Source organism: Paenibacillus sp. FSL H7-0331 (assembly GCF_001956045.1).
The window spans coordinates 1-48071 of record NZ_MRTH01000050.1 but is presented as its reverse complement, the minus strand read 5'-3'; the positions used below and the strand labels follow the sequence as shown (position 1 = coordinate 48071).

Here is a 48071-nt window from a genome sequence, read left to right as displayed (position 1 = left end):
GTTCCCATCTCGAACACGACCGTTAAGCCCTTCAGCGCCAATGGTACTTGAACCGCAGGGTTCTGGGAGAGTAGGACGTTGCCAAGCACGATGAAGCAGTTGATCTTAGTGATCAGCTGTTTTTTTGTATTTGGGTTTGTATTTGTCTTCGATCTAAGAAAGAACAAAGCAAAATAGTCTCGATCCGTAGTAATAACGGACCGAGACTATTTTGCGTATAGTATTTTCAGTTTTACTGAATGGAACGTCCACCGATCCAGACCCGTTCTAACTCGAGCTCTGAATTAACGAGCAGCACATCAGCCTGCAAGCCAGGCTGTAAGCTGCCGGTAATCTGATCTATGCCAAGCTGTCTAGCCTGATTACCGCTGGCCATAAGACTCGCATCTTCGACACTGACACCAACCTGTTGAGCAACAAAGCGGAATGCATCGATCATCGTTAAGGTACTGCCAGCGAGGCTGTTGCCTTCTTTCAATCGAGCCACACCGTCACGAACAATAACAGCAAGTCCACCGAGTTCATATTCTCCGTTACCCAGACCGGCGGCTGACATCGCATCAGTGATTAATAGTACGCCCTCTGGTCCTTTGGCTTGCACAAGTAAACGAATAGCTGTGGGATGGACATGATGTCCATCTGCAATGATTTCCCCAAGAATAGCCGGATTCGACATAATAGCGCCGACAGCGCCTGGTTCCCGATGGTGCAGCCCACGCATAGCGTTGTAGGTATGGACGGCTTGACTTAATCCGTGCTCAATAGCCGTGTTGACTTGCTCGTAGTTGGCATCGGTATGACCGAGTGCAGCAATAATGCCATGCTCAACCAAGGCTTCAATGTAGTCAAGAGCACCTGCTGTTTCAGGAGCCAAAGTCTGCATACGGATGAGCCCAGGAAAACGCTGAGTCCAATCCGAGAGCCAATCTGGGTGAGGCGGTACGATGAAGGCAGGATTTTGTGCACCACACCAGTTGGCATTAATAAAGGGACCTTCCAAGTGAACGCCAAGCAGTTGAGCATAAGGCATTATCTGATTACGGTATGAACCTATCCGCTGCAATACATGGTCAAGCTCCTCTTTGGCAGCAGTCACAGTCGTAGCCAGCATGGTGGTAGTACCATTCATGCCGTGGAAGCGTGTAATCGCATCGAGGCCTTCAGCATCGGCATCCATGAAGTCATGGCCATAGCCGCCGTGCACATGCATATCTATAAAACCGGGCAGCACCCAGCTCCCGTGTGCATCTATTTTTTCTGTATCTGCTCCAAGCTTACTTGAGTAGATATCATATTCCTGTTCAGTTCCGATTGCATGAATAAGGCCGTTAACGAGATGAATCCAACCTTTTTGCAAAGTGATTTGAGGGGTTATGATTGCAGCATTATAAATAAAAACATCGGGTTGGGATAGGGTCATTACAATAACCTCCCTGCTTCGGAATCCAGAAGTACGACGAGATGTGGATGTGTTTGCAGCAGGGATGCCGGACAATCGGTAGTGATGGGACCTTTCAGAGCGCGTTGAACGATCTCGGCTTTGTCGCCACCTTTGACGATGAGCAGGATCATTTTGGCTTTCAAAATCGTACCTACACCCATAGTTAATGCATGTGTCGGTACCTCGTCGATAGAATCAAAATAACGGGCATTTGCCTTGCGCGTTTCCTCGCGAAGCTCCACAATATGTGTGCCCCCAGTCAAGGCATGGTCAGGCTCGTTGAAGCCGATATGTCCGTTGTGTCCCAGACCCAGCAGCTGCAGATCAATTTGGCCCGCTTGCTCAAGCAGCTTATCATAGCTTTGGCATTCCGCTTCAAGATCGGCTGCATTGCCATCAGGAATGTGGGTTTGGCTGCGCTGCAACTGAATCAAATCGAACAAATGAGTATTCATATAGTTGTGGTAGCTCTCCTGGTGATTCTCAGGCAGCCCGACGTATTCATCGAGATTAAAGGTTGTCGTATCCTTAAAACTGACTATTCCTTGTTGATAGCTTTTAACGATTTCCTGATAAATGCCTATTGGCGTACCACCGGTAGCAAGCCCCAATACAGCTCGTGGATTGGTTTGTACCATGCCGATGATAATGCCTGCACCGGATTCATGTAATTTTTGATGAGAATCGAAGGTTAATATATGCATAGTAGTGGTGCTCCTTTGTTAACGGTATTTGCGGACCATTTGGTATGAAGTTTCGAGCCGTGGGACGAACTGGTCAAATTGTTGACTCAACAAGCCTACAAATAAAATATCAATGACGTGCAGCTGAGCAATTCGGGACGCCATGTCACCACGGCGCATGCCTTCCTCAAGTGTGGAAGTGAACAGGCAAATATCTGCAAGTGAGGTAAGCGTATGGGTGCCGAATTTGGTAAGTGAAATCGTGGTAGCTCCGTACTCAGAAGCACATTTTAACGCGGCGATGGTTTCTGTGGTTTCCCCGGAATAGGAGATGCCAATGGCGACGTCGCCTTTGGTCAGGTTGGATGCAGATGTCACCTGCATATGCGGATCGGAAAAGGCGACACTACGCTTGCCAATCCGTATCAGCTTTTGATAAAAATCTTGTGCTACCAATCCTGATGTAGCTACACCATAGAGGTCAATTTGTCTAGCAGAGGCAATTGCATCGATCGCTCTCTGAAGCTGCTTCATATCGAGCAGGCGAGTTGTATCCGTGATGGACCGCACATGATTTGCCTCCATCGCCGCGACGATATTGCTGAGCGAGTTGTCGGCGATGATGTCCTGATACGATTGGGCGGCTGCTGGTGGTTGGGCGAGCTCGGCTGCCAGCTTGATTTTAAATTCGGTGAAACCGGCAAAGTGAAAAATCTTGCAAAAACGCGATATGGTAGCTGTACTGCTGCCCGAGTCTTGGGCCAACTGCGTAATTCCGATCTGAGTCATACTGGCTGAATGGTCAATAATATATGCGGCGAGTTCTTTTTCTTTGCGGCTCATGGAGCCCATTTGTTCTTGAATAGCGCTTAAAATTCCCGGCATAGTGACCCTTTCTTTTTGAAAATAATTTACTTAATATTTATATATTAAAGAAAATAATTTACATATTTACTATACCGAATTAAGATCATATTTTCAAGTGAAAAGTTGGAAGGGACGCTGTCTGACTAGGTATCGTATGCAAATTGATGGTATGCTATATTAGTGTTCTCAGTTCCATAGAAAATCGTGCATAACCAGCTTATTATAGTAGGGAATCAAGTGTTAGAAAGGAATGAATGTTCGTGGCCACTATATTGATCGTCGATGACGATATTCATATTCGTGAGTTAATTAAGGTATATTTACGGCAGGAAGGTTTTGATGTTGTAGAGGCAGGCCATGGTAAGGAAGCTTTGCAGGAGATGGAGAGGACCCGAATTGATCTCGTTATTCTGGATATTATGATGCCGGAGATGGATGGATGGGATTTGTGTGTCGAGCTGCGCGCAGCATATCCGAATCTGCCGCTGCTCATGATAACGGCCAAGGGCGAGACCGGTCACAAGGTAAAAGGATTTCAACTGGGTACCGATGATTACTTGGTAAAACCGTTCGATCCGGAGGAGCTGGTTGTACGAGTTAAGGCCTTGATGAAAAGATACCGTATCGTAGCTTCGCAAAAGGTACAGTTCGGAGATATTGAATTAAATCGGCAAAGCTATGAAATCATTATCAATGGGGTAAGAACCACACTGCCGCTAAAGGAATTCGAGCTGCTGTTCAAGCTGTTTAGTCATCCTAATCAAATTTTTACGCGTAATCAGCTCATCGAACAAATCTGGGGGATGGATTACGAAGGGGATGACCGGACTGTCGATGTCCACATCAAGAGAATCAGGGAGCGTTTCCCAGAGGCTGGTGACAATTTCAGTATCGTGACGATTCGCGGGCTGGGCTACAAGCTTGAGGTAAGGTCATGATTAAAACGTTGTATGTACGTGTGGTGCTTACTTTTTTGGCGGCTGTTCTGTTCGGGTTGGTATCGGCGTTTTTTTTGTCATCTTTAATTTATACGAACCTGGTTAGGGAAGAGATCCAGGATACGATGATGAGAAATGGCAAGGACGTGGTACATACGTTGAACTTGCTGCAAAAAGATAAAACCGATGAATATTTGACTAGTGTCAGTCGAATAATTGATTTTTATATTACTTTATATGACGATGACAAACATAAAAGCGTGTATGGGGAAACCGAGCCCAAAGAAAAGGTGGATATTGCTGAGCAGGTGGTCGATCTGGTGCGGGGCGGAGAGCTGTACCGAAGCGAGACCGGTTTTCCCGATCAGATCTTAGTGGGCATTCCCTTCCAGATGGATTCGATGCGTTATGCGATATTTTTTCAATATTCAAGGCACAACAAGGAAGGTGCGCTTCAGAAGGTGGTTGGTACTTCGTTACTAATTACGCTGATGATGGGAAGCTTGTTCATTTTCGTGGCTGCACGTTATGTGGTTAAACCGTTGAGGGTGATGACTGAGGCGACCAAACGGATATCCAAGGGTGATTTTAATATGGATTGGAAGCTGAGAAAGCGTAAAGATGAGTTGGGTATGCTTGCACAAAGCTTTAGTGAAATGGCTCTGGAGCTCAAACAACTGGAACAGATGCGGCAGGATTTTGTATCCAACGTGTCGCATGAGATTCAGACGCCGTTAACGTCGATTTCCGGATTTTCAAAGGCACTTCGCAGCAATAAAATGCCGGATGAGGAGCGGTTGTACTATCTGGAGATCATCCAATCGGAGAGTGAGCGCTTGTCGCGTATGAGCGAAAATTTGTTAAAGCTGGCTTCGTTGGAATCCATGCATCATCCTTATCAGCCGCATACCTACGACTTAGATGAACAGATTCGTCATGTGATTGTTGCTTGCGAGCCACAATGGTCTGCGAAAGGAATCGAATTTGAGTTGAATATGCCCAGTATCAAAATATGTGCCGATGAGGATTTACTCAATCAGGTGTGGACGAATTTAATTACGAATAGCATTAAATTTTCGCATCAAGGAGGATGGATCCATATCCAGGTAAAGCAAACCACGAATGAGATCACAGTCAATATCTCTGATCAAGGGATCGGGGTTTCCGAGGAAGATCAGGTGCGAATTTTTGAGCGCTTCTACAAAGCCGACAAGTCACGGACAGGCGAGCATAGCGGCAGTGGTCTTGGTCTGGCGATTGTTAATAAAATAGTGCTGCTGCATGGAGGAAAAATCAGTATTCAGAGTGCGCCAGGTAATGGCTCATCATTTTCAGTTACTTTGCCAAGTATGCCAATCGCGAGTATCGGGCATTAAATCGATAGCGGTAAATGTAATTAATTAAAATATTTAGGATATGAATACTTTGCAATATCAAAGATTAATGCCATGGAGCAAGCTCTCCATGGTTTTTTTGTATTTGGTAGAGAAAGAAAGCGCTACCGTTCATATTGAGTTCATATTGGTTATGTATGCTTGGCTGCAGATAACAACGAAATTAGTCGTTTTGCTAGTTAACTTAGCTTGCGCTAATTGATGTCAGTCATACATTTCGTTAGAAAAATCACTGTTAACGCGAACGAAATCAGTTTTACTACAGAAAAAGCTCAGCTTACATTCATGCTGATGCAAGACTCACAGGAGGGAAACCCATGAACAAGCTTACAAGCTTCTCAATGAAAAATGTGGCGGCGATTTTGATTATAGTCGCTATTCTGTTAGGTGGAGGGCTGTATTCGGCTTATACGATTAAAGTTGAAAATATGCCGAACATCTCTTTTCCGGTAGTATTGGTTTCCACGACCTATCCGGCATCCCCTACAGACGTGATGAAGGAGGTCACGAAGCCGATTGAGGATAAGATTTCCAATGTTGAAGGCCTGGACACATTAACATCCACCTCCAGCGATAATATTTCAACGGTTATCGTTCAATTCGAGCAAGGTGTAGATATCGATAAGAAAAAGCAGGAGATTGAGAGTCTCGTTCAGGAAGTGAGACTGCCTGCAACGGCGGAAAGACCTAAGGCTTCTACCTTCGGTTTTGCTTCGATTCCGGCCTACTACTTGGCCATTTATGCCGACAACGGGATGAGCCAGACCGAGCTTGATAAAATTTATGAGGATCAAATCAAGCCGGGCTTGGAGTCCATACCTGGTATGGATCATATCGATTCGATTGGTGCGCGAGAAACGTCGCTTGATATTGAGCTCGACGCCGATGCGCTTACCAGTTTTGGATTAACTCCCGTTCAGGTGAGCACGACTTTGAAAAACACATTGGCTAACGGTGCCATCGGAACCGTGGATTTTAACGGTAATACGAAGGTAGCTCGTGTAACAGGTAACATCGATAGTCTGTATAACCTGGAAAATATGGAGATCGCCGCAGGCAATGGCAGCACATTGATGCTGAAGCAGGTAGCGAAGGTTCAGGCTGTGACCGATTCAGAATTTATTGCACGTCTGGATAATAAGCCTGCACTTGGGATTCATTTATTTAAAACAAGCAATGCGAACGCAGTCGATTTTTCGGATGCGACCGACCTGTTGATCAAGAAATGGGAAACGTCTATTCCTGATATAACTTTTAAGTCGGTATATAACAGTGCCGATCAAGTTAAGGAATCGATTAGCGGCATGTTAAAGGAAGGTATAACAGGAGCTTTATTAGCCTCCTTGATGATTTTGATCTTTTTGCGAAATGTAAGAATGACGCTGATTGTTCTTGTATCGATTCCTTTATCGATTATGATCACATTGCTCGTTATTTCGCAATTCGGGATCACCTTGAACACGATGACGCTCGGAGGCATATTTATTGCGGTAGGCCGGGTCGTCGATGATAGCATTGTCGTTATCGAGAATATATATGCATCGCTGCAGAAGGCACAGGAGCGTAACGAATCGGTCATCAAGCTCGCAACAAAGCAGGTAGCGATGGCGATTACTTCATCAACGCTTGCAACAGTTGGCGTATTTGCTCCAATCGGGATGGTAAGTGGTATCGTGGGTGAGCTATTCCGACCTTTTGCAATCACGGTTGCTACTGCAATGCTGGCTTCTTTGCTGGTAGCCTTGACAGTAATCCCGATGATGGCCAAGCTGCTCGTGCTTAATAATAACAAGATTGTCCATCACGACGAAAACAAAAAAGGCAGATTCATGACACTGTACGAAAAGATCTTGAAAGCATGCTTGTCCCATCGCTTTAAAACATTAATTATTTCAGGATTGTTGTTTGTCGTATCGATAGCTGCGATTGTTCCGAATTTGGCTGTCAGCTTCATACCAAGCAGCGGTTCCGAACGCCAGATGTATTTTCAGGTCAAGCTGCCTAATGAAACCTCGATCAATGGAACCGATCAGATTTCTAAGGAATTGGAGGCAATGATGCAGGAAGCCAAGGATAGCAAGGGTCAGCCGCTGTTTACGTTTGTTGAAGCACTTGTAGGCTACGGTGGCGGTAAGGATCAGGTAGCCAATATGGCCGAGATTTATACGGAGGTTAATGCCCAGGCCGATCCCGATGAAGTGAAAAAGGATTTCAAGGAACGTATTCTGTATGAGCTGCCGAAAGGATCAGAAGTAACGCCCAAATCGCTGGCTGGTGGCGGCGGTGGTGTCTCATCAACTGATTTCTCGTACTCATTAAAAGGTGATAATCAACTTTTATTACAAGAAGCAGCTGTCACAATCAAGCAAAAACTGGAGGAGTATCCGGAGCTGAGCGAGGTTGAAGATTCACTCAGTGATTCCAAGACCCAGGTGCAAATTACAGTTGACCAAAGTAAAGCTAGAACCTTTGGACTCAGCACCTCACAGGTTCGTGATACCGCAAGAAGCTGGATTATGAAGGACCAGCTTGGAGATATCCAGTTCGACAATGTAACTTATACAACAACTGTACAGCTATCCAAAGCAGATAAAAATTCAATCGAAAAGCTGGGAAAAATCCCGCTCAAAACAGCTCAAAACTCAACGATTTATTTAAATGAGGTTGCGAAGCTGACGGAGGTTGAAGCTCCGTTGTCCCTTCAACGTGAGAGTAAGGAGCAAGTACTGAAGATCACAGCCAAGATAGATTCGGTCAATAAATCGGCGGTCAGTACGAAGATATCTAGTGAGCTTGGCAAGGTGGCACTGCCTGATGGCATATCCCGCGAAGTTAAGGGAGTAAGCGCCGATATCAATAAGAGCTTCTCACAATTGTTTGTAGCTATGGCAGTAGCTATCGCTGTCGTATATCTCGTAATGGTATTAGCCTTTGGTAATGCGGGTGCTCCATTCGCGATTCTGTTCTCCCTACCGTTGGCGGCAATTGGCGGGTTGTTGGGATTGTTAATCACCCGGCAGTCGCTCGATGTGACCTCAATGATCGGTTTTATGATGTTAATCGGTATTGTCGTTACCAATGCCATAGTGCTTATCGACCGCGCCCAGCAGCTGCGTGAGGAGGGATACACTGTACGCCATGCGCTTGTAGAGGCAGGGATGGTTCGGTTCAGACCGATTATTATGACAGCAGGGGCTACGATTATGGCAATGATGCCTTTGGCACTTGGATTGACAAAAGGCACATTGATTTCAAAAGGTTTGGCCGTTGTTGTAATTGGGGGTCTGACGACATCCACGATTCTAACGCTGGTTGTTGTGCCAGTCGTTTATGAGTTAATTGAATCGAGCAAAAAGCGTATGGGTCAATGGAGGCAGCGCAAGCCAAAATCAAAAGCTAATACAACTATAGAGATGTAAGGGAGAGAAGGGATATGAATAATCACATGTCAAAGAAAAGCTTCGGTAGTGGCTCAAGGACCGTCGGCATTCTTCTAGTAGTCACCGCATTGGCGGCGGGGTGCTCAAGCCCGGCACAGCCGCAGGCAGCGGCAGCCGTGCAGTCGCAGAACAGACCAGTTAAAGTAGCTGCCATTGTACAGCAAAGTATGGGTGATCCCAAGGAACAAATCGCGGATGTCAGCGCCGCAGTACAAATTGATGTCATCCCCAAAGCCGACGGACAGGTTCTGGAGGTTTTGAAGAAGAAGGGTGAACTCGTCAATCAGGGTGATGTTATTGTCCGTCTGGATGCTCGGGATGCCCGCCTGCAAATGCAAAAGGGAGAGCAATCACTTAAAGGTGCGGAGGAATCACTTCGCAAATCGATTGAAGATCAGAACAACAGCCGGGTTGATCTGCAAAGCTCGCTGGTCAAGGCTAATGAGCAATTAAGTAATGTGGAAAAGGACTATAACAAAGCTCGCAATGACTTTGAGGCCGGTACGGTGACCAAACGTCAAGTGGATCAGGCGGAAACGCTCGTGACTAACTCGCGGTTGGATGTGCAATCTGTTCAGAACAAGCTGGATGCCCTGGATAAAACCAACCCGATTGCTTCTCAGGAATCACAGGTAGCAACAGCGCGGCTAAGTGTAGAGGACGCGGCCAATGCTGTCGGCAATTATGAGATCAAGGCGCCGATTACGGGTGTTTTAACAGATCTGACAGCTGAGGTAGGTATGAATATGTCCCGCACAGCCAAGATTGGTCAGGTACAACAGCTTGACCCTCTCAAAATCAAAGCCGATTTGACAGAGTCAGCAGCCAAGCTGGTTAATAACAAGCAGGAGCTCACCTTCTATAGTGCGGATAACCCTGCCAACAAAAAAACAGCCAAGGTGACGTTCCTTGCCAATCAGATGAACAGCACGACAAAAGCTTTTCCGATTGAACTGGATTTGGCAAATCCGGATGGTTCGATCAAGCCAGGCAGCCGTGTTCAGCTGCAATTGACCAGTCCTCAGGAGGAGCAGGGACTTGCTGTTCCAAGCTTGAGCATCGTCAGAGAGGGTAATGAAGCCTTTGTTTTCATACTGAATGGTGATCAGGTAGAGAAACGTGCGGTCAAGCTTGGACGCGTCAAGGATGCATATCAGGAGGTGTTGGAGGGTGTGAAAGCAGGAGAATCTGTAGTTGTTTCCGGTCAGCATCAACTGAAAAATGGGCAAAAGGTTGAAGTTGCCAAGTAACCAAACCGTTAGAAATCCATAAAAGCAATTATAGAATGATAAAGATAGAGATAGATAAATAGATAAATATACAGAGGAAGATATGAAAAGGTAGAAAAACGGAATACGGATTAACCAGTCAATATTCATACAGAAGCCCATATGTCGGAACACGGATTTAATCAGATTGAACAGAGCAGTAAGGATAGAAGTCAGCAGCGTCGATTTCTGTCCTTGAACTTAGAGGAGGCTATACAAACATGAGAAAGAACTTAACTGCAGCACCGAAATGGAAAACTACGCTCGGCAGCACCTTGCTGTCCATGTCTTTAGTCATATCAGCTGTCCCTTCATTGGCACTGGCAGACGCTGTACCTGTACAGGAGTCAGGAACACAGGTACAGACACAAGTACTTACGCCAACTGCAGCCGCCTATCCGTTAACAGACTCGATTCAAGCGAGCATAAAAAGCTTGTCCATCAGTAAATCAGCTGAGGGCACACGTATTGGTACGGTTGTCCGTCTTCATAATAATACGACTCAGATGAAGCGGGTTCCCGATTATGAAATTCGCGTCCAAGCTTCTGACGGCAGCGAATATAAGGTTACACCTAGCGCATCCAACCCGAAGTCGATGCTGGCGATGGAAAATGTGGAGCTAACGGGTATGGTTACAGTAGACCGTCAGGACGATATTACGTTAACAGGGATGTCTTTTGTGGAAGTGGATGAATATGTGTATCCCAAACAGGAAACAGTTCGGTTGAGCCTGCCCATAACGTCCGTGTGGAATGCCGCCAAGCCTGATATTACCGATCCTGCTTTTATAAAAGCGTGGGGAGATACGTTTATGGTTCCTGAATCTCCATCTCCAATTAAATTCACAACGACCAGTTTAACCGAGCAGACGGATGAAAAGGGTGTGCATACCCAGGTCGTAACTCTGCTGGCTGAAAATCCGGGTACAGCTAGCGAAACGGTGTCTGGCTTCCGTTTGGATGGCAAAGCTGGAGATCAAATTTATGCCGGTAAACGAGCTGATGCGAATCCAATTGTACTGGCCGCGGGTGACCGCAAATATATTCAATATTTGATCCCGACAGATAAAGGCATCAAGCTGCAAAGCTTGCTGATGATGACGACAGAAACTTTTGCGGCTTCCACCGGAACGGCCGGAGCAGGAGCAGTAGGGGGTTCAGCAGGTACCGCTGCGGCAACACCGTCCAGCACGCCTGGGTTTGATGTCGGACGCTTGAAAATCGAAGTGGCGGCAGATGCTGTTGCTTTACCTAACACGCTGCCTGCATACGCAATAGGCACTCCGATTGCCTTCGATCCATTGAACCGTTTATTGGATTCCAGCACGCAGGTCTCTTTAATGGAGCTTCATATGCATGAGAATACAGGGTCAGGCTTTAAAAGCGTAGTCGCCAAATTCAGATTGCAAAATAAAAGCGATCAAACCGTTACACTTCCCGCTTTTCAAACAGAGCTGGTAGGCAGCGACGGCTCCAGCTATGCAGGTTCTCGCCAAACGGCAACAGCAGCTAATTTGATGCCGAACCTGAGCTATGTAGTGAGCTATTCGTTTATGGTTCCAGCCTCGGAGAAGGGTGAACAGCTTGGTATCAAGCTGCTGGACAATCTGACTTCTGCGCCTTACAGTACGACGATTGCCGGATTCCAAACCGCTGTACAGATCGATGATGTGGATAGCTCCGTGATGGCGTTCTATCCATTTAATGTCACATTAAACGATTGGACGATGTCTGCATATACCAATGCCGGATTACCTGTAACCTATTCATATAAGATGAAGATGAATTTGACTGTAGACCGAGTTGAGGATGTCGTCGTCGATGACAACTTCCCGAAATTCACGATTGAGCTTGTTGATGGGTTGGGTCGGACACTCGGTTCGCAATCGGTACCGTTCACAGGAACCGACATGCTGATCAGCGGCGAGCAGACGATTCAGATCAGCAACATCAAGAGCGAGCAGCAGGAATATCCATTGACCATTAAATTATATGAAACTATTGAGACGCCTAATGGTGTGGCCAAACGGCTTGTGAAGACATTACAGCAGTAAGGTACAGCACCTATTTAAATGGAATTTATATGGAAAATATGTACATCCCTCCTTGCATACTGCGAAGAGGGATGTATTTGTGTATATTCAGGAGTATATAAACCAAATTCACATAGGAAATGTATGAAATTTAACAATGGAAATAAAGATTTCTTTCTAAAAATAAGATAAACTAGATAGTAGATATCATTAACAATAATCATCATTAATAGTTTATATAGAAAGAAGGAATGAATGGTTTATGCGTACATACTTGGGTTTCAAATTCAAACGGAGGTTAGCGGAAACATTGGTTTTGAAAGAGGCAATGGCCATTATTGGCTGCCTGATTGTTGTATTGGCAGGGGTGATGCTGTTATATGTGGACAAGGCACAGGCTGTGGCAGGAACTTCTGTCAGTTCGCCTACGGTTTCTACGTATCCAGAAACCATACTTGCACGAAATAACAATACATGGGACTTTCAATTCACAGCCACAAACGCATTGAGTAGCGGTAGTGTGATAACCATTAATTATCCAGCAGATTTCAAAATTAATAATGATGAGGATCATAAACATATTAATTTTGCTACTAATCAAATCTATCAGTATATTCCTATCGTTACGGTTAACGATTTGGCAGCAAGCTCCATTGTTGTTAGCGGACAACAGTTACAAATCCAGATTGCAAATGTTGTGTCTGCCGGATCTGTAGTGAAATTGTCTATTATCAAAGAAGCATTATCGAATCCTGTAACAGGGGGTACAAAAAGTATTCTCCTGTGGACTTCGTCGGATACAGATCCTGTTAGTATTCCGGTAACCATAGAAAGCAGTACACTAACAGTAGTTCTTAGCAAGTTGTACGAAGGGATCCATAAAGTAAACTACAAGCTAACCTTCCAAGCGAGACAAGCAATCGACTCTGATACTGCTCTAATAATGTCTTCACCCATGGAGCTAGATGATTCTTTAGAATCAATAGACCCCTCCAAGGTACGTCTGAACGGTATCGCAGTTTCACGCGTCGGCATGGACGGATATCTATTTATTGAACCTAGTTCTGATACCCATATTGCAGCAGGTCAGACTGTAACACTGGAATTTACTGAGGATGCAGGGATAAATAATCCGGTGATTCGAGAAGGGGATTCTTACACTCAACAAATCGGAATAGGTGTCATCGAAAGCCAGCTTGACTGGGCGGATGTTACTTATACTAAGGATGATATAGCTCCTACAGGGTCTGTTGCCGTTCATGGAATCGCAGCCGGAGGAACAACGTACAGCCGCTCTATCTTGCTTGATTTGTCAGCAACTGATGTTGGTTCTGGAGTAATTGCCGAATATGAAGTATCGGATTCGAATGATTTTTATGGCTACGATAGTTTAGAATACAAGCCCCAGGTCCCCTATCTGCTTTCACCAGGCGCAGGCCCCAAAACCATTTATGTTAAATATTACGATGCTGTGGGAAATGCAAGTGAGGTATGTCAAATCACGGTTAATTATGATGATAAGCTTAGTCTGGCAAGCTTGGCGGTCAAAGATGAGAGCTCTGCAATTGTGGCCTTGAGTCCGGTTTTTTCAGATGCGCATTATGAATATGATACAGTGGTAAGTTCATCAGTGAACACGGTGAAGATCAATCTTACCAAATCAGTCGCCGCGGCTATTTTGCCAGAAGATTCGAGAGCGGTTTATACGCCTACGGATTCTACCAGTGGGGAAATCACTTTTTCCAATTTGGCATTTGGCAGCAATGATTTGAAGATTAAAGTTTCAGCAACCGGAGACTATATGGACTATCATCTAGTTATTTTCAAAGAAGGACCGGTTCTCAAGCATAGTAACAACCTGACGAGTATTAACAACGGCAGTATTGTTCTATTCGGAGGGAAGAAATGGATACTGTCAGATGCGGTGAAGCGGCAGTTGATCCTTCTGGAACCGTATACGGGATGCGTTCATGAATATGAATCCAGCAGCTGCGAATGGAGTGAATACGGTTCTGCATGGAGTACAGAGTTGGGAGATGGAGGATATCGTTTTGATCCTATGGCTGAATACAGCATTGCCCATTACTTAAATCATGATTTTTTAACTAGTCTGGGAGCGGAAAGCAGCAACGTTTCCTTGTATCCATTTGATAACACAATGTATTCAGCAGGATCAGTATCAAGATGGAGTGATGAGTATAGAGTCAAGGCAGCGGTAGGGCTGCTATCGATTCCACAATATCAAGCACTATCAGGTACCGGGGTGTTGAATCCGTTTCTGGAATCAAGATGGTTTTTAATGAACCCTGCACATGCCGGCAATAGCTATTACATTTATAATGTTGATGGAGCAGGCAGCTTGGAGACGGATTGGTCCAGCAAGGAAGTTCATCCTGTCGTTTATTTGAAGTCTGGCTTATCCGTCAGCGGAGGTAATGGGGACTTGATGAATCCATATACACTTGCGCTGACTGGCCTTTCGAGCAATGCCAATATAGCATCGATCAAGCTTCAAACTACTGCCTTAGGCTACTCAGGCACTGTCGAACCGCCAGTTTTTAGTTTAAGTGTCAGCAATGAAATTAAGAATACAGCGCTTGATGTCACTATGACAGATACAACAGCATCTCTTGTAGTTGACAGTATTGATCAGCCATCAGGGGGGACGGCCCAAGCCTCTGTGACAGTTCCCATGACTATTAAGGTTACTGATCTTCCAGAAGGGGTTACGACGGTACACGTGCATGGACTTGCCGCTGATAACATATCTAGAAGGAATTATGATATCAAGATTACACGTGCGGCTCCTGCATCGTTTAATAATGCTACTTTAAGCTCGTTGAAAGTTGAAGGCGTAACAATCTCTCCAGATGCCAATAGAAATTTATCTACGAGTGTATCGAACGCAGTGTACACGACCACGATAACGAACGCTGTTTATGAATCGGGAGCTAAGATAACGATCAAATTGAGCACTGGCAATGATGTTTCAGTGGGCCAACCGGTCAATTTGAACGAAGGGGCCAATGTGTTTACGATTGTAGTTACTGCACCTGATGGTACTACTAAACTAACCTACTCATTAACCATCACAAGAGCTGTTAGTGGATCGACTGGTGGTCAGCAGGAAGTTCCTGTAACAACAGCAGCTCCAAAAATTACGTTGTCGGATGGAACTACGATCGATTTTACAGGATCGACTTTTGGCCCTAATGCCAAGGTGTCGGTTACGGAAGTGACCCCGCTGAATACTAGCGGAACAGGTTTAGTTTCCGCCGGTAAAACTTTGGAGTTTACACTGACAGGGATCACGATTGACCCTTTACATCCGGTGAAGGTTTCGATTCCAACGAATGCCAATGCGAATCGAAGCAAAGTTGGCGTCTTTTACTATAATCCATCGACTCTTAGTTGGGAGTATCAAAAAACAGAGATCGATAACACGGGAGTTGCGTCTGCAAAAGTAACACATTTTTCAACTTATGGCGTGTTCGAAGCGAATAAAGTGGCGACTCCTACAGTGGATTCTTTAATTACGAATGACACAACGAAGCAATTCTCACTGTCCACATCAACAGCGGGTGCAGCGATCTATTACACACTGGAGGGCTCTGTTCCCACGACGGCTAGTACTTTATACAATGCCAGCAATAAAATAAATCTGCTATCGACACAGACACTAAAAGCGATTGCAGTGAAAAACGGAATGGTTACGAGTGAAGTACTCACATTCCCACGTAGAACGATAAACAACGTGTTAATAGATATTAATAATAAAGTTGATCAGAACGGTGACAATAAGTTTGATCAAACCGATGTACGGATGCTTCTGAAACAAGTGGGAGCGGTGCTTGTCCAATAGAAGTACTTACGAGAAAATCCATGGAACCATAGCTTAGGGAGTATCCCTCGGCGACGGTTCTTTTTTGTACCATCATGACTTTTTTCAATCGTCTCCCCAATAAGGTACAATGAACTTATACGAATCAAATTCATAGCTGGGAGGGACCACATTGTACCAACGGGATTATTTGATGCGAATGATCGAACAATTTTCGATGACACTGGGTCAGGTGCTGTTCAAGCGGCGAAACCAGCAATTTGCGGAAGCGATGGAGCTGTTGACACAGGCAATGAAGCAGCTGCTGGGGCTGAATTCCAAGCTAGTGCTTGCTTTATCCGTGAAGGACCTGATGGCATTGCTAACGACTCAGGGTCAATTCGATGCCGGTAAAGGCCTACTGCTCAGTGACATGCTTAAGGCAGAGGGCGATTTACTGGTTGATGCCGAGGAAGAAGCTGAAGGTATGGCATGTTACATGAAGTCACTGGAGCTCTTGCTCGAAATGAGATGGATGCGAGAAGCTTCTGAAATAGAGCAGGAGATGGAGGAACGGATCGAAGACCTGCTTGCTGTCGTCAAGTCTGGAATGATGCCGCTGCGGGTTCTGAAGCCTTTGGTTCATTATTATGAGAGTAAGGGGCGGCTGGCCAAGGCGGAGGACACGTTATTTTTCATACTGGATGCAGATGTGGACCAGACGCAGTGGATCGATTCTGGCTTGCACATGGTGGAGCGTTGGCAAAAAATGTCGACGGATGAGCTTGCACTAGGGGAGTTGAACGCAGAGGAAGTCCAAGAAACCTATACTCAACTAGTTAAAATGAAGCAAAAAGCGAGCAAGATCGAGAGAATGTAGCAAACTGCTTTGGAAATGCGAACTTTTCATATGATTATTTCGTATAATGTTCGTCTTCTCAGGTTGACAGCCGCTCGCTATCCCTGTAAACTAAACACGTAAAAGCTTTCTTTTTTTGATCTAAACTTGTCGAAATAACGAAAATGAAAGGTCAGCACTTCGGTGTTAGGCCTTAGCTTGCGCTTGGGATTATTTTACCGTCCTGTGGGTCAATGATAGTGATCTTGGTCTGCCGGACTTTTCATACTATACACATTCAAGCTTGCACGTATTTCAAAAGTAACCATTTATGGAGGTCGAAATGTCTGTTCTTGTTGGAGTCATTATGGGAAGTCAGTCGGATTGGGAAACCATGAAGCACGCCTGTGACATGCTGGAGGAGCTGGGAGTTTCTTATGAGAAAAAGGTTGTTTCTGCCCATCGTACACCAGATTTAATGTTTGACTATGCAGCATCTGCAGTAGAACGAGGTTTGAAGGTCATTATAGCAGGAGCGGGAGGCGCCGCTCATTTACCCGGTATGGTTGCCGCAAAGACGGAGCTGCCGGTTATTGGTGTTCCCGTTAAAACGTCTACGCTGAATGGGCTGGACTCCCTGCTGTCTATTGTTCAGATGCCAGGTGGTGTTCCTGTAGCCACCGTAGCGATTGGTCATGCGGGAGCCACGAATGCAGGCTTGCTGGCAGCGCAAATATTGGGAGCGTTCGATCCTGAGCTGCAGCAAAAGGTACGTGAGCGTCGTGAACGGACTCGTGAGAAGATCACAGAAAGCAGCGTGCTGGAATGAGTGAATATGATCGAAGAGACACCAAAAAGATAATACGTCCTGGCAGCACCATTGGTGTGTTAGGCGGTGGGCAGCTTGGGCGCATGATGGCACTGGCGGGACGCGCGATGGGCTATCGGTTTATTACACTGGACCCGACGGTGGATTCCCCTTGTGGTCAGGTGGCTGACAGACAAATTGTGGCCGCTTACCATGATATTGAGGCAGCGAGGATGTTATCCGAGCAGTCGGATGTGATCACCTATGAATTCGAAAATGTCGATGCCGAAGTGACTGAGCTTCTTATGGAGGAATCCTACGTGCCTCAGGGCAGCCGACTTCTCTATATTACGCAGCACCGCTTGCGTGAAAAGCAGGCGATTGAATCAGCTGGCGTCAAGGTTGCGCCTTATGCGCAGATTGCGAGCAGTGCACAGCTTCGTGAGGAGCTGCAGCGGTTGGGCACACCTTGTGTGCTGAAGACAGCGACAGGCGGCTATGATGGCAAAGGACAGTGGGTAATACGTTCGATTGATGAAGCTGATGAAGCTTATGAAGAAATCAGCCGGGCTGGAACTGAGCTGGTTCTCGAACAATTTATCGACTTTGACAAAGAAATATCCGTGATTGCGGCGCGAAGCCCAAGAGGAGAAGTTAAGGCATTTCCCGCAGCGGAAAATATACATGTGAATAATATTTTGCATCTGTCGATCGTACCTGCCCGCATGGATGAGGCTGTGCAGCAGGAAGCCGAGCAGTTGGCCATTCAAATTGCGGAATCATTAAATGTGGTTGGACTGATTGCAGTCGAAATGTTTGTCACACACGAAGGCGAGCTTTATGTGAATGAATTAGCGCCGCGGCCTCATAATTCCGGTCATTATACAATGGAAGCTTGCAAAACCTCGCAGTTCGAGCAGCACATGAGAGCGATCTGCAATCTGCCGCTGGGCTCAACGGAGCTGCTTACACCGGTTGTCATGGGTAACATTCTGGGTCAGCATGTCGAGCCCGCGATGGACTGGATCATGCAGCCTGAATCGGAGCAGGTTGGCAGTGGCATCACAGCAAAGCTACATATGTATGGTAAGCAGGAGGCCAAGGACAATCGGAAGATGGGTCATTTGAACGTGCTTGCACCTTCAGTTGATGAAGCCTTGCAATGGATTGAAGCCTCAGGCATATGGAATACGAATGAATAGCTAGCATGAAGAACGGGGGATTAATCAATGATTGAACGCTACAGCAGGCCAGAAATGGCCCGGATTTGGACAGAGGAAAATAAATTTAATGCTTGGCTGGAGGTTGAGCTGTTATCTTGCGAGGCCTGGGCTGAGCTTGGGGTCATCCCGAAGGAAGATGTAGTGGAGTTGCGCAAAAATGCTGCTTTTGACATCGACCGTATTTATGAGATTGAGCTGGAAACCCGTCACGATGTGATCGCATTCACGCGCGCGGTATCCGAAAAGGTAGGACCTGAGCGTAAATGGGTACACTATGGCTTGACCTCGACAGATGTTGTGGACACGGCACTAGGTTACTTGCTAAGACAGGCTAACGAAATTTTGGAAAAAGATTTACTTAATTTTATTGAAATATTGCGGAATAAAGCAATTCAATATAAAGATACACCGATGATGGGACGGACACATGGCGTACATGCCGAGCCGACAACCTTCGGTTTGAAAATGGCCCTGTGGCTGGAAGAAATGAAGCGGAACCTGGAGCGTTTTCGCTTGGCGGCGGACGGTGTACAGTACGGTAAAATTTCCGGCGCAGTAGGTACCTATGCGAATATCGATCCTTTTGTTGAAACCTTTGTATGCGAGAAGCTGGGTACAAAAGCGGCTCCAATCTCGACGCAAACCTTGCAGCGTGACCGTCATGCTGAATATATGGCGACACTGGCGCTGATTGCAACGTCCATGGATAAATTCGCGACTGAAATTCGTGCATTGCAGAAGAGTGAAGTTCGCGAAGTTGAGGAAGCTTTTGCCAAAGGTCAAAAGGGTTCATCCGCTATGCCGCATAAGCGTAATCCAATCGGCTGTGAAAGCATTTCAGGCTTATCCCGCGTCATTCGTGGTCATATGGTCTCAGCTTACGAGAATGTAACCTTATGGCATGAACGCGATATCTCGCATTCGTCTGTAGAACGGATTATTTTGCCGGATGCAACGATTTTGCTGAACTATATGCTGAACCGTTTTGGGACGATTGTGAAGAACCTGACCGTGTTCCCGGAAAACATGAAGCGCAACATGCAAAGCACTTATGGCGTACCGTTCTCCGGACGTGTTATGACCAAGCTGATCGACAAAGGCTACAGCCGTGAGCAAGCATATGATACCGTGCAGCCTCGTGCCATGCAGGCATGGGAAGAGCAGCGTTCGTTCCGCGATATTATTGAGAATGAGCCTGTAATCCGTGAGCAGCTGAGTGCGGAAGAAATTGATGATTGCTTTAACCCAACCTGGCATTTAAAGCATGTTGATACGATATTCAAACGTTTGGGCTTAACCGAATAATAAATTTAGGGGAGGACCACAAACGATGGTCTCAACAAAGGCGATTTCGAGCGCCGAATCTTATCTGAGCGCACCGCTGATCTACAAAGGTAAGGTTCGTGAGCTGTATGATTTAGGGGAGCATTATTTGATCGCAGTAACGGACCGGATCTCGGCATTCGATTGGGTGCTGTCACCTGCAGTGCCGGACAAAGGTAATGTGCTCAACTCTTTAAGTAAATTCTGGTTTGAGCAAACCGCGCATATTCAACCGAATCATGTCGTACATGGCGATGTTGATCAATTGGGCGATATTGTCAAAGACCGTGAGATCATGAAGGATCGCTTCATGGTCACCAAAAAAGCGGAGCGTATTGATATCGAATGTGTCGTCCGTGGTTATATTACGGGTGGAGGCTGGCGCCAGTATGTACAAACAGGCGAGATCAATGGACAAAAGTTGCCGAGCGGTTTGCGTAAAAATGAACGCTTCGAGAAGCCGATCTTCACGCCTGCAGCCAAAAACGATGTGGGTCATGACGAAGATATTTCGATCGAACGGATGAAAGAACTGGTCGGAGCCGAATTGACCGAGCAGCTGCAAGCCAAGAGCATTATGCTTTATGAATTCGCTCATCGCTTTTGTGAAGAGCGAGGCATCATATTAGCCGATACCAAGTTCGAGTTTGGACTCATTGATGGAGAAATCATTCTGATCGATGAAATCTTCACACCGGATTCCTCACGTTTCTGGGCCAAAGAAAAGTACGCCTTCGATATCGAAATCGATGGTATGGATAAAGAACCGGTTCGTACGTATCTGTCCAGCACGAATTGGGATAAAAACAGCGAGCCCGACCCGCTGCCCGCCGATGTCGTTGAGGAAACCTCCCGCCGCTACAGAAGCATCTATGAGCTGCTAGTTAAGTGAAAATTTAAAAGTTCGGTGAATAAGTTCCGCTGCACGGCCAAAGATTCTTACGATTGCTGTTGTTCAAGGATTTCTTATATTTTATAAGATATTTAGCTGTAGAAATTCTTGAACAAAGGCACCGCTTCGCTATCTCCAGAACACTTTGGCCGCTCCGCTCATGATTCACCGAACTTTTAAACCAAAGCTCACAAGCCTCTAATATTAAGTACCTTAATTATATAAAACCATTCTCAAGCAGGCGCTTGCGAAGCGAGTGCTCTGCGCAACATAGTAGATGCTTACAAAGTAGGTCTTCTGCGAAAACTCAGTAGATGCTTACAAAGTAGGTCTTCTGCGAAAACTTAGTAGATGCTTACGAAGTAAGTTTTCTGCGAAAACTCTAAGGAGGATTCATCCCCATGTTAAAAGCAACCGTATACGTCACGATCAAACAAAGCGTTCTCGACCCTCAGGGAGTAGCCGTACAAGGCGCACTTCACTCCATGGGCTTCGGAGAAGTGGATAAAGTACGTGTAGGCAAATATTTAGAATTTGAACTAGGCACAGCTGATCGTGCAGAAGCTGAGCAGCGTGTTAAATCGATGTGTGAAAAGCTTCTAGCGAACACAGTCATCGAAGACTACCGCTACGAATTGGTTTAATCTCTTCAACCCCAGCCGTCAGGCCAACCATCAGCGAGCGAAGCTATGCTGATCTGTTTAAAGCAGTTGATGTTAAAGAGTTAACACTCGGCACCAAAAGTTCAGCGTGTCCCTTAAGGGACGGAAGCGCTCATCATAAGCACAGTATGCGTACGAAACGTATCACCCAAGCCAAGCGTGTCCCGATAGGGACGATAAGCGCCCCGAGAACACTCCAGTTTGCACACATGCCAAGGGAGTCCAGAGGGCAACGCCCTTTGGGGCCCTCCCTATAGGGAGGGTTTGGGAGGGTAAACTTCGGGTGAATAAAGGGAGGATTAGAGTATCATGAATTTCGCTGTATTGGTGTTTCCAGGCTCCAACTGTGATATCGATTGCTACAAAGCGGTTGAAGAAACAATCGGGCAGCCTGTTGAATATGTATGGCATACCGAAACCGATTTGTCCAAGTATGACTGTATTATTGTACCGGGTGGCTTTTCGTACGGAGATTATTTGCGTACAGGCGCTATAGCTCGTTTTGCTCCTGTTATGACGGCACTTGTGCAAGCGGCTGAGAAGGGTACCTACATTATCGGGATCTGCAATGGTTTTCAAATTTTGCTGGAATCGGGTTTGCTGCCTGGTGCCATGCTTCGTAATAATTCGCTTAAATTCCGCTGTCATGCGGCTATGCTGCAGGTGGACAATAACGAAAATCCGTTTACAAAAGAGTACAACAAAGGTGAGCTGGTTAACATTCCAATCGCTCATGGCGAAGGCAACTACTATTGTGACGATGCTACTCTTGCAGAACTGCAAGCGAACAATCAAATCGTTTTTCGTTATGAAGCAGGCAATAACCCGAATGGTTCTGTGGATGATATCGCAGGCATTTGCAACAAAGCGGGCAACGTACTTGGTATGATGCCGCATCCGGAACGCGCAGTAAAAGAATTGTTGGGTTCGGCGGACGGCAAGCGGATGTTTACATCGATCTTGAGCACTTGGAGGGAACAACATGGCGCAGCAGTTAACGGTTAAAGAGCCAAACGCGGAACAAATTGCAGAGCAGAAGCTTTATAAGCAGATGGGTGTCACAGACGCGGAATATGATCAAGTATGCGGATTCCTCGGACGTAAACCGAATTATGTGGAAATTGGCGTATTTAGCGTTATGTGGTCCGAGCATTGCTCCTACAAAAATTCGAAGCCAGTTCTTCGTAAGTTTCCTGTAACAGGACCACGGGTATTAATGGGTCCAGGTGAGGGTGCGGGGATCGTCGATATAGGCGATAATCAAGCTGTTGTTTTCAAGATTGAAAGTCATAATCATCCGTCTGCTATCGAGCCGTTTCAAGGCGCAGCTACAGGCGTGGGCGGAATTATCCGTGATATTTTCTCCATGGGCGCACGTCCAATTGCTGTTCTGAACAGTTTGCGTTTTGGTAATCTCAAGAATGACCGTGTTAAATATTTGTTCGAGCATGTCGTATCGGGGATTGCCGGTTATGGTAACTGTATCGGGATTCCAACGGTCGGCGGCGAGGTTATGTTTGATGAAAGCTATGAAGGCAACCCGCTCGTTAATGCGATGTGTGTAGGGTTGATCGATCACGATAAGATTCAAAAGGGTGTTGCCAAAGGCGTCGGCAATCCGGTGTTTTATGTCGGACCGGCTACAGGTCGCGATGGTATTCATGGTGCGACTTTTGCATCGGAGGAACTGACTGCGGAGTCCGAAGCGAAGCGTCCTGCTGTACAGGTAGGCGATCCGTTCATGGAGAAGCTGGTATTGGAAGCGTGTCTGGATTTGATTAACTCAGGTATCGTGTTAGGCATTCAGGATATGGGTGCAGCCGGGCTTACTTGTTCGAGTGCCGAGATGGCGAGCAAAGCAGGTAACGGTATGGAATTGTATCTGGATGAGGTGCCGCAGCGTGAGGAAGGCATGACGCCTTATGAAATGATGCTGTCCGAATCACAGGAGCGGATGTTGTTCGTTGTTGAGCCTAAGGATGAGGCGCAGGCTAAAGCGATTTTTGAACGTTGGGGATTGCATTGTGCAAAGGTTGGTAAAGTAACCAATGACGGAGCGCTTAAGCTGTTCCACAAGGGTGAGATGGTTGCGGACATGCCGGTTACGGCATTGGTTGATGAAGTTCCTGTATATAATAAGCCTTCTCAAGTACCTGCGTACTATCTGGCTAATGCTGAGGTGGATACGAATCGGTATGCTGAAGTAACGGATCTGAATGATGCTTTGAAAAAGGTGTTGGCTTCCCCGACAGTAGCCAGCAAGGAATGGGTTTATAATCAATACGATTACATGGTGCGTACAAGCACTGCGGTTCGTCCGGGTTCGGATGCGGCGGTTGTAACGATCCAAGACTCACGCAAGGCGCTTTCCATGTCGACCGATTGCAATGGACGTTTTGTTTATCTGGACCCAGAAGTGGGAGGCAAGATTGCGGTTGCGGAAGCAGCTCGTAACAATGTATGCTCCGGTGGCGAGCCGCTGGCGATTACAGATAACCTGAACTTCGGTAGCCCGGAAAAACCGGACATTTTTTGGCAGCTGGAGAAAGCCGCAGACGGAATTTCAGAAGCCTGCCGCAAGCTGGATACACCGGTAATCGGTGGAAATGTCAGCTTGTACAATGAAAACTCCAAAGGTGCTATTTACCCAACACCTGTTATCGGAATGGTTGGATTGGTTCATGATACCGATCATATTACGACACAAGCCTTCAAAAAAGAAGGCGATGTGATTATCCTGCTCGGCGACACCAAAGCAGAATTAGGCGGCAGTGAGTTCCAATATGTACTCCATGGAGTTACAGAAGGACGTCCGCCTCAAATTGATCTGGATGTTGAGAAAAAGCTGTTAAGCACCGTGCTTGGCGGTATTCAAAAAGGTCTCGTGGCTTCGGCGCATGACTTATCCGATGGTGGCTTGGCTGTAGCTCTTGCTGAGAGCTGCATCAGTGGTAACCTGGGTGCTCAAGTCGATTTCTCTACGGAGCTGCGCAATGATATTGCACTGTTCAGCGAAAGCCAATCCCGTATATTGCTCAGCGCTTCGCCTGAAAAAGCGGAAGCTTTGAAGCAATGGATTTCCGAACAAGGCGTGCCATATCAGCAATTAGGTCAAGTTCAAGGAACAGAGTTGCATATCCACATTAACGCTAAACCAGTCATCCAGTCACCGGTTGAACAACTACAAAAGGTTTGGAAGGATGCGATTCCATGTCTGATGAAATAAAGACATTGCAGGAGCAGCAGCTATGGACAGGCAATTACTATAATGAAGATATGGGCAGCCGTGACGGGCTGCTCGATAAGCTAGGGGAGGAATGCGGCGTTTTCGGAGTGTATGGTCACTCCGAAGCCGCTTCGCTCTCCTATTATGGTCTGCATGCGCTGCAGCACCGCGGTCAGGAAAGTGCAGGGATCTGTGTAGCGGATGGTGATAGCTTTAAATACCATCGCGGCATGGGACTTGTAAAGGAAGTTTTTAATAATGATAATTTAACCACTTTATCTGGAGCCAACTCCATTTCGCACGTTCGTTATTCGACAGCGGGTGAGAGCAAGCTGGCTAACGCTCAGCCTCTAGTGTTCAAATATCGTGGCGGCGATTTGGCGATTGCCACCAACGGCAATTTGACTAACGCGGCCGAGGTGAAAAGAAAGCTTGAGGACATGGGTTCGATCTTTCAGACAACAAGCGATACCGAAGTTGTTGCTCACTTGATTGCACGTTCCAAGCATACGGAAATTGAACTGGCTGTTAAAGAAGCATTGCTGCAGGTGGAAGGCGCGTACGCGTTTTTGTTTCTGACCAAGGATAAGTTGGTTGCAGCTTTAGACCCACACGGCTTACGTCCTTTTGTTATGGGCCGACTGGGCAATGCTTACTTGTTCGCTTCAGAAACCTGTGCATTTGACGCGGTGGGGGGAACCTACTATCGTGATGTGATCCCGGGTGAATTGCTTGTACTTGATGCGAAAAACGGTTTGATTGAGGATCGGTTCTCACCGATCAAGCAGCGTGCTATTTGTTCGATGGAGTATATTTATTTTGCTCGGCCCGACAGCGATATGGATTCGATTAATATTCACTCTGCACGCAAACGGATGGGTAAGCAGCTGGCACAGGAAGCGTTCGTTGACGCTGATGTAGTCACTGGCGTGCCGGATTCCAGTATTTCAGCGGCTATCGGCTTCGCCGAGCAAACCGGTATTCCTTACGAGTTGGGCTTGATCAAAAACCGCTACAGCGGTAGGACCTTTATCCAGCCGAGTCAGGAGCTGCGCGAACAGGGTGTGAAAATGAAGCTGAGCGCTGTACGCAGTATCGTGGCGGGTAAGCGGGTTGTGATGATCGACGATTCCATCGTGCGTGGCACGACCTCACTGCGGATCGTCAACATGCTGCGTGAAGCAGGTGCAACCGAAGTTCACGTAAGAATCAGCTCACCGCCTTTTATGAATCCTTGTTATTATGGAATCGACACCCCGGACCGCAAAGAATTAATCGCGGCTCAAAAGTCCATCGAAGAAATTCGGGTTGCGATCAATGCCGATTCACTTTATTTCCTTAGTAAGGAAGGCTTGTTAAACTCAATCGGCCGTCCTAAGGGCGATGTGAATCAAGGAAATTGTACGGCCTGTTTTGACAATATGTACCCTACACGGATTACTGAAGAGTCGGAAGTCGGATGTGGGTGCGACTAAGGGTCTGAGAGAGCAAAGTGCAGTGCATGAATGAAAACCTGTGAATTTGGATTCATACGGACGGTTATTCCGGAAAAGGGATACCATTACACACGCTGTTGAAAGAAAGCTGCATGGAATTGGTTCCTTGCAGGAAGCAGCTTTCTTTCAAAGGCGGCCGTTACACTTTCCATGGCAATCCCTTTTCCTCCATACACCTGGATGAATCCAAATTCACAAGCACTTCTCTCTCACAGAACCTTGTCTGTGAGTAGAAAGAAGGTGGAGGCATTCGCCTGCACCGCCGAGCCACAAACTAGTTGGTGCGAGTCCCGCGCCGCCCCATAAAGTGACAACTTAAATGGGCCGTATGTCCAGGCACATTAGTAATAGCTAGAGTGGGCCGTGAGCATGGCCCACCGAATAACAACTTAACGCGGCCGTAGTCTGGCCCGTCGACTGAACAACTAGCGGGGCTAGAGCCGCCCCGCAACCATTAATAAAAAGCAGGTTGTGGACTGCGTTGAGCCTTTCGCACTTGTGCTTGTAAGTGGTGTGCCTGATCGCCTTATAGGCGGAGGGCTGTGTGCTTGCCTAATGCTTACGAAGCGGGTTTTCTTACGAAAACCTTAGGCCGCCTTTGAAAATGGGTTATCACCACCAAGTCTAATCACAATAACCCATTTTCAACAGCGGCCGCAGACAAGCAGCACAGCCCGGAGCCGACCTTAGGCGATCAAGCATAATGCTCTTACTCCCATAATTGCGAACAGCCCAACCCTCCCACCAACCAAGTTAAAGGAGTGTAACAAGTGTCGGATGCATATAAAAAGGCCGGAGTCGATATCGCGGCTGGTAATGAAGCAGTTGAACGGATGAAAAAACACGTAAAAACCACATTTCGTCCCGAGGTTCTAACGGAGTTGGGTGGATTTGGTGGGCTTTTTGGATTGAATAAGGATAAGTACGACGAGCCGGTACTGGTATCAGGTACGGATGGCGTAGGAACGAAGCTCAAGATTGCTTTTGCTATGGACAAGCATGATACGATTGGTATTGATGCTGTAGCGATGTGTGTTAACGATATTATTGTACAGGGTGCAGAGCCTTTATTTTTCCTAGATTATTTGGCTTGTGATAAAGTCATCCCAGAAAAAATCGAATCGATTATCAAAGGGATCAGCGATGGCTGCGTTCAGGCAGGCTGTGCATTAATCGGCGGCGAAACGGCTGAAATGCCGGGTATGTATGCGGAAGGCGAATATGATATTGCCGGCTTCACGGTCGGTATCGTTGATAAAAAGAAAGTCATTGACGGCTCCACAATCCGTCCGGGTGATGTAGTACTGGGTCTTGCTTCAAGTGGCGTGCACAGCAATGGTTTCTCTCTAGTTCGCAAGCTGTTGTTAGAGGAAAAAGGCTACAGCCTGCATGACACCATTGACGCATTGGGCGGCAAGCTGGGTGATGTGGTGCTGGAACCAACCAAGATTTATGTCAAATCCGTACTTGCTGCATTGCAAAAGGTTGAGCTTAAAGGCTTGGCGCATATTACAGGTGGCGGTTTTATCGAAAATATTCCGCGGATGCTGCCTGCTGATGTCAATGTAGAAATCAATTATGGCTCTTGGCCGATTTTGCCGATTTTCCAGCTGCTGCAGGAAACAGGTGCAATCAGCAATAACGATATGTTCCGTACCTTCAATATGGGTATTGGCATGGTAATCATCGTGCCAGAACAGCAGGCTGCAGAAGCCACAGCTATTTTTGCTGAGCAGGGTGAGCAGGTGTATACGCTGGGTCATGTAACCTCAGGAGATCGGGTGGTTACGTTTAGCGGAGCCGTTGTATGAGTAAGTCCTTTCGCATTGCCGTGTTCGCTTCCGGGAGCGGGTCCAATTTCCAGGCTATTGCGGATGCGGTGAATGCTGGCAGGCTCGATGTTCACATCGGGCTTCTTGTCTGTGACCGCCCCAAGGCACAGGTAGTGGAGCGGGCGAACAAGCTTGGGATACCTACATTTGTGTTCCGGGCGAAGGATTATGCAAGCAGAGAGCAGTATGAACGAGAGATTGTACAGCGGCTAGAGGAAGAGCAGATCGATCTGGTTGTAATGGCAGGCTATATGAGATTGATTACATCTGTGCTTGTCGAGCCTTGGTATGGGAGGCTGATTAATGTTCACCCTTCCTTGCTTCCTGCATTTCCAGGTCTGGATGCTATCAAGCAGGCGTTGAATTACGGGGTAAAAGTAACCGGAGTCACGGTACATTATGTAGATGGCGGCATGGATACAGGACCGATAATAGCCCAGCAAAGCCTGGACATTACTCCGGAGGATACAGAAGAAAGCTTGGCAGCGCGTATACACCCAATCGAGCATGTGCTGCTGCCGCAGGTCATTGCACAGATTGCAGCTGGAAAAATAAAGCTGAACCCATAGCTTCCACCATAAGAACAAGATTCAATGGAAGCTCGTTAAAAGGTTCTACTGCAGTATTTATCAATAAGCTATTGAGTTCAAATGTTCCATCTATATAAAGCCAGTTCCACCAATACAGCTGCATAGGAAAGGAATTAAACGATGAGTAACCCTAACGAAATCCATTTGCGATACGGTATGAATCCGCACCAAAAAGAAGCCAAGATCTACAGCGAGAACGGCAACCTGCCGCTGCGTGTTGTCAACGGTGACCCAGGCTTCATCAATCTGCTGGATGCTTTAAACAGCTATCAGCTGGCTCGTGAGCTGCGCTTGGCTACAGGTCTTCCAGCCGCTGCTTCCTTCAAGCATGTAAGCCCTGCAGGAGCGGCTGTATATGCCCCTCTTAGCCCAGAGCTGGCGAAGGCTTACTTTGTAGAAGGCTTGGAGCTGTCTCCCCTGGCAACTGCTTATGCAAGAGCGAGAGGTGCTGACAGGATGTCTTCCTTCGGAGATTGCGCGGCGCTAAGCGATATCGTGGATGCATCCACGGCACGTTTGCTGAAACGTGAGGTTTCCGATCTCGTTGTAGCTCCTGGCTACACGGAAGAAGCTTTGGAGATTCTGCGTTCGAAGAAAAAAGGCGGGTTTTTGGTTCTTGAGATCGATCCGGAATATGCAGCTGCACCTATCGAGAAGCGTAATCTGTTTGGCATGACCCTGGAGCAGCAGCGCAATAATGCCGTGATTGACAGCTCAGTACTGACTCACATTGTAACGAACAATAAAGAGCTTCCAGAAGAAGCAAAACGCGATATGCTGATTGCCCTGATCACTTTGAAATATACTCAATCCAACTCGATTTGCTATACTTTGGACGGTCAAACCATTGGTATTGGTGCGGGTCAGCAGTCCAGAATTCATTGTACTCGTCTTGCTGGTGATAAAACCGACCGTTGGTTCCTGCGTCAGCATCCGGCAGCACTTGCCATGAAATTCCGTCCTGGTATTACCCGTCCTGAACAAAACAATGCAATTGATCTGTGGCTGGAGGAGGAAGTAACCTCTTTTGAAAACGCCAGCTGGGAGCAATATTTTGAGGAAGTACCTGTTCGTCTGACTCGTGAAGAGAAACGCGAATGGTTGAATAAGCTGCAAGGCGTTACTTTTGGTTCGGATGCCTTCCTGCCGTTCCGTGACAATTTGGACCGTGCAAGCCGCAGTGGTGTGAAATACGTCGTTCAAGCTGGAAGCTCGATGCGTGACGAGGAAGTCGTCCAAGCTGCTAATGATTACAACATGGTTATGACCTATTCCGGCGTTCGTTTATTCCATCACTAAAATATACAGCCAGTAAATATTCATACAGCAGATATCGATTTAATTATAAGGGGGATCTATCTAAGTGACTGCAAATGAAAAGCTTACAGCTGAGCACAACCTGGAAGGTTTGCAACACAATCCGTATCCGGGCCGGGGAATTGTAATTGGTCTGACACCAGATGGCACCAAGCTTGTCCAGGTATATTGGATTATGGGGCGCAGCGTGAACAGCCGCAATCGGATTTTTGTCCAAGAGGAGAATGGTTTTCTGCGTACAGAAGCCAAGGATCCTGCGCTATTGACCGATCCTTCACTTATTATTTATTATCCACTCAAGCACACCGAGGGCTCGCACATTGTAACCAATGGTGATCAAACCGATACGATCTATGATGCTTTGCTTGCAGGAGGTACTTTTGAGCAGGCATTAACGACAAGAACCTTTGAACCGGACGCACCAAACTACACACCGCGTATTTCCGGACTCATCGAACTGAACAATCCACATTGTCAGTACAAGCTGTCCATCTTGAAATCCAATGTAGGCAATCCTGAGCAAACGTTCCGTCAATTTTTCCATTACGAGCAGGCAATTGCAGGCTACGGACACTGCATCCACACGTATTCCGAAGACGGCGATCCATTGCCATCGTTCCAGGGTGAGCCGAAGCTGGTTCCTGTATATGACAATATCGACCAGACCTTGCATGCTTACTGGGATCGGTTGAATGAAGATAACAAAATTTCACTGCTGGTCAAAACCATTCAGCTCGATAATGGCCAAACGGAATTAAAAGTCATTAATAAGCAGTAATCTTGAGCATAGTGATTAGGAGGGATGTAAAGTGCGGATTTTAGTTGTAGGCGGTGGTGGCAGGGAGCATGCGATCTGCTGGGCACTGAAAAAAAGCCCCAAGGTACGTGAGCTTTACTGTGCGCCAGGTAACGGAGGAATCGCCGGAGTAGCGGAATGCGTACCGATCCAGGTGAATCAATTCGCGGAAATCGCTGAATTTGCAGTGGATCATGCGATCGATCTCATCGTTATCGGCCCTGATGACCCTTTATCTGAGGGAATCGTCGATTTCCTTGAAGCAAAACAGTTAACTGTGTTCGGCCCGCGTCAAAATGCAGCAATTATTGAGTCGAGTAAAGTATTTTCCAAGGAATTATTTAAAAAATATCATATTCCAACAGCAGCCTACGAGTCTTTTGATAATTACGAAGCAGCGCTAGCCTACCTGCACAGTCAGCAAATTCCGATTGTTATTAAAGCAGATGGTTTGGCTGCAGGCAAAGGTGTCATTATCCCTCACTCCATGGAGGAAGCAGAGAAGGCACTTCATGATATTATGGTTGCCAAAATCTTTGGCGAGTCCGGTAATCAGGTTGTGATTGAGGAATTTATGACCGGTCAGGAAATGTCGATTTTATCGTTCGTTGATGGCAATGTAGTACGTCCGATGGTTGCTGCTCAAGATCATAAAACGGTGTTTGACAATGATAAAGGTCCAAATACAGGGGGCATGGGTACATACTCACCGCTGCCGCATATCGATCCGTCTGTGATCGAAGAAGCGATTGAGAAGATCATTAAGCCGACAGCAGCGGCAATGGTTAGTGAAGGCCGTCCGTTCCGCGGCATCCTGTTCGCCGGTCTGATGCTCACTCCGCAAGGACCGAGGACGATTGAGTTCAATGCACGTTTTGGCGATCCAGAGGCGCAGGTCGTTCTGCCGCGGCTCAAAACCGATTTGCTGGACATTTTTCTGGCAGCGATTAATGGTCATTTGGGACAAATGGATATTCAGTGGAGTGACGAAGCCGCAGTATGTGTGGTTATCGCGTCTGAAGGGTATCCGGGTCCTTATCCTAAGGGTCTGCCGATTGAAGGGCTGGACGATGTTCAGGATGCACTTGTATTCCATGCGGGTACAGCACTGAAGGATAACCAGATTGTTACTAATGGAGGCCGTGTGCTCGGTGTTACGGCACTGGGAAGCGATATTGCGGATGCTCGTGCAAAGGCTTATGCAGCCGTTGAGCGCATCACGTTCCCCGGCAAGCACAGCCGTACTGATATAGCGAAGAAAGCACTGGTCGTACAACCATAATAAAAGCAAGAAGGCGGGAGCAATTCCGTCTTCTTTTTTTTGATGCCCAGTTGTGACATACATGGTGAAGGTATAACGATTTGGTGTATGATGATACAAATGGGTGATTTCAATTGAAAGCGCTAGCCTGTACATAGTGAGGTACAATATGGAAAAAAGAATAAGCCGTAAAAATTTTCGGGTGCGATTGGATGAGATGATTGCGACCCTGCGTCAGGAAATCATATCAGGCCAAACCGCTATCGGTGAGTATTTGCCATCCGAAAGTGATCTGGAAAAGCGATTCAGCCTCAGCAACGCATCGGTGCGCAATGGCCTGAAGGTATTGGTGCAAGAGGGCTTAATTGAGAAAATACCACGGGTGGGCAATCTTGTTAAACCTCCTTCCCCAGACCAGACGAGAACTATCAAATTTGGATATGTACACTCGATTGCAGCCCTTGTTGAGATGTCGGAGCTGTTGGCCGGTTTCAGCGAACAGTACCCGCACATCCGTGTAAAGCCTGTTGAGCTGCCCTCTGGGAGTTATGCCAAAGTGCTTAAGGAATACATGGAGTCTGGAATCCTGGATGTGGTACTTATTAATAACAACAATTTTCAGGATTTTCTGGAGAACGACTGCACGGACTTGCTGGAGCCTCTAAAGCCGGCGCAGCACTGCTACCCGTTGTTGCTGGATCCCTTTCGACAGGGTGAGCACACGCTGGTTCAGCCCTTTATATATTCGCCGGTCGTGCTGTGCTACAATAAACAGCATTTTGAGCAGTCGCAGGTTCCATTCCCGGACAGCAGCTGGACCTGGCACGATCTTTTCGAATATGGTCACCAGCTGGCTGTGAACGAGGATCGATTCGGTTTTTATTTTTATTTGCCTTCTCTTAATCGGTGGCCGATCTTTATTCTTCAGAGCGGTCGAGTATTTGAAGCAGATGAGAATGGGAGGTATAGCTTGTCTGATAACAAGCTGCTGGACGGCTTGGACAGCTGCCGCGAGCTGCTGGCCATGTCCGATGTGTTTCCAAGAATTCTCTCCGAAAGCAACGCCGATGCGGAAGCCTTGTTTTTGGAAGGAAAAGTATCGGTTATTATGACGACCTACTATTTTTTGAATCAGCTCCGACAATCATCGATTCCCTTTGATATTTCGCCTTTACCAGGGCTGCAGGATACGAGCACGCTGCTGATCATTAATGGCTTGGCTGTAAACAGCAGATCTCGGGATAAAGAAGCAGCCGGATTGCTGGTTGATTATCTTGGCTCCTACGAGACACAGCTCATCGTTCGCCGCAAGACACTGAATATCTCAGCTCATCGCCACGCCATGGAATGGGAAGGAGAAGAATCGGTATACCGACCTTCCCGATTTTACATGTATCGCGAGATTTTTCCGACCTTGCGGCTCATTACCGAGCTGGGGCTGGAGAATGCCCAGTTCAGGGCGATTCAGCGGGAAGTCATGATGTTTCTGTCAGGATTGCAGGATCGTCAAACGATGAGTGAACGTCTGGAGGGGATACTTACTGAAGCGAAAAAGAAGCCTAAGTTAACTGCAAACCACACGTTGGTGTCCGATGAGCGGCCCAAGGTGTGAAGTGCATGAAGCTGCTGATAAGGCAGCACATAGAGAGACCGTCCGAGGCACTTCGGACGGTCTTTGTTAGTTCGCGGCTGAACGAGTGCAAAGGGCTTCACGGTTATGAATAAGGAATCGAAAATAAGATATACAATCATATTTGACTCATAAAATCACAAGTCGACCTAAAAATAACCAATTGACTGCATTTTTAAATGTGAAATACTATAGATATGAGTTAGATGTAGGTCAATAAATAAAAAATGTTGGAGTGGTCATGAATATGCTGCATCAAAACATCTATTTCCATAATGTTACCGAGCTGGAAACATCGCCTCATACACCTGGTTGGAAATTACAGCGGTTCCCGAAGGAGGTTCGATATTCATTAGAGGAGAAGGGCAGGACGAAGGCTGTACAATCCAATGGCTGTGAGCTGCGATTTGTGACTGATGCCAAGCATGTACGCGTTATGGTGTCTTCGCAGGAAGCGGACGGTCAAGTGCTGGTGTTCAAAGGGGACTTCCTTCATTCCTCCCATCAGCTGAAAGCGGGGGTGATTCATACACTTCAATTGGAAGCTCCGGAAAGGTTCCCCGACGTGCATCCAGAAGTGCTGAATAATTCCGCATTTTCATCGAAGGTATGGCGTGTTTTTTTTGAAAGATTTAATGGTGTATTCCATGGGATTGAAGCGTTCGGATTCGAAGTGCGTCCACCGTTGCCACACGAAATCCCCCGTTTGACGATGTTCGCGTACGGTTCTTCGATCACGCAGGGGGCCGGTGCGTTAAGCAATTACAACTGTTACGTCCAGCAGACGGGAAGGCGTCTGGGGATCGACGTTCTGAATCTCGGTCTGAGTGGTTCTTGCTATTGCGAGCAAGGGCTGGCAGATCATATTGCGGAGCGAGATGACTGGGATATCGGTTTTCTTGAAATCGGTGTCAATATGCGCGGCGTATACACAGTCGAGGAATTCCAACAAAGGGCTGTTTATTTGTTGGACCGGATCATTGAACGGCATCCGGAAAAGCCGTTGTTTGTGACCACGATGTATCCGAATCGGGCCACGTACAGCCAGGAGGGAAGTGCGATATTTGCTTACAGGGACAGTGAGCAGCAATTTAATGACGTGTTGATACGGTATGCCGCCGATAAAAAGCATGCAAACCTGCAGCTGCTGCAAGGGGAGCAGATCATGAGCGATTTCACTTCGCTTACCAGTGACTTGATTCACCCATCGGATTATGGCCATATACGGATGGCGGAAGCACTCTCCGGTATGATTCAACCTGTAATAGACAGGCTTCGTACCGAGCAGATCCAATTAACTATGAATACAACCTATAGAGGAGGCTCCATATGAAAAAGCTTTTAACAATTGTAAGCGTTCTCTCGATTGCGTCAACAACTATTGGCTGCTCGCAAGCAGGCGACAAGGCAGCCGAAGGTACTGCGGGACCACAAGGAAAGGCCGCTTTCTCAATCTCTTTCAGATCGGGCAATATCTCTTATGCGGAGCAGCATCCCAACATTAACGAAGAAAAGTGGGTTAAGCGGCTGGAGGCGTTAACGAATACGGATCTGGATATACGGCTCATGCCGCATAAGGAATTTGACCAGAAAATGATTCAGATGTTCGCCATTAACGATATTCCCGATGTCGTGCAGGCAAGCTCCGGCTTGAACAATCCACAGCTTGCCGGTGCTGTGAAGGCCGGAGTATTCATGCCGCTGAACGATTTGCTGGCCAAGCATGGGCAGAATCTGTTGAAGAAAATACCGAAGGACGCCTGGGATACGGAAACGGATGCCAAAGGCAACATTTACGGGATTCCCGAATGGCTGTCTAATCCCGCTCGCAGAGCAACATGGATTCGGTCTGATTTACTGGAGAAGACCGGACTGCCGGAACCGAAGACGGTTGAGGATTATTTGAATGTCATGAGAGCGTTCAAGAAGCTGGGAGTCGAAAATCCTTTTATGGGCCGGGAGGATTTTGTATATTCCGATGCTTTTTATGGTGCGTATGATGTATTTGGCAACTTTTTTATGAAGCAGGGTGACCAGGTCGTTCCGAAGTTTTTTAATGTGGACGGTATGCAGAAGGCGATTCAAACGTATAAAACGATGCTTGATGAGGGCCTGATCAATAAGGAATTTGCTACGATCAACCCAACTCGCTTCAAAAATGACATCATCGCAGGAAAAGCCGGAATCTGGAATATGAACGCCAATCTGCTAATTCAATGGGATTCACAGCTTAAGGAAAGTAATCCGAGTGCCCAAATGAAATTAATTGCATCTCCAACCGGACCCGACGGCAAGGGAGGACTCAGGCTTGTCGGCAAAGTGACCAGAGCCTATCTAATTAATAAAAATGCAAAGGACCCGGCGGGCATCATTAAATTTTTTGATTGGATGGTCAGTGATGAGGCGGAGAAATTTTTTACCTTTGGTGTCAAGGGAGAAAATTATACCGAAGAAAACGGCAAAATCAATTACAAAACCCCGGCAACAGCTGCAGAGGTTGATGAGGAAACGTATCGACAAACGCTGCTGTGGCTCGTTCAGGATACAACGTACAACAAAGGATCATTAAGTCTGACCCCGGAAGGCCAGAATCTGATGAAGCTGTATGATACGGTTCTTGCCAAGGAAGGCCGTGATGGTATTCAATTCGATCCTCAACTGCAGGCGTATGCCAAAAATCCGGACATCGCTCCTACAGGAGACAAATTGCCACCTGTTATCCTGACCCATGTTCTCAAAATGGTATATGGCAAAGAGCCGATCTCGGATTACCCGAAGGTGTTGGAGGAGTGGAAGCAAAAGGGCGGCAATAGTGTGATCCAGGAAGCTACGGAAAGAGTGAAGAATAATGAAGGCGTCATTCAGTCGAAACGATAAGAACAAATATTATCATCGAGAATGGCTCTCATCTGTAAAAGGGCAGGTACCTGAAGAGGAGGTTTGTGTATGAAGCTATGGATTCGTGATGGCATTTTCAAAGCTTTGTTATCCGCACTGTTGGTTATTACATTAATTTGTCCACAGATGGATCTGAAAGCGGTTTCGGCAGAAGCTGTTGACAAGCAGCTGTTTTATGATGGATTCGAATATGGGGATAATGTGACAGTGCCGACGGATACCACGCCATGGACTCAAGATGGAGGAACCAGTGTCGTCAAGACTGCGGCAAGTGGCAAACGGACGGGCAGCTATGGTGCCAAAATAGATTCCAAGGACTCGCTAACGCTGCATTTGAGCACTGTAGGCTATAAGGATATCTACGTGAGCTATTGGTATAAAGCCAGCAGTGTAACGGCTGGGGGCATCAAGGCAGAATATTCGGTGGATGGTGGTACGAACTGGTTATTGCTGCAATCGATTACGGCCAACCAGAGTACATTTGTGCAGAAATCCTATACGCTCAGCGCACCGGCGTATACATCGGCCGACAATCTTGCAGACGTCAGGGTGCGTTTTCGAGTAGACTCAAGCATCACCCTTGCGGGAAATATTTATTTGGACGATGTTGAGGTCAGGGGAACGTCTATGACGGAGGCACCTCCATTGCCAGACCCGGAAGGACCGGAGCTTGAGATTTATACAGAAAATTTTGATGATCCCGACAATTTCGGATCAAGCGGAGGCGTTGTGATTCCAGCGCCATGGGTGCAGGAAGGTGCCAATGGGAGCGCAGCCAAGACATCTTCATCATCAAGTGCCCCTTCTTTACCGAATATGGTCAAAATGGATAGCATCGATGCATTGGCACTACCGCTCGATTTAACTGGATATGGCAACATCAAGCTGAGCTATTACACGAGAGCATCCTCCTATACGGCCGGAAGCATCATTACCGAATGGTCTGCTAATGGAGGCGTGACCTGGACAACACTTGAAGAGTATAAGCTGCCAGCAGGAACGACCAGCGAGCCCAATACCCAAAAGCTCTGGACACTGGGAAAAGGAGCCAACAGCAATACGAGCGTCAAAATTCGGTTTCGGGTTGGAGATGCTGTAAGCGCCAATATGTATATCGACAGCGTGTCGATATCAGGTCAGGCGATTCCCGGTATTCCACCGGCAGCATCGCCGGTTCCTGTCACGCCGCCACCTACGGATCCGACTCCCTATATCCCTCCGGCAGGTGTGAAAATGTATGAGGATGTGCAGATTGGCACAGCAGGGACCCGGCCCCTCTATGCATCGATTGCAGTTCCTGATACAGCTCCGGCTGCGGCAATGCCCGTTATGGTATATATCCATGGAGGAGGCTGGAATCACGGAGACCGAAAGCAGGCGCTCAGCAACATTAGCAGCTATGTCGCCAAGCGTGGGTATATCGGTGTCTCGCTTGATTACAGGCTAACGCCTGAAGCGCCCTACCCGGCGCAAATTCAGGATGTAAAGCTTGCTATTCGATACTTAAGGGCAAATGCGGCGTTGTACCATCTTGATCCTTCCCGGATCGGAGTTTGGGGCTCATCCGCGGGAGGGCACCTGGCATCACTGCTGGGAACGACGGGAGATTTGATGACCACCGACCAAGTTCTTTTGGACAACGGGCATACGGTTCCTGTACCTGATCTTGAAGGCTCAGGCGGATGGCCGGAATACTCGGACAAAGTGCAGGCCGTAGCTGATTGGTTTGGACCTGCGGATTTTACGACTGAATTTGCCAACAGCTACAGCTCGGTGACAGCGCTTTTGGGTGGACGTAAGGCTTTCACTGTACCGGATGAGGCAAGGACAGCGATGCCCGGTACGTATGCGACTCCTGATGACCCACCCTTTTGGATTCGCCATGGAGATGCTGATGCAACCATTCCCTATACGGATAGTGTGAAGTTTGCTGGTCAACTGAGAGCGGCTGGAGTCAATGTTGTTGATTTCAGTCTTGTGCCGGGTCAAGGCCACGGTTTTACCGGAGATGCATCGGATCAAGCGAATGCCGAAGCCTGGGTTTTTATGGATAATTATGTGAAGAATCGAACCGTTACGGAGCCTATTATATATAAAACGGGAAATCCGCCTTCTGGAAACCCTTCGATCACTTTGAATAAGACATCACTTACACTAGCACCGAATGCATCAAGCGAGCTTACCGCAATCGTAACACCCGCTGACCCATCGGGCTCAGCATTCATCTGGACGTCTTCAGACAGCCATGTGGCAGCGGTAGTATCTAGCGGGCCTGCAGCTGCCACTGTAACCGCGTTAAGTCCTGGCAAGGCGATAATAAGAGCAGCATCGACGGTCTCTCAGCAGGTATACGCGGAGAGTGAGATTACGGTTACCGAGTCGCCTGTCGATCCAGGCAATATCGTTTACTTGGATAAAGGGAGCCTGACGCCGACGGATGACGCAGTCATTGACAGCAGCAAGGCCACTACCAATTATGATTCCGCAACCGGCAGCAGTGCCGGACTATTCAGTGTTTCCTCTGGAGGCACGAACAAGAAGTACGTTTACTTCAAGTACGATGTTTCTGGATACAGCAGCCCGGATTACAAGTATACGTTTAACGTCGCTGCCAAAAAAGGTTCATCCAACACGGACGTGGCCTTATCCCTCTATGGCATCGAAGATACAGGGTGGACAGAATCGACACTGACCTGGAGTAATGCGCCCTTAACGAATTTGGCTTCTGCGTCTTACATTGACAAATTTACGGTTACAACCGATAACACGGGCAGTCCGCAATTATATAGTGTGGATGTATCAGCCTACGTGAGAAGCAAGTTGTCCATGGGCGGCAAGGTAGCTTTTGTACTTGCGGATGCTTCGAACACAGGGATTTCTTTAAACATATACTCCAAGGAAGCGAATGGCACGAGCAATCCGCGGCCGAAGCTTGTTGTGCAGGAGCCTGTCGATCTTTCAAGCGATAAGGAGCCGCCATCATGGCCGAGCGGCAGCAGCTTGTCCGCAGCTAATTTGGGTACGGACTTCATTCATTTGTCATGGCCTGCAGCTACCGATAACAAAGCGGTAACGCAGTACCGGATCTACAAAAATGATGTATTGCTGACTACCGTTAGCGGAACAGCATATAATGTCACGGGACTAATCCCTGGGACGGCCTATACCTTCAAGGTAGAAGCCGGAGATCTCTCAAATAACTTTACTCCGTCACCGCTAACCTTGAGCAGGACGACATTATCAGCACCTATTACGCCGATTCCAGTCGAGGGTGTAGTGGCAGGAGGCAGTGACGGCAATATAGAGATCAATACTATCGATAACAATTTGTTCACCCGCTGGTCAGCTTCCGGAGATGGACAGTGGATACTGTATGATTTGGGTGAAAGCAAGCGAATTGGCTATTTAGGAATTGCATTTTACAAGGGTGACCTACGTGCAACAAATCTAGCCATTGAAACGTCTGACGATGGGAAGGTCTGGTCAGAACGGTTTGCGGGTTCGAGTAATGGCAAAACGACCGACATGCAGGCGTTTGATATACCGGATCAGGATGCGAGATATGTGCGGATTGTCGGTCGCGGCAATTCGGATGGGAGTGCATTTACAAGCATAACCGAAGTGCATATTTACGCACCGTTTGCTAACGGAGACACACCGGTTGCGAGCATTCCTTATTTTATTCCGGGTCCTCCCCCGGGTGCTGTGCCCTTTACAGTACCAGGAATGAAAAATGCAGATGGCACGGAGCATCCCATTCATACGGCTCATGCAGTAACGGGCCGAACGCTCAATGTGCTTGATTATGGCGCGAATCCTGCCGACAATGCAGCTGACGATCGCCAAGCGATTCAGGCAGCGATTAATGCAGCTGTACCAGGCGATGAGGTGCTGCTGCCGAACGGAACCTACAATTTGAATTCGTCCCCCGATGGATTGATTAACTTAACGTTGAAGACGGGTGTTAATCTGCGTGGGGAGAGCCAGTCCGGGACTATTTTGAAAACAGCATTAAACAAAATCAAAAATAGTGCCATGCTCAAAGTGTCCGGACAGCATGATCTGATGATTTCCAATCTGACCTTAACGTCTACCTGGGACGGAGCGTATTCTACGGATCATAAAGTTAATAACCCAGCCTCAGGCGGGCCTGACAGCATGCTGGTCATTGCCAACTATGGAGATACACCTTCCTATAATGTAACGATGGATCATCTGATCGTGGAAAAGTTCACACGGATGGGCATACGGATTGATAATAGCCACGACGCGGTTGTCCGAAACAGTATCTTCCGTAATGCCACCGATGTCGGCCCTGGTGGTTCAGGCTACGGTGTTGCCATTCAAGGTACAGCTAAGGTCGATCGATTGGGCTTCGATAACGATACACGGTGGAATCTTGTAGAGAATTCATCCTTTGAAGGTCCTTACCTCCGGCATGGAGCTCTTATACAATTTGTCGCACATAACAATTTAATCAGAAACAATCTTTTTAGCAGAACCAAGCTGGATGCCATCGATCTTCATGGCGAGCTTGAATATTTAAATGAAATTTCAGGAAATACCATTACCGATATTTTTACCGGTGGGGCAGTGGGTCTCGGCAACACTGGGGGTACTGCGCCAAGCAACCATAGCAAATCGGGCCCTAAAAACTTTATTCACGATAATACGATCCGTAATACACGGGAAGGTGTCGTCGTGACGATGGGTACGCCGGATACGATCATTCACAACAATTTGATTGAGCTTACAACCAACATCGATGGAGCCGCGGGAATTCGGATATTGAATGGACCCGGCACTGTCATTACAAACAACCTCATTCGCGGGAACACGGCCAACGGCTATTGGGGCATCCTGCTGGAGCACGATAACGGAGATCAAAATGCCGGATATATTGGAGCGGGTGATCCAAGTCATGTACAGATCATCGGCAATACATTAACTGGGAATTCCAACGGTATTCAAATTAAATCGGGCACAGGCATCGAAGTACGCAGCAATACGGTGAACAGCCTCAATGTCAACTATGTGAAAAGCGAAAGCACACAGGTTGTCGAAGAGTGGCCGTCTGTGAACACGGATACAACACCACCATCCTGGGCAAATGGCCTGACGTTAAGTGCAGCGAATATTACAAAGACAGGGGCGGTGCTAAGCTGGCCCGCGGCAGTGGATAACATCGGCGTGAGCGGCTATAAGGTTTACAAGGACAGCGAGCTATTGACTACCGTGACGGGCACAACCTACAGCTACACGGTCAGCGGATTGAGCGCAGGCATGACGTACAGATTCAGTGTTAAAGCAACTGATGCCGCTGGCCTTGTTAGTCAGCCGCTCAACGTGAGTGTGACGACGGAGCAAGGGACAACGCCACCAATTGTGCCGCCAGCTGAGGGGGATTCCACACCACCATCCTGGCCAAATGGCCTGACGTTAAGTGCCGCGAACGTTACACAGACGGGGGCGGTGCTAAGCTGGCCCGCGGCAGTGGATAACATCGGCGTGAACGGCTATAAGGTTTACAAGGACAGCGTGCTGTTGGCTACGGTCACAGGAAACACCTACAGCTACACGGTCAGCGGATTGAGCGCAGGCATGACGTACAGTTTCAGTGTTAAAGCAACTGACGCTGCTGGTCTTGATAGCCAGCCGCTCAACGTGAGCGTGACAACGCAGCAAGGGACAACGCTTCCTCCGGTTGTACCGTCGGACACAACACCACCGTCCTGGCCGAGCGGAGCGCTGCTAAGCTTAACGAATGTCTCGCAGCGAAGCCTGACCTTAAGCTGGCCTGTAGCAGTTGATAATATAGGGGTTACAGCATATAGAATTATCCAGGATGGTGTATCATTAGAGACCATCAAAGAAACGAGTTATAACGTGACGGGATTAATCCCAAGCAAAACCTATGACTACAGTATTATCCCACTGGACGGAGCGGGAAATGCAGGCGGTGCGTTAACAGTTTCTGCAAGAACGATTCAGAATCGTTCGAATAATTCAATCTCCTCTGGCTCTGCCTCAGCTGGATCTGGTTCGGCTGCAGTCGGAGATAATACCAGCACCAGTGCACAAGTCGATGGCACTCCGGGACCTAAGGGTGCAGAAGTAGAAGGCTCAACGATTACGCTCATCCCAGAAAAATCCGCGGAGGGAGCAACGATAGACCATTTTATAGTGGATACAGCGGCGCTATCAAAAGCTTTGGAGAGCATTAAAGACAAAGATGCCTCCGATCAGATCATTTCAATACAAGTAAAAGGTACAGGAACAGCAGCCACCGTAGAGCTGCCGTCCGCAGCTATTCATGAAGCCATGCAGCATGTACCTAATGCCATGATCTCCATTCAATCCGGTACAGTTACCTATGACCTGCCCGTTAAGGTGATTGATATTACAGCGGCTGCTAAGGCTCTGGGAAGCGATACAAAAGATGTGCAAATCCATCTAACAATTGAAAAAGTAGCGGGTCAGATGGCTGATGAAGTACAACAAGGAGCGCTCCATGCAGGGCTCACTCTGGTAGGCGGCGACAAGCCTAAGATCATCCGGTTTGACTTAACTGCTTCAGCAGGCGGCAAAACCATGACGATTCATAGCTTTGCTTCCACCTACGTCTCAAGATCCATCACACTGGATCACAGCGTTGATTCAAGCAAAGCGACAGCGGTGCTGTATGACCCAGTGAACCACGAGATGACCTTTGTTCCGGCTGTTTTCAGCAGTGATAACGGAAGTGGAGGCACACAGATCATAATCAAAAATCATTCTAACAGCATCTATACCATTGTGGAGTCTAATAAAACGTTTATCGATGTAAACAATCATTGGGCTAAGGCTGATATAGAGCTTCTTGCAGCTAAGTTATTGGTTCGGGGGGAGACAGACACTACATTCGGTCCAGACCATACGATCACCCGTGCACAATTTGCAGCCTTGTTAGTTGGGGCGCTTGGACTTGGTTATGAGGCTCGAACCGATTTTGCCGATTTGAATGGGAGTGAGTGGTTTGCAGGCGCAGTGGGAGCTGCAGCACAAGCTGGTCTCGTCACGGGTTATGAAGATGGAACCTTTAAACCGGATACTGGGATAACCCGTGAACAAATGGCGTTGATGTTAGTGCGAGCCATGGCTATTGCCGGCAAAACTTATAATGAACAAGGAAATCGAACCGAATTATTATCGAAGTTTGACGACAAGGGTGAGATCAGCAGTTGGGCGCAATTGGCTGTTGCTCAAGCAGTCGGAGCGAGTATACTTAATGGACAGAGTGACAATAAGTTCGGTTCATTCGCGAATGCGACCCGAGCAGAGGCAGTAGTAATGTTAAAACGCTTTTTACAATTTGAAGGATTCATCAATTGAATATCCAGTGTTTCCCTCGCTTCCTAGTGAAGCGGGGGTGACTTTTGCAGAGGCAGTTTATCCTCTTGACAGAATCAACTGTAATCGATATAATAACAGTATAAGGTGAAGGCAGCAAGTAGTATCGTCAGGGAGGATATCTAATGAATAGCGAATTTACAATAGCGGTTCATAGTCTGACGCTTCTTGCTTACAAGCCTGAGCATATGGCAACCAGCGATATGATAGCACACAATGTTTGTACCCATCCGGCAAGAGTGCGCAAAGTCATGGCGCTGCTTCGCAAGCAAGGTTATGTTGGAGCAAAGGAAGGTATCGGCGGCGGATTTATTTTGAAATGCGAGCCTGATCAAGTCACATTGGGTGAGATTTATCAGCTAACTTCACTCGGCTCTGTGAAACCGGGTTGGTGTTCAGGTGATATTGAGCAGGAATGTATGGTTGCATGTAATATGGCTTCAGTTATGGAGGGTATTTTTATGAACGCAGAGCGTCAGATGATTGAGTACTTCAATCAGTGGACCATACTTGATGTATTGATCCAGGTCCGTAAGGAACAGCAGAGTAAGACTTAGCGTATAATAAAGCCTGTATAGCATAGGCAAAACCAATGCTATTCTATACCTGAACTGTAACTGATATCATTATAGTTGTGGGTATTACATGCCTTCATGAAAATATTTACAATTTAACACTTTCTATTGATTAAACATAGGTTATAAATGGGTAATCTTGTAACAGAAAGATTTTGGAGGGGAGAGTGGCAAGCATGGAATGGGCAAAACAAACAATGATCGGCGTTGGGGACTGGGTTGGAGGGACCTCAATGGAGGACGAAAAAATTATCGGTTACGTAGATTCAATGGATGCGTATGGAATTGTGAAAGTGATGGTCACGCAGTCAGATCGTCAGGAAGCTGTCGGGCACACCGTCAACAGCAAGAGGTTCAAGCTGGAAAAGCTTGATGAATACACACCTACCAATGAGTCTGATGTACTCAGTATGATGGATTTGGCATTGATGACGAGGGATCAATTGTGGTTTGATGAGCTGGGCTCCACTCTCCGCAGCATTCAGTCCAAGAGACAGAATGATTCTTCCAAAGAAACGACAGGATTTAAGCATGCTTCAAGAAGAATAAAAATCGATTAATAATGAATCATATAAATAAGGAGTGATAGTTATGGCAATCGTAAAAGTAGCAGATGATAATTTTAAAGAAACCATTGGCCAGGATGGATTGGTACTCGTAGATTTCTGGGCGCCTTGGTGCGGTCCCTGCAAAATGATTGCACCCGTACTGGAAGAAATGAATGGGAAATTGGGAGACCAATTGACCATTGCCAAAATGAATGTTGACGATAACCCGGAAACTCCAGGAGCATATGGTATCATGAGTATTCCGACTCTCAAATTGTTCAAAAATGGTGTAGAGGTTTCCAGTGTAGTTGGCTTCAAACCGCTTCAGGATATGCTAGCATGGGTTGAACCACATTTGGCATAAATTTGTTACTATACTCACGGATTAATCATACTGTAAATCGCTATAATAGAAGTTGCCGGAGCCATCCAGCTGCCCTTTACAGAAGCAGCGGACACGGGTCCGGTTTTTGCCGTTTATTTCGGAATTAATAGCTACAAACTTGGACCAGAGCTGTGAAAATGGCATTCAAGTTAACTGAATATTCCGATTGTTCACGTTAACATAGATTAATTGTTTGCACTTTGCTATACTTTTAATCGTAGGATAAGTCCATAATAAGCTGGAGGGTTCGCCATGAAATTGTCCGTTTTCACCGTAGTAACGCCTGATTTGACACCGGAAGAGCTGGCAGTAGCCGCTAAGGAAGCAGGAATTGAAGGTATTGAGTGGCGTTTTAAAGAAGTACCACAGGATGCGAAAGATGAGTCGCCCTCTTTTTGGCGCAACAATCTGTGTTCCATAGATCCAGCAGCAACCGATGCTGAGCTGGAGCGGTTTGCCAGTGCTGCACGAGATAACGGATTGCAAACCGTTAGCGTTACTCCATACTTGCAAGCTGGAGATCTACAAAGCACAGAGCGTGTGCTGCAGGTAGCCCAAAAACTGGGTGCAAGTACGATCCGTGTTGGTGTTCCGAGCTATGATGGCACAAAGCATTATAACGAACTGTTCCAATTGGCTAGTGAGTATATCAAAGGTGTAGAGCCGTTGGCCAAGCAGTATGGCGTAAAATGCTTGGTTGAAACGCATCACAACACGATTACGGCGAGTGCTTCCGCGGCTTATCGGCTGGTTAGCAACTCGGATCCTGCTCATATTGGCGTCTTGTTTGATCCAGGCAACATGGTCCACGAGGGTTATGAGAATTTCCGCATGGGTATGGAGCTGTTGGGACCTTATCTGGCACATGTGCATATTAAAAATACAGGCTGGAAAAAGGCCGACGTACGTGAAGACGGATCGCAAGGTTGGGCTTCGTATTGGGAGCCGAATCTGCAAGGCATCGTGAACTGGCGTCAAGTATTAACAGATTTGAAGGCAGTGGGTTACGATGGCTATCTTGGTGTTGAGGATTTCAGCGGGTTGTACGGCTCGAAGGAATTATTAAAGAAATATGGCGAGCAAACGCGTGAAATATTGGCCAGCATTTAATTAATTAAGCAAAAACGCATACCATATGAGTGCAAAATAACCTTCCAAAATCACGTTTAAAGTGAAATTGGAGGGTTATTTGTTTTGAACTGCATTCCTGTTGTTGTTCTGGCTGGTGGAATTGGAGATAATAGAATTGGCTGAACAGTTGCCTTCAGCTTTTCTTAGCCCAACCGCAGTTCTTCGTTCTTATTTGGGTAATAAAGAGTACAATTTATTGATTACATCTGTACTTTGGAAGGAGGGATTGGAGTGTGGTTCAAAAAGTTGCTGTATCTCTGATCGTCTGCGGCGTATTGGCGATGGTTACAGCTTCATGCGGTATAAATAAGGATAAGCCTGCCGCTGTTGTTGTAGTACCTGCTCCTGATGAGACCGTCACGCATGAGTTTCGACCACCTGTTACAAACAAACCTCAACTTCCGGAATATGTGTGGCCACTCACGGGCACAAAAGCGCCAAGTGCAAGCACACATCGACCTTTTATGGTCATGGTTAATAATGCACCGCAAGCAAGACCCCAGTCCGGGCTCAGCTATGCAGACGTTTTGTTTGAAATACTGGCAGAGGGGGAAATCACTCGCTTGGTAGCCGTTTACCAAAGTAAACATTGGGATGGGCCAATTGGCCCAGTTCGAAGTATCCGTCCCTATTACATAAATTTGGGAAAAATGATGGACGCGGTACCTGTTCATGCAGGAGGAAGTCCGGATGCGTATACGGAATTATCAGCACAAAAACTCGAGCATATGGACGAAATTACGAATGCCGGACCTTTTTTTTGGCGGGACGCTAACCGTAAGGCGCCACATAATTTATATACCAGTCTGGACAACCTCGAAACCGGAGTTAGGAAAATGGGCATTCGAGAGCTCAGTCAGAATCTGCAGGCACAGGCGACATTCATGGCAGAAACTACTGCGGAAGCACATGAAAATCGTCTTACCCGAATCAACGTTACCTTTTTGCTAAATAACTATGTGGTTTCTTATCAATATGATCCAGAGAGCCGACTATATAAGCGATTTATCAACGATTCACCGCATTTGGATATATCTAACAATGTACAGTTAACCGCAGCCAACGTGGTTGTCATTGAGGCTGAGCATATTATTTTGGACGATGAGGGTCGTCGTGATGTTGGACTTGTTGGCAGCGGCAAGGGGTATCTGTTTCAGAGAGACAAGGTGCAATCCGTGAGATGGGAAAGATCAGTAGAACAGGACCGTTTCCATTTATTTCAAGAAAATCGGGAGCTTGGCTTATATCCAGGCACAACCCATGTGTTAGTTGTACCGAATAAACCGACATTCGAAGGACATATTGAGATTATTGCGCATGAAAAAAATTAAATGTCGCACAATAACTGTTGTGCGACATTTATATGC

The 48071-nt window shown here is 47.0% G+C and carries 32 protein-coding genes and 1 rRNA gene; 30 read left to right on the top strand and 3 right to left on the bottom strand.

All coding sequences use genetic code 11. The features are described 5' to 3' along the window. Positions 1 to 87 (top strand): 5S ribosomal RNA (gene rrf, locus BK127_RS37315); the annotation flags it as partial. A 145-nt stretch (positions 88 to 232) separates the two neighbouring features. On the opposite strand, the gene nagA is transcribed toward rrf, so the two are convergent. The 3 genes from nagA to BK127_RS37300 are packed head-to-tail and all read right to left on the bottom strand — an operon-like array spanning position 233 to position 3009. Further along, positions 233 to 1420 carry an N-acetylglucosamine-6-phosphate deacetylase gene (gene nagA / locus BK127_RS37310; RefSeq protein WP_076237764.1) on the bottom strand — a complete coding sequence of 396 codons (1188 nt, stop codon included), beginning with the start codon at positions 1418 to 1420 and terminating at the stop codon, positions 233 to 235. After that, positions 1420 to 2145 (bottom strand): glucosamine-6-phosphate deaminase, encoded by a 726-nt coding sequence (gene nagB, locus BK127_RS37305; RefSeq protein ID WP_076237763.1) that lies wholly within the window; start codon positions 2143 to 2145, stop codon positions 1420 to 1422. Before nagB ends, nagA begins: the two co-directional genes overlap by 1 nt. 18 nt (positions 2146 to 2163) lie before the next feature. Further along, positions 2164 to 3009, bottom strand: coding sequence for a MurR/RpiR family transcriptional regulator (locus tag BK127_RS37300; RefSeq protein WP_076237762.1), 846 nt, complete (start codon positions 3007 to 3009; stop codon positions 2164 to 2166). Positions 3010 to 3251: 242 nt separating this feature from the next. Between BK127_RS37300 and BK127_RS37295 the strand changes: the two genes are divergently transcribed. The 29 genes from BK127_RS37295 to BK127_RS37155 all read left to right on the top strand — a co-directional run bounded on the left by BK127_RS37295 (position 3252) and on the right by BK127_RS37155 (position 48035). Next, positions 3252 to 3929, top strand: coding sequence for a response regulator transcription factor (locus BK127_RS37295; RefSeq protein ID WP_076237766.1), 678 nt, complete (start codon positions 3252 to 3254; stop codon positions 3927 to 3929). After that, positions 3926 to 5305 carry a HAMP domain-containing sensor histidine kinase gene (locus BK127_RS37290; protein ID WP_076237761.1) on the top strand — a complete coding sequence of 460 codons (1380 nt, stop codon included), beginning with the start codon at positions 3926 to 3928 and terminating at the stop codon, positions 5303 to 5305. Before BK127_RS37295 ends, BK127_RS37290 begins: the two co-directional genes overlap by 4 nt. 335 nt (positions 5306 to 5640) lie before the next feature. Beyond that, the gene (locus tag BK127_RS37285) at positions 5641 to 8742 is read left to right on the top strand and encodes an efflux RND transporter permease subunit (protein ID WP_076237760.1); all 3102 of its coding nucleotides are present in this window, start codon (positions 5641 to 5643) and stop codon (positions 8740 to 8742) included. A gap of 14 nt (positions 8743 to 8756) precedes the next feature. Next, entirely contained in the window at positions 8757 to 10013 is a 1257-nt protein-coding gene (locus BK127_RS37280) for an efflux RND transporter periplasmic adaptor subunit (RefSeq protein ID WP_076237759.1), read from the top strand. Positions 10014 to 10252: 239 nt separating this feature from the next. Beyond that, positions 10253 to 12085 carry a hypothetical protein gene (locus BK127_RS37275; RefSeq protein WP_083689877.1) on the top strand — a complete coding sequence of 611 codons (1833 nt, stop codon included), beginning with the start codon at positions 10253 to 10255 and terminating at the stop codon, positions 12083 to 12085. 295 nt (positions 12086 to 12380) lie between these two features. Continuing rightward, positions 12381 to 15926, top strand: coding sequence for a cadherin-like beta sandwich domain-containing protein (locus tag BK127_RS37270; protein ID WP_179097739.1), 3546 nt, complete (start codon positions 12381 to 12383; stop codon positions 15924 to 15926). A gap of 151 nt (positions 15927 to 16077) precedes the next feature. After that, complete coding sequence (locus tag BK127_RS37265; RefSeq protein WP_076237757.1) at positions 16078 to 16764, top strand: DUF6483 family protein; 687 nt, start codon at positions 16078 to 16080, stop codon at positions 16762 to 16764. A gap of 301 nt (positions 16765 to 17065) precedes the next feature. Continuing rightward, positions 17066 to 17551, top strand: a complete 486-nt coding sequence (purE, locus tag BK127_RS37260) for a 5-(carboxyamino)imidazole ribonucleotide mutase (RefSeq protein WP_076237756.1) — start codon at positions 17066 to 17068, stop codon at positions 17549 to 17551. Next, positions 17548 to 18732 carry a 5-(carboxyamino)imidazole ribonucleotide synthase gene (purK, locus tag BK127_RS37255; RefSeq protein WP_076237755.1) on the top strand — a complete coding sequence of 395 codons (1185 nt, stop codon included), beginning with the start codon at positions 17548 to 17550 and terminating at the stop codon, positions 18730 to 18732. The genes purE and purK overlap by 4 nt, the downstream gene beginning before the upstream one ends. Before the next feature lie 27 nt (positions 18733 to 18759). Continuing rightward, positions 18760 to 20058 carry an adenylosuccinate lyase gene (gene purB / locus BK127_RS37250; RefSeq protein ID WP_076237754.1) on the top strand — a complete coding sequence of 433 codons (1299 nt, stop codon included), beginning with the start codon at positions 18760 to 18762 and terminating at the stop codon, positions 20056 to 20058. 25 nt (positions 20059 to 20083) lie between these two features. Then, positions 20084 to 20968, top strand: coding sequence for a phosphoribosylaminoimidazolesuccinocarboxamide synthase (locus BK127_RS37245; protein ID WP_076237753.1), 885 nt, complete (start codon positions 20084 to 20086; stop codon positions 20966 to 20968). Positions 20969 to 21369: 401 nt separating this feature from the next. Next, the gene (gene purS, locus BK127_RS37240; protein WP_076237752.1) at positions 21370 to 21612 is read left to right on the top strand and encodes a phosphoribosylformylglycinamidine synthase subunit PurS; all 243 of its coding nucleotides are present in this window, start codon (positions 21370 to 21372) and stop codon (positions 21610 to 21612) included. Between the two features lie 327 nt (positions 21613 to 21939). Beyond that, positions 21940 to 22635 (top strand): phosphoribosylformylglycinamidine synthase subunit PurQ, encoded by a 696-nt coding sequence (purQ, locus tag BK127_RS37235; protein WP_076237751.1) that lies wholly within the window; start codon positions 21940 to 21942, stop codon positions 22633 to 22635. Next, a complete protein-coding gene (gene purL, locus BK127_RS37230) occupies positions 22613 to 24856 on the top strand; it encodes a phosphoribosylformylglycinamidine synthase subunit PurL (RefSeq protein WP_076237750.1) in 2244 nt (747 codons plus the stop codon). The genes purQ and purL overlap by 23 nt, the downstream gene beginning before the upstream one ends. After that, positions 24841 to 26331 carry an amidophosphoribosyltransferase gene (gene purF, locus BK127_RS37225; RefSeq protein WP_076237749.1) on the top strand — a complete coding sequence of 497 codons (1491 nt, stop codon included), beginning with the start codon at positions 24841 to 24843 and terminating at the stop codon, positions 26329 to 26331. Before purL ends, purF begins: the two co-directional genes overlap by 16 nt. Before the next feature lie 791 nt (positions 26332 to 27122). Beyond that, positions 27123 to 28163 carry a phosphoribosylformylglycinamidine cyclo-ligase gene (purM, locus tag BK127_RS37220; protein ID WP_076237748.1) on the top strand — a complete coding sequence of 347 codons (1041 nt, stop codon included), beginning with the start codon at positions 27123 to 27125 and terminating at the stop codon, positions 28161 to 28163. Continuing rightward, the gene (gene purN / locus BK127_RS37215) at positions 28160 to 28753 is read left to right on the top strand and encodes a phosphoribosylglycinamide formyltransferase (RefSeq protein ID WP_076237747.1); all 594 of its coding nucleotides are present in this window, start codon (positions 28160 to 28162) and stop codon (positions 28751 to 28753) included. The genes purM and purN overlap by 4 nt, the downstream gene beginning before the upstream one ends. A 141-nt stretch (positions 28754 to 28894) precedes the next feature. Next, positions 28895 to 30073, top strand: a complete 1179-nt coding sequence (locus tag BK127_RS37210) for a phosphoribosylaminoimidazolecarboxamide formyltransferase (RefSeq protein WP_076237746.1) — start codon at positions 28895 to 28897, stop codon at positions 30071 to 30073. A 64-nt stretch (positions 30074 to 30137) separates the two neighbouring features. Beyond that, positions 30138 to 30869: an IMP cyclohydrolase gene (locus tag BK127_RS37205; RefSeq protein ID WP_076237745.1), complete on the top strand. Its 732-nt coding sequence runs from the start codon at positions 30138 to 30140 to the stop codon at positions 30867 to 30869. A gap of 31 nt (positions 30870 to 30900) precedes the next feature. Beyond that, positions 30901 to 32169 (top strand): phosphoribosylamine--glycine ligase, encoded by a 1269-nt coding sequence (gene purD, locus BK127_RS37200; protein ID WP_076237744.1) that lies wholly within the window; start codon positions 30901 to 30903, stop codon positions 32167 to 32169. A gap of 148 nt (positions 32170 to 32317) precedes the next feature. Next, positions 32318 to 33760 (top strand): extracellular solute-binding protein, encoded by a 1443-nt coding sequence (locus BK127_RS37195; RefSeq protein WP_076237743.1) that lies wholly within the window; start codon positions 32318 to 32320, stop codon positions 33758 to 33760. 265 nt (positions 33761 to 34025) lie between these two features. Beyond that, positions 34026 to 35111 carry an SGNH/GDSL hydrolase family protein gene (locus BK127_RS37190; protein ID WP_076237742.1) on the top strand — a complete coding sequence of 362 codons (1086 nt, stop codon included), beginning with the start codon at positions 34026 to 34028 and terminating at the stop codon, positions 35109 to 35111. Continuing rightward, a complete protein-coding gene (locus tag BK127_RS37185) occupies positions 35108 to 36655 on the top strand; it encodes an extracellular solute-binding protein (RefSeq protein ID WP_076237741.1) in 1548 nt (515 codons plus the stop codon). Before BK127_RS37190 ends, BK127_RS37185 begins: the two co-directional genes overlap by 4 nt. A gap of 69 nt (positions 36656 to 36724) precedes the next feature. Beyond that, a complete protein-coding gene (locus BK127_RS45195) occupies positions 36725 to 44047 on the top strand; it encodes a fibronectin type III domain-containing protein (protein WP_076237740.1) in 7323 nt (2440 codons plus the stop codon). A gap of 143 nt (positions 44048 to 44190) precedes the next feature. Then, entirely contained in the window at positions 44191 to 44622 is a 432-nt protein-coding gene (locus BK127_RS37175; protein ID WP_076237739.1) for an RrF2 family transcriptional regulator, read from the top strand. A 194-nt stretch (positions 44623 to 44816) separates the two neighbouring features. Further along, on the top strand, positions 44817 to 45200 hold the full coding sequence (locus BK127_RS37170) for a hypothetical protein (protein ID WP_076237738.1): 384 nt from the start codon (positions 44817 to 44819) through the stop codon (positions 45198 to 45200). A gap of 31 nt (positions 45201 to 45231) precedes the next feature. Next, the gene (gene trxA, locus BK127_RS37165; RefSeq protein ID WP_076237737.1) at positions 45232 to 45552 is read left to right on the top strand and encodes a thioredoxin; all 321 of its coding nucleotides are present in this window, start codon (positions 45232 to 45234) and stop codon (positions 45550 to 45552) included. Between the two features lie 273 nt (positions 45553 to 45825). Beyond that, positions 45826 to 46683 (top strand): sugar phosphate isomerase/epimerase family protein, encoded by an 858-nt coding sequence (locus tag BK127_RS37160; RefSeq protein ID WP_076237736.1) that lies wholly within the window; start codon positions 45826 to 45828, stop codon positions 46681 to 46683. Between the two features lie 254 nt (positions 46684 to 46937). Continuing rightward, positions 46938 to 48035 (top strand): DUF3048 domain-containing protein, encoded by a 1098-nt coding sequence (locus tag BK127_RS37155; protein ID WP_144026672.1) that lies wholly within the window; start codon positions 46938 to 46940, stop codon positions 48033 to 48035. Positions 48036 to 48071 lie beyond the last annotated feature (36 nt).

Bases quoted from the DNA above. Each gene is read 5' to 3' on its own strand.
- nagA (WP_076237764.1), bottom strand. From the start codon at position 1,420: ATGACCCTATCCCAACCCGATGTTTTTATTTATAATGCTGCAATCATA.
- nagB (WP_076237763.1), bottom strand. From the start codon at position 2,145: ATGCATATATTAACCTTCGATTCTCATCAAAAATTACATGAATCCGGT.
- BK127_RS37300 (WP_076237762.1), bottom strand. From the start codon at position 3,009: ATGCCGGGAATTTTAAGCGCTATTCAAGAACAAATGGGCTCCATGAGC.
- BK127_RS37290 (WP_076237761.1), top strand. From the start codon at position 3,926: ATGATTAAAACGTTGTATGTACGTGTGGTGCTTACTTTTTTGGCGGCT.
- BK127_RS37285 (WP_076237760.1), top strand. From the start codon at position 5,641: ATGAACAAGCTTACAAGCTTCTCAATGAAAAATGTGGCGGCGATTTTG.
- BK127_RS37280 (WP_076237759.1), top strand. From the start codon at position 8,757: ATGAATAATCACATGTCAAAGAAAAGCTTCGGTAGTGGCTCAAGGACC.
- BK127_RS37275 (WP_083689877.1), top strand. From the start codon at position 10,253: ATGAGAAAGAACTTAACTGCAGCACCGAAATGGAAAACTACGCTCGGC.
- purE (WP_076237756.1), top strand. From the start codon at position 17,066: ATGTCTGTTCTTGTTGGAGTCATTATGGGAAGTCAGTCGGATTGGGAA.
- purK (WP_076237755.1), top strand. From the start codon at position 17,548: ATGAGTGAATATGATCGAAGAGACACCAAAAAGATAATACGTCCTGGC.
- purB (WP_076237754.1), top strand. From the start codon at position 18,760: ATGATTGAACGCTACAGCAGGCCAGAAATGGCCCGGATTTGGACAGAG.
- BK127_RS37245 (WP_076237753.1), top strand. From the start codon at position 20,084: ATGGTCTCAACAAAGGCGATTTCGAGCGCCGAATCTTATCTGAGCGCA.
- purS (WP_076237752.1), top strand. From the start codon at position 21,370: ATGTTAAAAGCAACCGTATACGTCACGATCAAACAAAGCGTTCTCGAC.
- purQ (WP_076237751.1), top strand. From the start codon at position 21,940: ATGAATTTCGCTGTATTGGTGTTTCCAGGCTCCAACTGTGATATCGAT.
- purL (WP_076237750.1), top strand. From the start codon at position 22,613: ATGGCGCAGCAGTTAACGGTTAAAGAGCCAAACGCGGAACAAATTGCA.
- purF (WP_076237749.1), top strand. From the start codon at position 24,841: ATGTCTGATGAAATAAAGACATTGCAGGAGCAGCAGCTATGGACAGGC.
- purN (WP_076237747.1), top strand. From the start codon at position 28,160: ATGAGTAAGTCCTTTCGCATTGCCGTGTTCGCTTCCGGGAGCGGGTCC.
- BK127_RS37210 (WP_076237746.1), top strand. From the start codon at position 28,895: ATGAGTAACCCTAACGAAATCCATTTGCGATACGGTATGAATCCGCAC.
- BK127_RS37195 (WP_076237743.1), top strand. From the start codon at position 32,318: ATGGAAAAAAGAATAAGCCGTAAAAATTTTCGGGTGCGATTGGATGAG.
- BK127_RS37190 (WP_076237742.1), top strand. From the start codon at position 34,026: ATGCTGCATCAAAACATCTATTTCCATAATGTTACCGAGCTGGAAACA.
- BK127_RS37185 (WP_076237741.1), top strand. From the start codon at position 35,108: ATGAAAAAGCTTTTAACAATTGTAAGCGTTCTCTCGATTGCGTCAACA.
- BK127_RS45195 (WP_076237740.1), top strand. From the start codon at position 36,725: ATGAAGCTATGGATTCGTGATGGCATTTTCAAAGCTTTGTTATCCGCA.
- BK127_RS37175 (WP_076237739.1), top strand. From the start codon at position 44,191: ATGAATAGCGAATTTACAATAGCGGTTCATAGTCTGACGCTTCTTGCT.
- BK127_RS37170 (WP_076237738.1), top strand. From the start codon at position 44,817: ATGGAATGGGCAAAACAAACAATGATCGGCGTTGGGGACTGGGTTGGA.
- trxA (WP_076237737.1), top strand. From the start codon at position 45,232: ATGGCAATCGTAAAAGTAGCAGATGATAATTTTAAAGAAACCATTGGC.
- BK127_RS37160 (WP_076237736.1), top strand. From the start codon at position 45,826: ATGAAATTGTCCGTTTTCACCGTAGTAACGCCTGATTTGACACCGGAA.